Consider the following 55,574-nt stretch of genomic DNA (forward strand, 5'->3'; position numbering starts at 1 on the left):
CTGGGGACACACGGATTTTCAATCCGTTGCTCTACCTACTGAGCTATCACGCCGATGGCCTGTATTAAGCCGTATCTCAGAACAATAGTCAACAATTATCCTGAGTTTCTGATTTAAATGAGTATTTTTTATACTTAAAAAAAATCCCTGATGGGATCAGGGATTGAAAACACAAATAATGGTGGCGAGACCCAGGATCGAACTGGGGACACACGGATTTTCAATCCGTTGCTCTACCTACTGAGCTATCACGCCGAAGTGGGCGTATTAAACAATGTTTATAAGAAGACGTCAAGCAACTTCCGTATTTTTTGTAACAAGTGTTTAATTTTAAATCACAAGTACAGTAAAAATAGGATTTTAGCTATGTAATTTACCAATATGCGCTAAACAGCGATGAATGGCCCCACAGCCTGGCTCAAAAATTTTAACGCCTTTTGACTCTTCTATACGACAAGCTTCTTCTACCAAGCGCTCAGCTACCCCACGACCACGGTTCGCAGGGTGCACTACAATATATTCAAGTACCTTGCTTTCGCCTTGTCCTGAACACCAGATTGCACCTATAATTTTGGTGTTAAATTCGGCAGTGTATAGCATGGTATACTGTTGTAAATCTTGTTCAAGTTGTTCAATCGCATCGTGCCCGTCACCAAACTCCGGACTTGTATCATACAGTCGCTCAAGCTGATCGCGGATCTCTGAATTATCTAGAGAACTATAAGCATGTACGGTAATAGGCATTGATTAACCCTCCTGAGCAAACTATGATGCTGTCACGAATTCGTCACAGCGAAATTGTCGTTAACATCCAATCATTTTTGACGTTTTTTGAGGAACGTGTCCATGACGCAACGTATCAGTGAAGTGGTTAGAAATACCAATGAAACCAAAATTCGAGTTCGTTTAAATCTCGATGGTACTGGTCAAGGCACACTAAACACCGGAGTTCCATTTTTAGACCATATGATTGATCAAATCAAGCGACATGGCTTATTTGATATCGATATTCATTGTGATGGAGACCTTGAGATTGACGATCACCATACCGTAGAAGACTGCGGTATCACGCTTGGACAAGCTTTTGCACAAGCTTTAGGTGATAAAAAAGGTTTACGTCGTTATGGTCATTTTTATGCACCATTAGACGAAGCTTTATCTCGTGTGGTTGTAGATTTATCTGGTCGTCCAGGTTTATTTATGGATATTCCATTTACTCGCGCACGTATCGGTACATTTGATGTGGATTTATTTTCCGAGTTTTTCCAAGGTTTCGTAAACCACGCGCTTATGACCTTACATATTGATAACTTGAAGGGTAAAAATAGCCACCATCAAATCGAGAGTGTATTTAAAGCACTAGCGCGTGCTTTACGTATGGCATGTGAAATTGATCCACGTGCTGAAAACACGATTGCATCGACAAAAGGTAGCCTCTAATGACACGTATCGCGTTACTTGATTATGGCATGGGCAATCTACACTCAGCTGCTAAAGCACTTGAGCATGTAGGCGCTACAGTCGATGTAACTAACGACCCAAAATTAATTGCACAAGCCGATAAAATTGTTTTCCCAGGTGTGGGGGCAATGCGTGACTGTATGCAAGGCATGCGTGAAGCAGGTATTGATGAAGTCGTACGCAACGCTGCTTTTAATAAACCTGTTCTTGCAATTTGTGTAGGCATGCAAGCGCTTCTACAAAGCTCTGAAGAAAATGGCGGTGTAGACGCACTAGGCATTTTTGAAGGGGTGGTCAAACACTTCCCTCAAATGGAAGGTTTAAAAGTCCCACATATGGGCTGGAACCAAGTTCACCAAATGGACCCAAGCCATCCAATGTGGAACAACATTGAACAAGATGCTCGCTTCTACTTTGTACACAGCTACTATGTTGAACCTAAAGATGAAAACCTTGTGGCTGCAACATGCGAATATGGCGTGAACTTCTGTACGGCAATTCACAAAGATAATTTATTTGCGACTCAATTCCACCCAGAGAAAAGTCACACTGCAGGTTTACAGTTACTTAAAAACTTTGTGGAATGGAATATTTAATTTCACGAAAGCTTTAAACAGATCAGGTCTAGATGGCCTGATCTTTTTTTTTATTTATAATAATAAGCAATCATTTATAGAATGATATTTTATTCAACAAAATATTGAATATTTATACTTTTAAATAAAACCAAATGATCAGGATAAACACAATGAATTCACCTTTTGAAAATCAATCATTTCAGCAGGATTCACCCTTTAAGGCGAATGGTCGTTTTGGACGACTCTCATATGCTGCTTGGACCTTCCTATTTACCCTAACCCTCGCTGCTATTGTTCTACTTATTATTTTTACTTTCGGTCTTACACAAAATGAGGGCGCTCCAGGCTTTACTGCGCCGGGCTTAGTCTCTATTGCTGTTCTCTATATCGTCGGTATTTATATTAGCTTCGTATTTACTATTCGCCGTTTGCATGACCGTAATAATACAGGTTGGTTATCTTTACTCATGCTCGTACCAGTCGTGAATATTGGCCTTGCCATTTATTTATTCTGTGCAAAAGGAACAGAAGGTCCTAATGATTATGGACCGAAGCGTCCAACGCCAAGCTGGGAACGTGTTTTAGGCTGGATTTATATTGCGCTTATTCCACTTGCAGTCATTTTTGCTATTGTTGCCACAATCATGGCTCCTACCTATGAAGGCTATGTTGAAAAAAGCGAAAGCGTTATCATTGGGTCGCCATCTCAGTCTCAATAATTTTTAAAGTCGTGTATAAAGCCTAGTCCTCTAGGCTTTATTCATATATAAAGCTAATAGCTCAATTTATTTGTACGCTGTTAAATATGTCCGAAGTCCCTTCCCTCCTTGATAAAGCCTCTATTCAGCAGCTTCCACCTTTTAAAAATCTTAACCACCAAAATATTGTGGTGATTGAAAATACTGAGCAATGCAAAACTATTGAAGAAGAATTAAAAGCAGCAACCTTTTTAGGATTTGATTCGGAATCTAAACCGACTTTTCGGGTGGGTGAAGTTTCGACAGGTCCACATCTGATTCAGCTTGCCACTGAACATAAAGCCTATTTATTTCATGTAAACTCATCGACTTTAAAGTTTTTGCAGCCTATTTTGTCAAACCCTCAGCAAATTAAAGCCGGCTTTGGTCTTAAAAATGATAAGCACATTTTTCATAAAAAAGGCATAGAGCTTGAAAGCTGCGTTGACCTTGCTAAAGGTTTTAGTCACTTCGGTTTTACTCAGCAAATGGGTGTACAAAAAGCCGTAGCACTGTTGTTTGGACAGTATCTTTCAAAGTCAAAGAAAGTCGGAACATCAAATTGGGCACAAAAGCCACTTACACCACAGCAAATCAGTTATGCCTCTGCCGATGCCTATGCTGCCTTACTAGTGTTTTTAGAGCTTCGTAAACAAAACCTATTACCAGCTCACATTTCACAAACGATTCAAACCGCACTTCACGCGTAAAGTTATAAAAGTCTTTTCTAAGGCTTAGCGATTGATCAATACTTTGCTAAGATGTGCACAATTTCATAAACATGATGAAGCAAGGAGCGAAAGCATGCTAATCATTCCAGCAATTGACCTGAAAGATGGTAAATGTGTGCGTTTAAAACAAGGGCGTATGGAAGACGATACCGTTTTCTCTGACGATCCAGTTGCAACTGCCCAGCATTGGGTAAATGAAGGCGCACGTCGTTTACATTTGGTTGATTTGAATGGCGCTTTCGCAGGTACTCCAATTCATAAACCTGTTGTTGAAGCAATTGCTAAAGCTCAGCCAGAATTACCAATTCAAATTGGTGGTGGTATTCGCTCATTAGAAACGATTGAACACTATTTAGAAGCTGGTGTGACTTTTGTCATTATTGGTACTAAAGCAGTTCAAGAGCCTGAATTTGTAGAAGAAGCTTGTAAGCGCTTTGCTGGCCACATCATTGTTGGTATTGATGCCATGAATGGTATGGTTGCAACTGACGGCTGGGCAAACGTTACTGATGTTAAAGCAACTGATTTAGCAAAACGTTTTGCAGATGCAGGCGTGTCTAGCATTGTTTATACAGACATTGCACGTGACGGCATGATGCAAGGGGTAAATGTTGAGCAGACTGTAAACTTGGCTCAATACTCAGGCTTACCAGTGATTGCTTCAGGTGGCGTAACTAACCTTGATGACGTCCGTAACTTAAAAGGCAAACCGGGCATTTTAGGTGCAATCACAGGTCGTGCAATTTATGAAGGTACTTTAAATCTTCGTGAAGCTCAGCTTCTGTTAGATGAAAACCGTCTTTAATTTTTAAGATGTAAAAAAAGAGCCTGTTTAGGCTCTTTTTTATTACTTAATAATCTTTAATTTAATAACTTTTCTAAATCAATCACCTCATCTGCAATTTCCATTGCATAAGGTGAATGCGTAATCATAATTACGGATGGAACGACCTGCTGAATATATTTAAGGATATTTTTTGCAGTACCTACATCTAAAGCTGCTGTCGGTTCATCTAAGATTATGAGTTGAGGTCGAGCCAAAAGACCTCGAAGAATACAAATTCTTTGCTTTTCTCCTCCTGAAAAATTCTTATAAATTTCAGTTAGATCATCATCGAGCGTTAATTGATGTTTTTTCAAAATATGCAATAAATTAAACTGCTCAAGCATCTGAAATAAGTAAGAATCTTCATATAGATACTGAGAGTTATAAACCAAATTATCTCTTAAAGAATAAGGAAAAATTACAGGTTGCTGGGCAACATATACCACTTCATCAAAAATATGCTTAGAAAAATTATGACTAATATCGATATTTTTATAAAAAAGCTGCCCTGACTGAATCTGATATACCCCCATTAAATAATTCATCAGAGAAGTTTTACCTAGCCCTGTTTGACCAATCACGACATACGTTTTATTAGCCAAAATTGTTAAATTAAAATGGTCTACTGCTCTTTTTCCTAACGAAAATTTGGCATTTATAAATTGAAATATGACTTCGGAATGTTTAATGGTAGACGACGTATATTGCTCTTTCTTGAGATTAAAATACTGTCGGTATTTTGCTAAGGCCACAAAGTTACCATTTAACCGCATCAAACTTTGCGAAACAGCCAAAAATGGATTGGTGAGTTGAATAATATAAGTACTTATCAATACGAAAGCCCCAGCTGTCAATTGCTTATCAGTTGAAAAAAATACGGTAAATAACATAAAAATAAGTAAGAATAGAAAGATCATAAACAACTGAGAAATCATCAATAATCCTATTTTCTTATTCCTATCTTTTGCAGTTGTGATATATAAATTTAGAGTGTCATTAAATTTCGATAACTGAAACGGCACTGCATTTTTTACTTTAATTTCATAGGAGTTAGATATTTGATGTATTAAATGACTATTCACTAAATTGTCTTTTTCATACATAGCATCGAATAGTGAACTACTTCTTTTATTTATATAAAAGGAAACGATAAAAATAATAATAGCGACCAATAAAAAGCTAATACTGAAAAGTAAACTAATGGTCGTAAACAAAACCGCAAAAATCATTACCAATTGGAAAATAATTGGTCCTAAATAAAAAGTTAACGTTAAATTAATCTCACCAAAAGCAGTACTTCCTCTTTCAAGATCATTCATTACTGTTCCAGCCTCGATTTGATCTTGTGCATCTTTTTTAAGATTTAAATAATTTTTTAAGCCTGCAGAAATTAATGATCCTTTGAAATCGACCATCAAATAAGCCCCAAAAATATTTTGCGTCCAATGGCATAACTCATTGACTAACCATGCGGTCGCGTAGGCAAGTACAAGTAGATATAAAAAATTAAATGGGAGTTGAATATTGAGTAAAAAGTTATATTCGTGTGCAGAATAATCGATAATAATTTTTAGCAAGTATGGTAATAAAGTCGTAAAAAATGCTGCAAATACCACTAATAAAAACATAAGAAACATACTACTTCTTTGTTTCTTATAATTTTCTTTAGAAATATTCCAGATAAATTTATAGTTCTGAATATCTTGCGAACTTAATAAAAACTTCATTTCTCTATCTTTTTTCTGTTAAAACGATTTAAAAATAATTTCATTACACAAGAAATATCATAACTTGTCTTATTTATTGTTCTTCATGTTTTTTGTTTAAAACTAAACTTACAACTTTTTAAATAAGATAAATGCAAGATATAAAACCGAATACTTCATATAGTTTTAAAAAAGATTTTAAAGTTAATACACCACATTACGAATGAATTTAAGTATTTGATTACCGCTATTCACATACGTATAAGTTACTGAACTGGCATATATAATTGAAGAGCCAGCAGCTATAGTTTTTGAGCTATCTGCAAATTGTATCGTTAGCTCACCTTCTAATACATAAATCAGTTCTTGCCACCCTTCTGGGTCTGCTTCAGCAATATAAGACTCCCCTACTGCCAATGACCACGTCCAAAGCTCAACTTGGCTATGGGATGGAACTGAAGCCAGTAATGTTGCTTTGCTTTCCTCTTTTTCACCCTGCCAAGCAAGTACATTAACCAAGGCTTGTTCTTTATGCTCGGGTGCGCTCACAATCGTTCTAAAGTCTACCCCCAACACTATCGCAATCGCGTCGAGTTTGGCCAAGCTGATATTGACTTGTCCTGTTTCTAAAGCAGCAATCGTTCGTCTACTTACACCTGCCTGATCTGCCAAGTCCTGTTGGCTTAAACCACGCTCATCTCTTAAGGAACGGATATTTGTGCCTACGTGCTGTAAAACGGTACTCGACTGGCTCATAGAATAGGTTAGTAAAGAAAATTTGAGCAATATATTGCACAAAATGGAAGAATAGCGCAACATGTGCAGTATATTGCACAATTCTTTCTAAATTTGAATATGTCACCAATTTCTTTGAGTTCAAGCAAAGCCCCTCAGTTAGCACTCGTTTTGATTACTATGATTTGGGGCGGAACATTTCTTACAGTGCAATATGCACTGAATTTTACATCACCTATGTTTTTTGTAGGCTGCCGCTTTGCTGTAGCAGCACTAACGTTATTGCTTATTTCATTCAAGAGTATGAAAGGCGTTACGTTAAAAGACTTAGGTGCTGGTACTGCAATTGGTGTAGTGATTGTAGGCGGTTATGGAACTCAAACGATTGGCCTGCAAACCATTCCGAGTAGTGAGTCAGCTTTCTTAACGGCGCTTTATGTTCCACTTGTTCCTATTTTAATGTGGCTCATCTTTAGAAAGACGCCACATGTCATGACTTGGGTGGGAGCAGCTTTGGCCTTTGCTGGTCTTGTTTTATTGACAGGTAATGGTTTTGAGCAAATATCTTTAAATTTTGGACAACTTTTAACAGTACTTGGCTCAGTTGCGATTGCTTTAGAAATTATTTTCATTAGCTACTTTGCTGGAAAGGTAAATTTACGCCGTGTGACTATTATTCAACTTGCTGTCGCGTCTCTACTTTCTTTTACTATTATGCCTGTAGTGGGCGAACATACGATTCCTGCATTTTCATGGCCGCTTGTACTTACAGCTGTTACATTAGGTTTAGCAAGCGCACTGATTCAATTTGTGATGAACTGGGCTCAGCGTATGGTTGATCCTTCACGTGCTGCGATTATTTATGCAGGAGAGCCTGTTTGGGCAGGGATTATTGGCCGAATCGCAGGTGAGCGTTTACCACTGATTGCCCTTTTCGGAGGTGCTTTAGTGGTGTTAGGCGTTTTAGTCAGTGAGTTAAAACTTAAGTTACCCATTAAAAAAACTAAAAGAATTCGAGAATAAAAAAAGAGAGCTTAACGCTCTCTTTTTTTTATTGATTAAGGTTGGTACATCGGGCGGTTATCATTTAATGCAATCAAGCCGCGAATGGCACGATATGCAATCCAGATCCATGCCGCTGTAATCACGCCTACACAGAATACGGTCGAAGAGATCGCAACGCCTGCAAATAAATCGGTATTTTCACCTGTAAAGAACAAGAAAATAAACGGTAAAAAGGCAATAATATTCCAAGCGAGATACCACCAGAATGTTCTGATTTGCCATGTAAAGTGGCTCGCAAAAATTGAACCTTGTACATCAGAACGTTTTACGTAGTTAATAATTAAAGCAATAATCGCAAGTAAGCCGCCTGTAAAAATGGCAACAATATAAAGTACATACAAAATAAGTGTTAAAGTACGATTTGGATCTTGGTCGATAGAACTATTCATTTTTATACCTCTCAAGTGTAATAAAATAATTTACTTTTATGATCCCCGCAAAACGTTTAAAGGAGAAATTAGCCACAAAATCAAAAGTAAATGAAGGAATATGGTACAAAAATAAATCTTACGAAATGGTTGTTTTTGTGTTTTATGTCTCAGTTTTTGTTGTGCCCACCATGCAGCTGGCCAACCACCTAAAAAGCTCACAATATGTAAAGTCTGTTCAGGAATACGGCGATTACCTAGTTGTGCAGCCTCTTTATCTTGTGAATATAGCCAATAACTTAAGCCATTCATCATTAAGATAAACAATAAGGTATAAGCTGGCAGAACATGGATAAAACTCATAATGCCCATTAGAACAAAATAAAATACGATGCCCATTTGCATGGCAGACCATGGTTTTGCCTGAAATGAAGATTCAGTTTTTGCTGACTTTGAAGCTTTACGCGTTTGTGATGCTTTTAAATAGGTGACTTGCTGGGCACGGAAGCGACCTCGCTCATCTAAAATGACTAAATACTCTAGTGCACAACCAATAATTGGCCGAGGTCCGGGGCGTGCAAAATCTTTGATATGCAAAAAGACTCGCTCTTTTTCAGCATCGTCCGGCTGAATAAAGCCATAACCTTTTTCGTCGAACCATTCGACTAAACGCCCCTGATCTCGCATCTTTATTCCTTTTATGCTTTTACATGACTTAAACGGTCTTGCATAATTGCTCGCATTTCCTGCGGGTCTTTTTGCAAAATGTCGTCGCCTGTACGTCCTTCTTCTTTATTTTTTTGAGCAACTTGCAAACGCATTGACCAAAAACGGCATGCTGCCATTGCCAAGAATACATCTAAACATTCCAGTTCATCTGAAGTAAGCACACGAACTTTTTGGTATGCCGATAAGTAAGCTGCCACTTTGTCTGAGTTTAAATGTGCTGCTGGATATTCGGTACAAAAATCATTGATGGTAATCGCAATATCAAACAGCAATTCATCTTGATTTAACTCGTAAAAATCTAAAATACCTTGTAATTGATCACCTTCAAACAATGTATTGTCGCGGAACAAATCTGAATGAATAAAACCTGTTGGTCGATTTGAATACTGCACTGTTTTAGTATTAAAAGCTTGATAGACCTGCTCAAGTAAAGCTTGATCTTCTTGAGTCATATTTGGCTTAAGCTGCTCTGCAACACCTGTCCAGTATTGATGATCGCGTCTATATTCACGTTCAAGCGGAAAGTCTTGTAAAGCCACATGCAGTTTCGCCTGTGCATCTGCAATTGCTGCAACTTGTGCTACTGTGGTTTGCATGGGATGGTGACCCATGAGACGTGGTGCAATCTGTGCAGGCTTTTCTGCAATCACGTGAACCGCTTGCCCGCTATGTTTTAACGGTACAGCAACGGGTACATCATGAGTCCCCAATTGTTCAAGTACAGGAATAAGTTCACCTGCCCCCTGTGCATCTAACTCTTCAAACACGGTAAGTACATACTGTTTGCGGTTTACATCAACCAAAAAATAATTGGTGTTTTGAATACCTCCCTGAATTGGGTTCAGCTCCAACACCTCTAATCCATAAGGTGCAGCAAAGGTGCGAACTTCATCTAAACTCAACGGGGTATAAACCGACATGGAAAACCTGCAAAAAACATCTGTGAAGTTTGATAGAATACCTCTTCCCTCCATGAAGGTGTAGCGCCTGTGTAGGAACTTTCACCAACGGCGATTATTTTTGGAAAAAGCTATGCTTGCTAAACGTATTATTCCTTGCCTAGACGTTGATAACGGACGCGTAGTTAAAGGCGTTCAATTCCTCGATATTCGTGATGCAGGCGACCCTGTTGAAGTGGCACGTCGCTATAACGAACAAGGTGCAGACGAAATTACTTTCTTAGACATTACCGCTACACATCATGGACGCGACACTACTTACCGTACTGTTGAACGTATGGCCGAGACTGTATTTGTGCCATTAACGGTTGGTGGTGGTGTACGTAAGGTTGAAGATATTCGTGCGTTATTAAATGCAGGTGCAGACAAAGTGAGTATTAACTCGGCTGCCGTATTTAACCCAGAATTTGTTCAAGAAGCTTCTCAGCACTTTGGCGCGCAATGTATTGTGGTTGCGATTGATGCCAAAAAAACTGGTGACAACAAATGGGAAATCTTTACTCACGGTGGTCGTAAACCAACGGGTATTGATGCCATTGAATGGGCTGTGAAAATGGCTGACTACGGTGCGGGTGAGTTACTTATTACGAGTATGGACGCTGACGGTACTAAAGCAGGTTACGATATTGCGTTAATGCGTGCTATTAATGACCGCGTTACCATTCCAACGATTGCTTCAGGCGGTGTAGGTAACTTACAACATCTTGCAGATGGTATTTTACAAGGTGGTGCAGATGCCGTATTGGCTGCAAGTATTTTCCACTTTGGTCAATATACGATTCCAGAGGCTAAACAATATTTAGCTGAACAAGGCATCGAAATGCGCTTGTAAGCTTATTGATATTTAAAGGGGCAATATGCCCCTTTAATTTTTTATGCAGCACCATCGACCGAATTTATGTCGCTAACAAGTTGAGGCTTTTCTTTTTTCTCAACCCATTTTGCAGGAAAAATTTTCTCTACTGCTTGGCATAGTGGTCTAGCAAGTGCAATCGGTAATCGTATACCCAAAGGATTTTGTTCTTTTAAATCTGCCGAAGACACCACACGTGTTCCCATCACGTAATCAAACCAAGGCTTAGTCACACACCAATTAGCATCTTGATTAGAGTTCATGTGGTGATCGTAATGCCACGGAATTTTACGCTTAGCCCAGTCAGGCTCTAAATGTGCACGGCGATGAATATAATAATAATTACCAGCACTGTACCAAGCCGCGAGTGCCATGCCTTTTGAAAACGGGTAAAACATTGCACTTGAGACTGTTGCGACTACAGCAAGCGAAATTAACTCATTTTTAGTTCGCCAGTTGCCAACGCCTTCCACATAGCAATCATCATGAAATTGCTGTTTGCGTACTTCACGATGATGTGCCCAGTGTGACTCCATGCTTCTGGGCACTGGGCTATAGCGCGGTTGTCCAGCACGGTGCACACCATGCAAAATATATTTGTGTGCCACCCATTCAAATGCATTTGCAACCGCAATTCCGGCAATAAACCCTTTTAACATCGCCTTACTCCTTTTTCTTTTTATTCAGCATATAAAATTCGTTATGCTAGGTATTGACCAGAATTTATGGTTTCATTGACAAATCACGACAAGAAAGAGGTGGTCACGGATGCCACAACTAAAAAATTACACAGGTTCAGTGTATGGAGGACTGGGACATCTATTAAAAGCTTATTGTGAAGCAAATGAGTTAGTGATTCCTGAACAATTAGAACACATTCAGAATCTGGAACGCTTTGACTATGTGGTTTGGCGTGACTTATTAGAAGTGATTTATAAACTCGACCCGAAGCCCGGTTTAGGCCTAGAAATTGCCAAATATGTACAACCCAAACACTTAGGCATTATTGCCTACCTTGCACTCTCTTGCGATAACTTAGGGGAAGCCTTAATTCGTTATCATGACTTTCACCGCCTAATTTACGACGGAAGCCCTTTAGTGGTTGAGCTATATGAACAATATGCTTCTATTCGTTGGGAAGCGACTGAGCTACACCCGACTCAGCTGACCGATGAAATCGCGATTGCGCTAGTCATTCAGTTCTTACGTCTTTTTATGTCTCATGAAGATGTACATTTACATGAGGTACGTTTTTTAAATACTACCCCTAAAAATATCAGGGTGTACGAGCAGTACTTTCAATGCCCTGTTCGTTTTAGCCAGCCGCGTACTGAGTTACTCATTCCAATTACAGAAATTCATAAGCCTCTTAGCAGCGCCGACCATACATTACAGCAGCTATTGGTTCAGCAAGCACAAGCGCTATTAGAGCAATTACCAAATTCAACCCAACTCGATCAGCGCTTACAGCATTCAATTTTAACTGGCTTACAAAAGGATCAATATCAAATTGAATATATTGCAACACAGTTAGGACTTTCAGTTCGGCAGCTCCAACGCCATTTACAACAACAAAACACCACCTTTCAGGAACGTGTACAGCAAGTGCGCTTTATGCTGGCAACTGAGTATTTAAAAGACCCGCATTTAAGTTTACAAGAAATTGCCCTTTTGCTTTGCTACTCAGAACAAAGTGCTTTTCAAAGAGCTTTTAAACATTGGACCAATCAAACACCACAACAATGGAGAGATCATTTTTTAGACAAAGAATAACCAACCAAAACTTACAAATCTTTTCTTGATTAAAACAACACTGAAAACAAAAATTTCATATAGTCACATGCTTAATTTTTTGTGACATATTTCACACTAATTAAAAAATAGATCAATAGATGAGTAATCACAATGAATAAATATTTTGCTGAATTCTTAGGTACGTTTTGGCTAGTCTTTGGTGGTTGTGGTAGCGCTGTATTAGCCGCAGCTTTCCCTGAACTTGGTATTGGCTTTGCAGGTGTAGCCCTTGCCTTTGGTTTAACCGTACTCACTGGTGCTTATGCTTTAGGGCATATTTCTGGTGGACATTTTAACCCCGCGGTCAGTGTCGGTCTTTGGGTCGGCGGCCGTTTCGATATTAAAGATTTAATTCCTTACATTGTTGCACAAGTGGTTGGTGCAACTGCTGCTGCATTTGTTCTCTATATTATCGCTCAAGGTCAAGCTGGCTTTACTGGTGTGGGCGGTTTTGCGTCAAATGGTTTTGGTGATTTATCACCAAATAAATTTGGTCTAGGTTCTGCTTTTATTATTGAAGTGGTACTTACTGCGTTCTTCTTAATCATTATTTTAGGATCAACACATGGTCGTGCACCTGCTGGTTTTGCACCTATTGCGATTGGTCTTGCATTAACGCTTATTCACTTAATCAGTATTCCTGTTACAAATACTTCTGTGAATCCTGCACGTAGTACAGGTGTTGCATTCTTTGCTCAAACTGGTGCTTTAAGTCAGTTGTGGTTGTTCTGGGTAGCGCCGATTTTAGGTGCTGTGATTGGTGCGATTATTTATAAGGTAGTTGCTGGAGACAAGGATTAACTTTTCTTAGACTCAATCTACTATCGCGGAGGGTGACATGGATGTCACCTGTTGAGCAGGGGTACATGGATGTACCCTCTGATCAACAAAGCCTTTTGTTTACTTTTGGGCTTTCAAAAGTAAAAAATGTCTATACACATTCAATAAAATTCAACGTGGTATTAAAGACTGTATGACAGCATGATCATGCTAAATATCATGTATAGCATACATAAATTATAAAAACGGATTATTCACTTCTTGTTCAGCTGGTCGTTCAATTTTCTCAGGCAATTCTTCTTTTTCCAAAGCTGCAACCACATCGTTTAAAAAGCTCTGTAAGGCCTTTGCTTGCTCTAACCCGACTTTGTCTTTAGTAATTTGCAAATTACCATAAATGCTCACGCAATCGACATCATTTTCTAATGTTAAATCTTCAATTGAAGAAGACTCTGTACCCTTTTCAAATGGCTTAAACATAAGTGTGGTCTCGTTGTTATATCTTCACAGTGTAATACGATCAATTTAAAAAAAATCAATCAAAATTAAAAGTGCCGATAAAATTAAAAAAGCGCCCATCAAGATATTAAAATATTTCAAACGGTTGCCTTGGTTGAGCACCACTGAAAATTTATCACCGCAGAATCCCCAAAAGAACAAACATACATAACAGGTGAAAAAATAAATAACAATAAAGACTGGTAATGCCTGCGGGTTTTCAATACTGGTAAACATGGTAATACCCGATACACAGGCTAACCATGCTTTAGGGTTCAGCCACTGTAGCAAGAACCCATCTTTAAAATTGGGAATAATCATCTGTTCTACAGGAACACTGGAAATAGAAATATTTGCAGCAGAAAGAATAATTTTAATCCCGATATAACAAACAAAGAGCGTTCCACAAATCGCAAGAATTTTTAAGACAACTGGAAATTGAGTTAATACACTTTGCAGGCCAAACGCCATAAAAATCAAAAGCAAAGTAAAACCAATGGTAGCGCCTGAAATATACGGAACTGATCTTTTTAAACCATGATTTAAGCTGGTCGATAAAATGACGGTATTGACAGGACCCGGGGTAATAGACATAGCAAAAGAAAAAAGAAACATCGAGGCAAACATTGTTATTGTCCTTATTCGAATAAATGGATAAACAGACAGATCTGTATGCTCATCTTATTGTATTGAATAAGAACTGTGCAACAATGTTTACATGCGAGTTATTTAATGATTTGCAAGAAATAGTTCACCAAGGCTTCTACTAATTGTTTCACAATCGCCTTTCTAGTTTCTTCATCAATACTTGGAACTTTTGATTCCATAGGTTCAGAAGACGTACTTTTTTGCTTTTTAAACTGATCTTGTAATGCGTGAATCTGATCTTTAGTTAAATCTTGTTCACACTGGCTTTCTCCATCCCAGTGCAAATAATCTAATTTCTGATTTGGCTTAACTTGGCTAGATGTTAATGGCAGACGATAAACATTACGTTTTTGTTGTTCGGTAAGTTGAGGAAATAAGTTAATTCCTAACTTTTCTTCCAAATAACAAACACTCACGACCTTAACCTGCTGCGAGTTGTTATTTGGTGCATAGTAAGCGCCAATTGCACCCGTTTTAGGATAATAAACAGCTTTATATACGGCGCTTGGAACAATAACACCACGCCCAATCGTTTTGAGTCGTTGACCTTCAAAAATTGGTCCCGTCACGATATAGGCATCTTGCTTTTGCTTAGTAACAACAGCACGTGTAGCGTCTTCAAGCTTACGCCAAACTTCCTGATTATTTTTAGGGGCCTGCGGAACCATATTACTGAGCGAGAAGCTATCGTACTGCGAGTCTTTAGTTGGCATATCACCATTTGGAGACATGTGCCCACGGTCATAGCCTGAGCCACGATAATCGCTTAACAATGAACGGTGACGCTCTGGAACACGTGTTTCTTCGTGGAAATTATCTTCACGTTTAATTTTAGTGCTTAAACGTTCTGGACTTAGATATTCAGCTGACCATAACGGCGTTTTAGACATACCCGAGTACAGAACATTGAAGCTATTAAAACACAGCGCATAACTGTCTTTTTTTAAACTTTCTTTATTTAGGGCAGGTGGAACTTCACGATAAAACTGATTTAGACAAGTCGAGTTAGTACTTAAAGGCGAAAACCATTGTGAAATTTTTTCACCGCCAAAAGCGATGGCAAAGCTTCCTGCTGCCACTCCGGCAAGTACAATTTTGCCAAAATGCTCACTTAAAGAAAAATCACCGAAGATGCCTGAACTACTTTTTTTGCTTGCCATGTTTCTATCAATACCACTGTCCACACGCAGCTTAACAATCCTGCTTTTTTAAGTATATCGCTTATCTTTCAAATGGTTAAAACATGGTCATCTTTTTTGTAACTCCATTTCCCCTTACGTAACAATCTGTTGGGATTGTGAGGAACTTTCACTATTGAATTGGGTTAATTGCGTATCTTTCATTGAAAAGCCCTCATGCCTTATGACATGGTTAGCTCCACAAATTTGGATAAAAATATAAACGGAGTCCATTTAATGATCCATTCAAAGATTATTGGTATTGGCGTAATTGCTGGACTGTGCAGTATGGCAGCCCTAGCTGAACCTGCGGTCCAACCAGGTGAAACTTTAGAAAGTTTGTCTAAAGTAAAAGTCACTACAACCGTCAATGGCCAGCCTGGCTCTATTAGTGATTTAGTGAATAGTGGGAAAGTACAACCTGTTTCTGCTCCGCCAACAGGTGCAGCCCCTACGGGTGCTCCTATTCCAGCTGATGTACCTCCTGCTCCTCCAGCAGATGCACCACCAGCACCTCCAGCGGGCGGTGATATGGCTGCTCCAGCGCCACAAGACCCAAATACTCCACCGCCACCAGCCGACCCAAACCAGTCTGCGGACCCAATGGCAAAAGATGGTGCTTTACCAGCAGATGCACCAATGGCACAAGCTCAATAATCGGAGCCATAAAAAAACCAAGACATATGTCTTGGTTTTTTTATTACATCAAATTTTATATTTCGATTTGACTACCTAACTCCACCACACGGTTGGTTGGAATTTGGTAGAAGTCACTCACCGGACTGGTGTTACGCTGCATCGAAATAAACAGCTTTTCTCTCCACGGCGACATACCATCACCCACCGAGTGAACAATACGATCGCGCGAAATAAAGAAGCTGATATGCATTAAGTCGTATTCAAGACCTAACTGCTCATAAGCTTTCATGAGTGCTTTTGGCACATTCATTTCATCTTTAAAGCCGTAGAAAATTTTAATACGGTAGAAATGTTCAGCTAAAGCTTCTGTCGTAATACGCTCTTCTGGTGCCACGAACGGCACATCTTCAATTACCACAGTGACCAGAATATTACGCTGATGCAGTACTTTGTTGTGCTTGATGTTATGCAACATAGCATGCGGTACAACGTTTGGTGTACCTGTCATAAACACGGCATCACCCGGTACCCAGTGCACGCTATTACCAATACTTTTCACAAACAAGTCTAAAGACAATGTGTCATGTTCGAGTTTAGCAAAGGTAAGCTCACGACCACGTTTCCATGTCATTAAGATAGTGACTGCTATACCACCAATGAGTAACGGCACCCAACCACCTGACAACACTTTAAGTGAGGTTGCTGCGACTAAAACCGACTCTAAAATAAAGAATGGAATAATCAGTAACACCACTTTTGGCCAGCTCCATTTCCAAGCTGAGTAGATAAAGATGGAAACCAAAATCGTGTCACAGAGCATGGTTAAGGTCACTGCTAAACCATAAGCACTTGCCAAGTTTGAGCTGGTTTTGAAAATCAAAATTAAGATAATAATTGCGATTAAAAGTAACCAGTTTAAGAACGGTACATAGATCTGACCTTCTTCAGACTCAGAGGTATGTTTAATACTTAAACGTGGTAAATAACCCAATTGAATCGCTTGGCGAGCAAGAGAAAATACCCCTGAAATTACAGCTTGAGAGGCAATCACTGTTGCCATAGTCGCCATAATAATCATTGGGTAAAGTGCCCACTGAGGAACCAGTAAATAGAATGGGTTTTCAATTGCCGCAGGGTCACGAAGTAACAATGCGCCCTGTCCTGCATAGTTTAAAACCAAGCATGGCAACACCACAAAGAACCACGCAAGACGAATCGGAACTGGTCCAAAATGTCCCATGTCGGCATAAAGTGCTTCACCACCTGTCACGGTTAACACCACAGCACCCATCACAAAAAAGGTCATGACTGGATGATGATAGATAAACTGAATTGCCCAATGCGGGCTAAACATGCCGAGTACAATTGGTGTTTGAATAACGCTATGAAGGCCTAATGCGCCTAAAGAGATGAACCACACAAGCGTAATTGGACCAAAGAACTTGCCTACAAACGCAGTACCATGTTTTTGCACTAAAAACAGTGTAATGATAATGGCAATTGCAATCGGCATAATGAACGGGTCAAAAACGTTGGTTGCAATAGACAACCCTTCGACCGCAGACAATACCGAAATTGCTGGGGTAATAATACCGTCACCAAAGAACAGTGATGCCCCAATAAAGCCAATGGCAATCATGTAGATTTTTTTGTTGTCGGCAATTTTTGCTTTACGCAAATTCAATGCGAGTAAGGCCATGATACCGCCTTCGCCATTGTTGTCTGCACGCATGACAATTGCGACATACTTGATGCTGATAATCAGCATTAAGCACCAAAAAATAATGGATAAAATTCCTAATACGTTTTCAGGCTGAATTCCCAAACCATGGGCAGCATGGAAGGACTCTTTCAAGGCATAGAGCGGACTCGTTCCGATGTCTCCAAAGACCACCCCAAGAGCTGCCAAAGCCGTGGCAGGCAAGGTCGCTTTTTTGGCCGTATTTTGCATTGTGTAATTAAACCAATAAGATTTTTAGCGCAATCTTATCACCTCTATTATTTTTTTTCTGTAATGCTCGTCTTAAATCTTGGCAGAACCTAATTTTTTAGTTACTATCGCACGCCTTGGTGAGGTGTCCGAGTGGCTTAAGGAGCACGCCTGGAAAGTGTGTATACGTTTGCGCGTATCGAGGGTTCGAATCCCTCTCTCACCGCCAGAATTCAAAAAAAGACCTAATCGTTTTGATTTAGGTCTTTTTTATTTTTAATAAAAATTAAAAGATTAGTTATTACCTAGATGCTTAGAAACATCCTTAGCGACTTGTACAGCAATATCATCCCACGCTTTATCTAATAAAGCTGTTTGTGAAGTACCACCAATTTTTGGATCCTTTAACTTAGAGTTAAATGTATTCGTCCATTTCTGACCTTTATATTCAAATGTAGCAACTAAAGTTACATTTGCCACATCAATTGCAGGAGTAATATTGAACATACCAGCTGAGTATTCAAAGCCAGATTTAGCATTTTCAACCGTAATCGTTAATGGGCTTCCATTTGGTGATAGTTTTGCTATCTGAGCAATCGCTTCTTCTATACGACTCGATAGAGCTACGCCTGTAGGAATACGTGTTCGAGAAGCACTCCCTACAAAACCATCTGCCCCTTGAATATCAATACGTTGAGGGAAAGTATCCGGATTCCATTTAATATGCACAGTATCTTGCACTTTAGGCAGAGCTGATAATTCTGAAACAGACGTATAGTTTAGACGGTTATTAAAAGGTAAATTGATCGCGCACCCTGTTAATGTAGTTACTAATACTAATGCACTTAAACTGAGTAGTTTTTTCATATTTTGAATCTCATGAGTTTTAAAAAATAAAAATTGGTTATCTCGAATTAACTTAATCCAAATCGAACACTTCTAATGACTCTACATAAGGCAAAATAAGATATTCATGATGAGATAAATGTTGTTCTAGCTGGTGATGCGTTGTTTGATTGAATTCATAAAAGTTGCTCAACTCATTAAGCAATTGAGGCGTTTTATTTGCATCAAATTTTGGTGTTTTCATAAAGAATAATAAGCTTGCCCCTAAACCCACATACTCTAAGCCATAGTTTTGATCTAAATGCTCAATCAAGCTAAAAGATTCAAACGGGTTCAAATCACAACTAAAATATCCATTGAGGCAGGCTGCAAATTTTTGAGTTTCAGTTGGACTATTGACTAACTTTACTTGAATAACGGCATCTAAAATTTTGTCGGGTTCAGCATTAATCTGTAGCAGAGTTGCTTGATCTTCATCGCTATAGCTAAGTTTTTCAGGCAAGTTATTAAAGTCTATATAATTTTCTGGCTTTAATAATTGTTCAATATGATATTGAAGCTCTAAAGGTCGAGTATTTTCCCAACTTGCTGCACTGTCATCTTCAACGAATTCTGTAGTATCAAAATAAAGCCCATCTCCCATTGAAGCATGCATGGACGTGTATTGGCACTGTCCTATATCTTCTAAAAGTAATAATACTTTTTTAGGTAAATGCTTCTGCTTAATTTCTGAATATAAGTTAGCAACATCGTTCCAAGAGTTTATTTCACTGATTGTTGCGTAGCATATTAATTCATGAGCATCGTCAGTTATAAGGGAGTTTTCTTTTTCTTTAATATCAAGAATAGTCATAAATTTTTAAATTTAATCTATATTTAACGGACATTTATATCATAAATAAATTGTATATTTAACTTAAAACCTTAATGTAATTTTTTAAAAATCTTCTATATAAGAAGCCTAAACTCTCAAGTTTAGGCCTCCTTTTAAAACTTACTCAGACAACGCTAATAACTTCTGAACATACTGAACCGCATTATCCGCTATGTCTTGTTGAGTCGGCACATCGTCATCTTCTGATGGGTTTGTGTCTATACCATAAAATGCATGAAGCGGTTGATAGTCTGCCCCAACATATAAAGCTGTTAGCTTAAATGGAGTAAAAATTTGCTCTAAAGAAAGGTTATATCCACCATACTCTGAATAAACTTTTTCTTGCACACCCGCAGACAAAGCCAACATAAACTTTTTATTTTTAAGCTTATCGCCTGTTGAACCATACCCCCAACCATAAGTCACAACTTCATCAATCCATTGTTTCAAAAGTGGTGGACAGTTAAACCAATACACTGGGAATTGAAATACTAAATTTTCGTGTTCTTCGACTAGTGCTTGTTCTTTGGCAACGTCAATCACCCCATCTGGGTAGGCTTGATAAATTTGGTGAACCGTAAATTGGTCTGGGTGTTTTTCTAGTTCTTCTACCCATCTTTTATTTACAACAGATTGGTCTATGTGAGGATGGGTAACAATGACTAATGTCTTTTTCATTATGAAAACACTCTTATCGGAAAGTTGATAAATCGATTATAGAAGTGTGCTTTCCTAAATATAAGTACGGTAATTTATGTTATATACTATACTAAAAGATAGTGTAGATTTTAAAATGACTGAGTGCATTCCTTCATATACTCCATTAGAAGATACGGGTTTTGGCTATACCCTTTCTTTGATTAATGGCAAATATAAAATGATTATCATGTATTGGCTGTATGAAAAAAATGTCATGCGTTTTAATGAGATGCAACGCTGCATTGGCAATATTTCGTTTAGAACACTTAGTAATACGCTTAAAGAATTGGAAAGAGATGGACTGATTACTCGCAAGGAATATCCTCAAATTCCGCCAAAGGTTGAGTATCGACTTTCAGAAAAAGGGCAATCTTTAATTCCTTTATTAGATATGATGTGCCAATGGGGCGAGCAAAATAAGCCGTCTTAGTTTTATAGACTTGAAGTGATACTAATTATGAGAAATGAATTAAGAGAAATTTTTGTTAAGGGATGCGACGATAAAATTGAAAAGAAAGGAGACAATGTCGGTCTATCCTTTTATGCTTTTTTTAAAAATAAGAATGATAACCCTGAGTTACTCATGGAAGCAGCGCATTGGTGGATTATGGAGCATAAGCTAGATCACTTCGAGAAAGCTGTGAAGATTAAACAGATGGTTTTGAGTGAGCAATAAAAGTTAGAGTGGAAGACTATCGAGAATAGGATAGTCTTTAATTCCTTCATTAAATACCAGATGTAATTAAGATGTAAAAAATCCATCTTAAAAATCGCAAAAAAACCTAACCACTTGTTTTTATTTAACAAATATCTTATCACATCCATATTGATCTTGATAAAATTTATCCTTATTTGCTAAATAAGAACTGGATTTAGAAGTATCCCTTCCTTTATGTTTTAAAAAATATTTTGCAGCATCTTCTCTATCATCATGATTAGTATTTAAATAGCAAAGTAGAGATAAATCTGAATTTTTAAAACGTTCTATAGAAGATTTCCTTTTTATTAATTCATCTTGTAAACTTTCAAAATGGCTTAATTCTTTTACCAGCTCATTAATTTCTTTATCTATTCTCCTCCTAGATTTTCGCTTTATTTCCTCATCTAACTCACAAGCCTTTTTTAGTCCAATAACTAATTTATGGACTTCGAGACTATAACTTCCACTATCCTTTCCATCAAATAAATTTAATTCTTGCAAATAACCAATTCTTTCTGTGTTTTGATATTTGAGATTACCATCTTTATCATATTTATATGTCTTAATAAAAACTGCACTATTCGATGACTTATATCTAGTATTCAATATTTTAAGATTCCAATTCAAACATTTAATTTCCTCATAAAATTTTGATATTTCACCAACTATAGTTTTCAATTCACTAATTATTTTTCCATATTTTTCTTTATTATTTATAAAATCGTAAAGTCTACCCAATTTTTCTTTTCTTTTACGTTCATTTTCAAAGGAAGTGATATTTCTATAAATTAGACTATCCGCATTAAATTTGGTCTTACCACATGTGCCCCCCATTACACTATAAGCACCATCTTTAAGTAAAACTAAATACCCTTTTTGGTGAATCTGACCACATTTTCCTTTTTCATCAGTTAAACAACATTTTAACTCCGCATCTTTAATCTCATAATCGACTACAATATTTTCAAAATTTTCTAAAGTTATCTCTTTATTTTCTTGAAATGTTTCTAATAAACATAGTTCATCATAAGATTGTATTTTTGATTTTGTTTCCATAAGTCTCCATTATTATTAAAAATTAGAGTTATATATGGAGGCTATTTAACAAAAATCAAGGGTAATTTATGACTTTTATTAATTTTTTTATCTATAAAAAGCCCAACTCCCGTCGGGCCTTCCCCCCATCAAACCCTCTCTAAAAAATACTCAAGCAAGGCATCTCTTTCCCTTTCTTCATCTGAACTTAACAGCCCCAGAATTGTGCCATCAATCATAAATACAAATATCTCCGCTTCCGCATAGGAAACTGTTTTTTTGGTTTCCATGAGCAAGCAGAAAATTTCATTTTTAAGCCAGCGCCTATATCTGAGTGCGGTTTGATAGGCATTTGGATAAAGCTTTTTAATTTCAAAAATCGCCTTAAACAACAAGTAATACGCGCTTTTTAAGTCAGCATGTAAAAGATAAATTTGCCTGAGTTGATCGGACAAATCTGCATTTTGGTAAAACTCACTCACCACACTCACTTTTTCTTGTAACTGTTCTTTTTGCGTGACCAAACACCTTTCAATAAATCTTTCTTTAGAGTGAAAGTAATTGTAAAAGGTACCTTTATTTATTTGAGATTCGGCAATAATTTGGTCTACCCCGACCTTATTAAAGCCATATTGTTTAAATAAATCTGTTGCTGTATCAATCACGTGTAATGCTTTACGTGAAGCGTCTAAATTTTTCATGTATACCGCTTAAAATAATTTTTTGTTGTATGTAAAAGAGATAGAAATGCCGTCACTCTTAAAATGAGCGCTAAAAACAGGCATGCGAAAACGACACAAAAATGGTGTGCTCGCCTATCTCGGGTTTTATTGTTGCTGTAATTTTTTAGTCGTAATGACCTATGGCTTAAAACCTAGAGTCGGTTAAACCGTTTTAAAGACCAGTTAGGTATCGAGTCAAAGATTTTGGCAATGGTTGCCAATGAGAGAGATGAAATAGTACGCATAACGGCGGACTCCTTTTGATTTAGAAGAGTCTTACCAATTACTGTCAAATAATGGTGGCAAGACTAGAAGGGTTGACAGACTGGTACAAAAGGAAACCAGCGCACGCAAGCGTGCCCCTCCTAGCCTCACCATAAAGGCGTGACTTAAGAGAACGCACAAAACGAAATAATACGTTGTTGTGCGCCTTTTGTTCCAGCTCTGTCAAAAGCTCACTGGCAATGTAGGCCAGCAGGCAAAGGATAATCCGCGTGTTTTTGAGTGTCAATGTAAGGTTGAATAGAAATTGGTTAAATAATTTTTGTTTTCATTCAATTAGATATTTAAGCTAAACAGTCATTCAACTTAAATTTAAAAATATCATGATAATAATAAAAATGTAGGGTAGTGAATTATGATTGAGTTCATCATTTGAATAGGTAATTAATAATGATAATAAAGGGACCTCCCACCAGTTCAGAAGAATATCAACTTATCTTTCAATGGCTTGATGAACGGTTTTATTATTCTATTGGGGCTATGGCTTTTCTTGATCAAACACAAGCTACCGATTCCGATTGGCAACTCATGCGGTTGTATGACCCACATAACGCCGAGCAACTTTTAGGAGTCGCGGTCATTCTTGCTGGCGGCACCTGTTTTTGGGTTCCATCAAAGGCATCATCTGGATCATTACTATGCAAATCCATTTTAGAGCTTCAACCGCGTCGAATAGTCACCACCTCAATCGGGCGAGACTTATTAAATGCACAGATTAAACAAAAGGGGCGCATTTTGCGAGAATATGATCAATGGATCATGGTCTGCTCACGCCAATTTTCTGAAGCTCAAGGCCGCTTGGCTGAACTCTCGGACATTGCCCGTCTTAATGAATATCAACATCAATACAATAATGAGCGCTCAGTAAATGAAACACCTGATTGGGCATCTCTAATTCAACAACAAAAAATTATTGTGCTTGAAGCAGATCAACAGATCATTTCGGTTGTGCGTTTAGGCATAGAAACAGATCGACTAGTTTCTATTGGCGGCACATATACCTTCCCTGCTTATCGTCGAAAAGGTTTTGCCGAACGCATCTTAAAATTTGCAGTGAATCGGATTGTTGCAACTGGACGGATTGCCCACTTAATTGTAGACGTTGATAACACTCCAGCGGTTACCCTTTACCGCCAAATGGGCTTCGAATGTGTAGAGTCTTCTTACATTGCTTACCCAGAGTATTTATAAAAATCATTCATTTTCAAACCTGTTTAAATGAACAGATTGATCCCGCTATAAATAAAAGCTACAGTAAATAAAGTTTGAATTTTATAACTTTAAATAAATTGATAACGCATGCAGGCAAAGACATGGAAACCATACATGATTTTTATCGCCGATTTTCTTTAACCAGAGATAGCGATTACTCGGTTCCATCAACTTCGTTTGGACATTTTAACGTGTTCCAGCGCGATGCCTGCTCGTTTCTCACGCCTTATAGCCGCCGCGATTATTATAAAATTTCACTGGTTTTAGGCACAGGCGAACTTCACTACGCCAACCGCTGGATACGAGTCGACCGCCCTGCTTTACTGTTTTCAAACCCAATGGTTCCTTATGCATGGGAAATTAATTCGCCTGAACAGGCAGGCTGGTTTTGTCTATTTACCGAAGAGTTTGTAAACCAAGAATCTAGACAAAGCTTCTTAAAAGACTCGCCGCTATTTAAGGTCGACGGCGACCCGCTATATTTTTTAAATGACCAACAGGTTGAAGAAATTTCGTTTATTTTCAAAAAGATGATTAATGACATAAATTCAGACTATATTCATAAATACAACGTTTTAAGAAACTATTTGCACCTACTTGTGCATGAAGCCATGAAAATGCAACCGACCCAACAGTTTGAAAAACATAGTAATGCTGCTGTTCGGATCTGCCATTTATTCTTTGAGTTATTAGAGCGCCAGTTCCCCATCGACTCGCCACATTTTCAGCTTAAACTCAAAACCGCAAATGACTATGCCTATGGCCTATCGGTGCATGTGAACCATTTAAACCGAGCTGTAAAAGAAGCTACAGGTAAAACCACCTCTGAGCATATTAGCTCGCGCATTACGCAAGAAGCTAAAGCGCTGCTACAACACACCAGTTGGAATATTTCCGAAATTGCCTATAGCTTAGGCTTTGAATATTCAGCGTATTTCACCAACTTCTTTAAGAAAAATACGGGATTTTCACCTAAAAAGTTCCGTGAAGACTGTGTAGCCTAAAAACAGATTGTTTGAATTTTATAATTATTGGTTTGAATGTTATACGTCAGTTTGAGCCAAAGCATTTTATAGTTTTTCTACTCAAGTGATTTTGCAAAAAAGAGTGTGAAAAATGAAATATAGAACTTTAGGACAAACAGGCGAAAAAGTATCAGCACTTGGTTTAGGTTGCATGGGAATGAGCTTTGCCTATGGTGCCTCAGACGACACACAAAGCATTGCCACTCTAGAAAAAGCATTAGACCTCGGCATTAACTTTTGGGACACTGCCGACATGTACGGCAACGGCGCAAACGAAGTATTGCTCTCAAAAGTTTTAGAAAAAAACCGCGACAAAGTGTTCTTGGCGACCAAATTTGGCTTTCGTTATAAAGAAGATAACCTTAACCCACAAAACTCTTTAGAGTCTTATATCGACGGTTCTCCAGAGTGGATTAAAGTTGCGGTCGAAAACAGCTTAAAACGCTTAAATACAGACGTAATTGATTTGTATTATGCGCACCGCATTGACCCAAATATTCCAGTTGAAGACACCATTGGTGCAATGGCGGACTTGGTGCAACAAGGTAAAGTTCGTTACCTAGGACTTAGTGAAGCGTCGGCGGAAACCATTCGTAAAGCGCATGCAATTCACCCGATTGCAGCGGTTCAACACGAATATTCATTGCTTACTCGTGAGCTGGAAGATACGCACTTTCAAACCATTCGTGAGTTAGGCATTAGCCTCGTGCCGTATTCACCACTGTCGCGTGGTTTAATCACCAATACGCTTGATGTGGGCAGCCTAGACGAAAACGATTTCCGTCGTCAGTTACCACGCTATCAAGGCGATAACTGGAAAAATAACCAAAGCTTGGCGCAAGCATTTAGTGACTTTGCCCAAAGCAAAAATGCGACAGCGGCTCAACTGGCTTTGGCTTGGATTTTGGCGCAAGGTGACGACATTATTCCAATTCCGGGTACGCGTAAAATCGAGCGCCTTGTAGAAAATGCGGGTGCTGTAGACCTTCATTTAACAGCGGCAGATTTGGCAGAAATTCAAGCGATTATCGCGAGATACCCAAACATGGGCGCACGCTATAACGCTCAGCAACTTGCTGCGGTCAATCACTAATATATAAGCCATAAAAAAAGTCCGACTCAGTTTCGGACTTTTTTATTTAGTCTTTGCTATATGTGCCTTGTTGGCGTCCACCGTCCCAGATCGCATCTAAAGATTTATCTGAAATCGTTAGGCTTTCAGGGAAAATACTTAAATATTTTTTAAATTTAGCCTCTGGTTTTAAACCAATACAGTCACCGTTTTTCCACCATGTGCCTTCGGCATATTGGTCTAACGCACCCACAGCAAGCATCCATTTAAACTTGCCGTCTGGCTGAAGTAAAAGTTCCGAACCCACTTCCATCACACCATGTAAATAATAGTGCCCACTCCACGCCTCATCGGCTTTTTGAAATTTCACCTCTTTACATGTTGTATTTGCCACATCCGCATAGACCTGAGCAGAGAAAATAACCGTCGAAAGAAGCAGTAAACGTACAAATATATTTTTCATTATTTAGTTCCTAGAGTTTTAAGCTTATTTTCCAGATTCAACTTTTAAATAAGTGCCATCCGCATAAACGTTATGTCCAAAGCCACAGCCCGAGTTGCCCTCGTTTTGTTTAACTTGAATGTAATTGCCTAATTTCGCACTCATTTTAAAATCGAGCTGAATACGGCAGTCTTGATCTTTATAAATAGTTTGCTTGGCATTGGTAGGCATTTTGGTCTCAAACTGACCCATATTCGGCCCATATATTAAGCTTCGTAAGCCCATATAAACACCCGAATAGCTAATCGCATATTGACCCTGCTTACGACTTACCGTGATGTGATCCCACTCACCAAAACCTGAGTAACGCACATACTCACCCGACAAATCATTTGACGCTTTAGGGGCTGGTAACTGCTGAAGATTAAACTGGCTCGATTTTGATTTTTCATCGAGCATAAACCATGCTCTTGCCCAAAGTGGCTGACCCAATTTGGCGTAGGCTAAGCCCACATTATTGTTGGCAACTTCAATATCTCGGTCGGTAAATTTAACTGTGGTTTCATCTTCATTGGCTTTACAAAAAGCAGTCCAAGAGGCTTGGCTTTGGAAGTTTTCGAGCGCTTTTTTATATTGTTTTTGGTCGTAGTTTTTCTTACCTAAGCTCGCGTATTGCTTCACTTTATTACAGCCTTGTTGTAATTCTTGTTCAAAAGAAAACTCTGCATGAGTCACTGCTAAAGCTGAAAGTGTAAGAACCGCGCAACCTGAAATAATAGATTTAATCATTTTTAAAATTCTTTAATAATTAACTAATTATATAATATGAGTAAGTTTTATAAATCACAATTCTTTGAAACAAAAGTCTATTAGAAGACTTTATTCTTTTATAAAGCTTATTAAATAAATTCAAAATAAATCTTTATAAATATTACTTGTTAACTGATTATTTTAGTTGAATATTCATCCAAAAAATAATGTAGACTGCATGCGTAAAACTTAGGAAGAATTATAAGAGTGAATAATCTAGTTATTGGAACCCTATTTGCACTTTGTGCAGCGGCTTTAAATGCATCTATTGGCGTCATTAGTAAATTACTTATGCACAGCGGTTTAAACCCACAAGACATTGCCTTTTTAAAAACCATTATCGCCTTTTTCTTTTTAAGTGTGTTTTTATTTAAAGTGCCTGTGAGCCAAAAGATTGCCTATATAAGTAGCACGCCAAGCAAGCTCAGTGTTTTTACTCAAATTGCCATCTGTGCTTTTTTAGGGATTTTCTCTTTATTCTTTTTTGAAACCATTGCCTATAACCATGGTGCTGCAGCCAATGTCGTTGTAGTACTCATGGCATCGGCTGCTATTTCTGCCCTATTTTTTGGTCGGTTCATATTAAAAGAAAGCATCTACCTGCATTCTCTTGTAGGAACATTATTGGCAGTTGCTGGCATTAGTATTATTTCTTGGAAAGGTGGAAATAGTTTATTAATGCTGATCAACGCTTCAATTGCCGGTACGGGTTATGGCCTATTTTCGGTTTTAGTTAAAAGGTTCAAATTAAACGGCGGGCTGTTTCTTACCAAGTATTTATTGCTATTTGGTAGTGTTTATCTTGCCGTTCCGTTTTTAATAAACTTGCATAGTATTCATTTTAATACTGACATTGTTTTAGGTTTGATTGGTTTAGCTGTTCTACCGACCATACTCGGCTTTTTCTGTACCACCAAAGCGTTGTCTTATATGAGTGCCGCAAAGGTACAAGTGACCGAGCTTTCCGAACCTATTTTTGCAGCGCTTATGGCATGGGTTTTCATTCATGAACAGCCAACTTTATCCTTTTTATATGGTGCAATTTTCATTATTTCAGGCATCTTTTTAATGAATAAAGCACCGAAATTATAATTTAGCCAATTTCATTTATTTCGTCTGCGTGGTGGCAAGCTACTTGCACCACACTGGCAAAGTTAATCGCCATTTGTGAAGGGGCATGTTTTTTATAAGCAAGCCCTAAACCCACCGTAGGGACAGGCGCTTTCAAAGAGCGATAAGCCACACCTTGTATTTGCAATTGTTTGGTCGACTCTGGCACCAAAGATACCCCTAAGTTTGCAGACACCAACGATAAAATCGACACAATTTGCGGTGCGTTTTGTCCAATTTTGGGTTCAAAGCCGCGCTCATGGCAGGCTTGTTTAATTGCATCAAAAAGCCCTGCACTAATGGATGGTGGTGAGACAATAAAATCAAGTTCTCGCAGTGTGGTTAAATCTATTTCTTGCGTTGAATCATCGAGACTCAAAGACTTAGAAGGCAAAGCCGCAATGAGTGGCTCTGCTAATAATTCTTGAAGAATGAGGCTATCTGGAATATTTCGTGGTGAGCGAATAATTGCCACATCTAAACGGTCTTCAAGCAATAGGTCTATGAGCAGTAAGGTATTGGCTTCTTCTAGCTTTAAATCCACTTTCGGGTATTGCTGCTGAAAATAGCGAACGCATTTAGGAATGAGAGGGTTCAGCATTGACGTGCCTGTAAAACCCAATCGTAATTGCCCCACTTCACCATTTGCCACTTGCTTAACAAGGTTTGCTGCATCTTCTACACGCTGCTGTACTGGCTGAATCGCGTTTAAAAAGGCAAGCCCTGCTTCGGTCAGCTCGACTCCATGTGGTGAACGAATAAATAAATCTGCACCTAATTCTTCTTCTAAGTCGCGTATTTGCATGCTTAAAGGCGGCTGGCTCATATTTAAACGATGCGCCGCTTTAGTAAAATTTTTTTCTTCTGCTACCGCTAAAAAGTAGCGTATATGTCTGAGTTCCATTGTTATATATAAAACATATCATGACCTATTGTTAAATATATTAGAAAAATGCCCTCTAAATTGCTAATTTTAATTTATCGAATTTTCTCGATGCAGCATGCCCAAAGCACTGCTCTTTCTTTCTGTCATGGTCATGATATGAGCTCTTCATCTACACCAAGCACTTTAAACACTGAAGCAACGTCTGTTCTTTCCCGCGAGTGGATTCACAAAGGAACTAAAGCCTATAAACATGCAGGTTTCGCTTTGTTCCTTGTAGGTTTTGCCAGTTTCTCACTGATTTATTGTGTACAGCCGCTGTTGCCTGCATTTAGCCAAAGCTTCCAGATTAGTCCTGCGAGTAGCTCTTTAGCACTGTCATTAACGACTGCTTTTTTAGCGATTTCGATTGTGCTATCAAGCGCGTTTTCACAAGCGATTGGCCGTCGCGGTGTAATCTTTACATCTATGCTATGTGCAGCAATTCTTAATATTGTCTCAATGTTTACCCCGAACTGGCACAGTTTACTGATGGCGCGTGCATTAGAAGGTTTATTACTCGGTGGCGTACCCGCAGTAACGATGGCTTGGATTGCCGAAGAAATTGCACCCGAACACTTGGGTAAAACCATGGGTTTATATATTGCAGGTACAGCCTTTGGTGGCATGATGGGCCGTGTCGGTATGGGTATTTTGGTTGAATATTTTTCATGGCGCACCGCTTTAGGTTTACTTGGCGCAATCTGTTTTATTTGCTCAATTGCCTTTTTAAACCTACTCCCTGCTTCGCGTAATTTCGTCCAGAAAAAAGGACTAAATTTAGGCTTTCACATGCAAATGTGGCGTGCTCATTTAAGCAATACTAAATTATTACGCCTGTTTGCTATTGGGTTCTTACTCACCAGTGTTTTTGTCACCCTCTTTAACTATGCGACCTTCCGCTTAAGCGGTGCACCTTATTCACTGAGCCAAACACAAATTAGCCTTATTTTCTTGTCGTATAGCTTTGGTATGGTGTCTTCATCGTTGGCAGGTAGCTTAGCCGATCGCTTTGGTAAAAAAACCATGATGATGAGTGGTTTCGCGCTCATGATTGTGGGTAGCCTCATGACCCTGCTCAGCTCGCTTTTTGGCATTATTATTGGGATTGCCTTTATTACCACGGGTTTCTTTATTACCCACTCACTCACCAGTAGTTCAGTCGGTGCTGAAAGTAAACAAGCCAAAGCCCATGCGAGTTCTCTGTATTTACTTTTTTACTATATGGGTTCAAGTATTGTCGGTTCGGCAGGTGGTTGGTTCTGGTTACACGGTGGCTGGAGTGCGATTGTCACTTTGGCGGTTGTATTGTCAGTATTGGGAATATTTTTAGTGGTTTATACCGCACACGCAAAAGCACATTAATGAGTAATTTAAAGGAAAAATACATGTCGAGTTTATTTGTTTATGGCACTTTAGGTCCCGGCCGTCCTAATGCCCATATACTTGAAAATATTGGCGGACAATGGTCGGAAGGCTGGGTAAACGGAACCCTACATCATGAAGGTTGGGGGGCAGATTTAGGCTATCCGGGAATTGTACTCGATGATAGTGCTAACCAAGTGCAAGGCTTTGTTTTTAGCTCAGAACATTTAGATGCTAACTGGAAATTACTGGATGACTTTGAAGGCGAAGAGTACGAAAGAGTGCCTGTCCGCGTCACTTTAAATAGTGGTGAACATGTTGATTCTTTTATTTATATGTTGAAGCCTTAGGCCATTTTTAAAGCTCAAACGCATAAGCGCTTAAAAATTGATAGAAAAAATTCAAATGCTCATTTTTTGGCTTGTATTTTTTTTAAGAAACTGTAAAATTCACTCCACATTGCCGGCATAGCTCAGTTGGTAGAGCAACTGACTTGTAATCAGTAGGTCCACAGTTCGAATCCGTGTGCCGGCACCATCATTAAACCTCATGAATATTTGATTTATGGGGTTTTTTGTTGCCTGTAGGTTTTGAAATACGCCACTTATAATTATTTTCCCAATTCACTAACCAGTTCTTTTGCTGTTGTTATATTTTGAAACCTAGTATGTCCATCATATTTTGAAGGTATATATTTTTCCAAAATTTTATTATAAACCTGAGCTTCAAAATGATTTTCTTAAAAGAATTTATTTCCTCCAAAACACAAATCTTACTTTCTTAATTTTTTTAAAAAACAGATTTAAAAATAAGAAATATTAACAAGATACGATTATAATGCGCCCCCAAATAAGGTCATGATAATAAGCCCTATTTTATAAACATTCATTCATTACTACATTCAACGGGGAAAAGATGAAACTACGTTTTGTTTTGCCTACTTTATTTATAATGTTGCCTTTTACAGTACAAGCTCAAAACACGAGTTCTGCGGCTCAAGCAGAAAACATTGTAAAATCACCAGTCTGCGTACTTGAGACTCTACCTTCTGCTGACCACTATAAGTCTCTTAAACGCATTAAAGTCGCAAAAGGAATATATGGCGGCTATGAAGAAATAAAACCTAAATTAGCAAACGCAGCACGTAAATATGGTGCAGATGTAGTGATTGATTATGAGCAGAGACAAAGATTTGGTTTCTGGCCATGGCGTATTGTTCGTCCAGTACTTACAGGTATTGCGGTAAAATGGAATACACCATTTGATTGTGCTGCCTTAGGCGGAAAAGAAATTCGTTAATAAGAAATGAAAAAAGCCCAACATCCTGTTGGGCTTTTTTCGTATTTCGTTACTAGGTATACATCCTGTAATACCTCACGTCCTGATGCTTAAACTTATTATTGTTGTTTTACGTTTCGGAACTTCCTGTTCCTGATGAGTTCATCATAGGTAATTAATAGAGTTCTAAAAAGACGCTAATTTCCCGAATGTATGTACGAAAAAGCGTACGGGCTTGTCAGAATACCTCTAGCCTTCTTTTTTCTTCTCTATCATTTTTTCAAAGTGTTTAAGGTTCGGGTTTAGCATATCCCAAGCATAGGCTTGGCTTACAAAGACTTCCGCTTTAGGTTGATAAAGACTTGGGTCATCCAGCGTACCTGCACGTATTGAAATCATTTCAGGGGCAATTTCAGGTAAACCAAAAAGTTGGGATCCACACGTTGGACAAAAGGCTCTTTTAATTGCTCGGCCAGAAGAACCTAGAGTCTCAAAATATTTAAGTTCGCCCGTTATTTTTAATTCAGATTGGTGAAAAAAAGCGATTGGTGCATAGGCCGAACCTGTTGCCTTTTGGCAATCACGGCAATGGCAATTAAAGCTATAACGTGGCTCCGTTTCGCTTTGGTAGCTCACCGCTCCACATAAACACGATCCCTGATATTTGGCTGACATGGCTCATCCTATTTTTTTATTGCTGTTATTTGAATATAACGTACATATCCACTTTGGTAGAGTTGCTGGCATAACTTTGCAGTCATTTGAATTTTAAAATTTGCCAACCCTCGGCTCTGAAATTGTCCTTGCTGTTTTTGAATATACTCTGAAAAACCGAATAATACTTGCTCAGATAAATCTTCAATTTGAATATCTGTAAAACCTTGCTGTTCCAAGGTCGTTCTTAGTGTTTGTTCAGTTGGTACAGCATCCCAAGCGACATCGGCTGCTTTGAGTAAATAACGATGCTTTTGTTCTTGTAGCATGGTCATGTTTTGGCATGACTCTGCACGCATTAAGTAATGAAAACCTAATCGACCTTTTGAATTTAAAACTGGGGTGACCGAATCTAGAAATGAATTTAAATGACTGTGGTAAGCCGCATCGATACAGAACACCACATCGAATGGTTGTTTGAATTCAAATTGTTTTAAATTTAAAAATGAACCACAAAAAATCTGGCTTATTTCAGGAATAAGTTTTTTAATTTTATGAACACATTCAGCTTGTAGCTCAACAGCACTCATACTTTTGGGCTGATAGTGTTGTAACCAGTGCAATAAACTCGCGCCCTGTCCGCAGCCTAAATCGAGTAAATAATCTTTTGAATTTAAATTGACAGCTTGTGCCAAATGGTCGGCCAATTGGCGACAAGCTTCAGGGTAGCTTTGGGTATTTTTCCAAAAACCCAAATTTGTCCAAGCTAGCTCTCCATCATTCCCCAAACTTGATGCATCAATGGCATATTTATGAGGAATGAGTCGAGAAAGAGCTGCTCGAACTTTTGTTTTCACAATTTTAGTAACCGAGCTCAGGAGCAACTTCAACCTGAGGTTTTAAACCTACAAATGGTAAAGGAGCACCTAAAATCTCAGCAATGTGCATTGCAGAAGTCACGGCTGACTCTAAAATTGGCAAGCCATCACATGACCATGAACCACAGTAAAATACTTTACGGTTTGGTTCTAAATGACGATGCTGTAACTCTTTGTTTAGAGCAATGGTTTGCGAGTCTACAACTGCACGCGTTAAGGTCACTTTTGAAATGATTTTTTTAGGGTCAATATCAGTCACTGGACGCCAAGTTTGGAATACAGGATTTTTGCCCACAAGTGATGGCTCAACAGCGTTCATCCAAACTGTAAACTGCTGACGAGTAAACTTACGGTCCATCATATAGCTCAGCACTGACCAGTCCTTACGGCGTGGTGGCATTACTGTTGCGTCAGTATGAATAACCAAATCACCTTGCTCAAAACGGAACTGTTTAAGCAAATTCATATCATCTGCAAACTGCTCAGGGTTTAAGAACTCTTCAATCTTAGATGTTGGTGTCGCCACAATAACGCGGTCAAATGAGCCCTTATCGCCCTGCGCATTTTCAACCAGTACTTTTTCGCCTTGTTGCTCAACTTTCTTAATTGCCGAACCGCTATGGATATCAATGCCTTTAATTAAGCTGTCTACAAATGCAGGTGTACCGCCTTTCATACGCAATAGCATGTCGCCATCAGTTAAATGACGCAAAAACTCAAGAAGGTTTTTTGCAGGCCAATCGCCAATTGTTTTTGGGTTACATGTACAAATGGTATAGAGCACTGGCATCACTACGCCGTGCCAGAATACTTCTTCTATGTCATTCTGATTAATAAATTCAGCGAGAGTAATATCTTGATTTTTAGATTTGAAAAACTGGTGGATCGCAGTTTTTAATTGCAACATCCCTTTCACAAGACGCCAGCCATACTGCTGGATGCCTTTACGGTTATTGATAATCGGGAAATTACCAATACGGCTACGAGAGGTGGTTAACCATGTTTCAGTACGATCTTCAAATAACCAGCTACAAGACATATAGGTACGAACTGGGAAAGTTTTAATACCTAAGTATGCAGCAAGGCTAAGTGTATTTTTCCATAGATGCGGGTTCATAACACGCAATGGCGCATCAATAATCCCACCATCGAACTCAATGCTATGGCTATCCATTCCCCGGCCAGGAAGTGCTTCAAATATCGTGATTGTATGTCCTGCATCTTTCAGAATTCTTGCTGCTGCAAGTCCTGCCATTCCACTACCAATAATTGCGATATCCAAAATGATGTCCCATTTTTCGAGAATTTTTTTGATTATCACTCATACCTAAAAAAAACACCGTATTAAAAACTACCAGATTTTTATTTTTTACATGAATTTATACAGAAAAATTTTCTCTGATGAATGCAAATTTATTTATAAAACTTTACAAAAGAAAATAAGTCGATAAAACTTTATATTTTTTAAAAATTTAAAAAAAATTCTTTTAAATAAAATGAGATAATTTAACTAAATTTATATCAAATATTTTACAAAACACTCATTTTACGATATCATGCCACCACAATAATGAGAACTAAGTCACACAAAACAATGCCCAAACAATAATGATATCTATCATAAAAATAGAAACTTTACAGCGAAAAAGCCCGCTATTCACACTTGATAGCGGGCTTTTTATTACTTTGCTTGAATAGCTAATTAAGCTCAAATAAACAATTTATGCTTCTTGCATGAGAGAACCAAATTTTCCACGATTAAAATCATTAATCGCTTCCATAATCTCGGCTTTGGTATTCATGACAAATGGACCATAACCTTCGATTGGCTCATTCAGTGGTTGGCCAGTCAACACTAGGAATTTAGTGTCTTCTTCGGCATTTAAACTAAACTCAACACCTTCACGAGATAAAATCGCAACGGTTTTACCTTCAAGACGGTTGGTATCATTAATGACCACAGCACCATCTAAAACAACAACAAGTGTAGTATGTCCTTCAGGCACATAAAGGGTGTGTTTTTGGCCTTTGACTAACTTACCATCCCATACGTTTAATGGGCTAAAGGTCGTTGCGGCACCTTTTGAATCTGCATATTCACCCGCAATCACACGTAAATGACTACCGTGCTCATCTAACGCGATGTCTGGAATCTCTTTCGCTTCAATTGCTTGGTATTTTCCAGGGGTCATTTTTGAATGCGAAGGTAAATTTACCCACAATTGCACCATTTCAAACAGACCGCCATGCTCTGCAAATTCAGGAGAATGGAACTCTTCATGTAACACGCCTGCACCTGCAGTCATCCATTGTACGTCACCCGTTTTAATGGTTCCGCCACCACCACTTGAGTCTTTATGAGTCACTTCACCTTGGTAGGCAATCGTCACAGTTTCAAAGCCACGGTGAGGATGCGACCCGACACCTTGTTGTTCGGTGGTTGGTGAGAAGTTATAAGGCGCTGCATAATCCAGTAACAAAAATGGGCTTAGGGTTTGGCCTAAACGGTCATAAGAGAACAGGTTATATACAGGGAAACCATCACCAACCCAATGCATGTGGTTATTTTGATATGCACCAAGAAATTTCTTCATCTGATCTCTCCTATATATGTAGGATTTTCTTGAACTGGGATTGATTTTACGCCTCAATAATTGCAGTTTATAGATCAGGTTTAGCAACACATTATTTCATATATGAGACAATCTTAAAGTTTGAGGTACGCTTTAAAAGATCGTCCTATTTTTAAAATTCTTAATCCTATTTTTTAGACTTAATCACGACAACAAACTCAACTAGCATAATTTTAGGCACTAACGACCTACTTAATAATTTTTAATTATTTATTTTGATAACATGAGGATATAAAAATGGCTCAAGATTACGTCCGTTTAGACAAGGATAATGCTGCGGTTCTTTTAGTTGACCACCAAGCTGGTTTACTTTCTTTAGTTCGAGATATCGAACCAGATAAATTTAAAAATAACGTATTAGCGCTTGCAGACGCAGCAAAATATTTTAATTTACCGACTATTTTAACGACCAGTTTTGAAAATGGTCCAAACGGTCCTTTAGTTCCAGAATTAAAAGAACTTTTCCCAGATGCACCATTTATTCCACGCCCTGGTCAAATCAACGCTTGGGACAATGAAGACTTCGTAAAAGCAGTTAAAGCGACAGGCAAAAAACAACTAATTATTGCAGGTGTGGTCACTGAAGTTTGTGTGGCATTCCCTGCTTTATCTGCACTTGCTGAAGGCTTTGAAGTATTTGTGATTACTGATGCTTCTGGTACTTTCAATGAATTAACACGTGATGCTGCTTGGGACCGTATGTCAAAAGCAGGTGCTCAGCTGATGACTTGGTTCGGCATGGCATGTGAGTTACACCGCGACTGGCGTAATGATGTGGAAGGTCTAGGTGCACTCTTCTCAAATCATATTCCTGATTACCGCAACCTGATGACAAGCTATAGCTTTAATACATCGCAAAAATAAGCTGAATTGCCAAGATTAGAGTGCTTAAGCGCTCTAATCTTAAATTTAAATGGATTGATCTGACATTGATAAGCTCTTTTGATGATTTTTATTATTTCTATTTAGTCGTAAAACACGGCGGCTTTAGTGCGGCCAGTGAAGCCGAAAATATTAGTAAGTCCAAGCTCAGCCGACGCATTATTGACCTTGAAAATAAATTTAATGTTAGCCTCATTCAAAGAACAACCCGCCATTTTAAAGTGACCGATTTAGGCCAAGAGTTCTACGAAGAATGCTGCAAAGTCATTGCTCAAGTTGAATGTGCAGAAAACGTTTTGTTAAAGCAAAGAAGTGAGCCTCAAGGAGTAGTAAAAGTCAGCTGCCCACCTTTAATGATGCATTTTCAAATTAGAAAAATTTTAAATAAGTTTTTAAAAACTTATCCTAAAGTTGAGATTGCTCTTGAGCTGACCAGCCGTCGAGTAGATATTTTGCACGATGACATCGACCTTGCGATTCGGACCAATTTTGAACCGAATGAAGATTCAAATTTAATTGTTCGGGATGTAATTAAAACTGATCACTGCCTAGTGGCTTCGCCTGAATTACTACAAGGCCGTACCATTGAGCATTATTCTGAATTACAAGACTTTCCAAGTATTAGCTTAGGCACGCAAAAGCAAAATTATATTTGGCATTTATGCAATATTCGAAATGGTGAATCGGTTGATGTGCCTTACCAACCACGAATCAAAAGTAATGACTTGGCAGGTGTTTACTATGCCGTGATGGATGGTTTGGGCATTGCCGATCTTCCCTTTTTAACTGTCGAATCTGAAATTCGTAAAGGCACACTTGTACATATTCTTCCTGACTGGAAGTCGAATATTGGCATGCTACAACTGGTTTATGTGTCTAGAAAAGGCCAACGTCTGGTGGTCGAAAAACTCATTGAAACATTGATTGAAGAACTCAGGCGTTTACCCGAAAGCCATGAAGGGTATTTGCCGACTTAAATAAAAAAACCGGTCATGAATGGGCATGACCGGTTTTTGTGAAACATCACATACAGCATAACTGCATGTTTTCGTTAAGAACAAAACGAAATCGCTTTGTTCCTTACTCGGATAAGTCTACGCAGAGGTATTTCATTTCGACATATTCTTCAATGCCGAATTTTGAACCTTCACGGCCTAGACCTGATTGTTTTACGCCACCAAACGGAGCAACTTCATTTGAAATTGCGCCTGTGTTAATGCCGACCATACCGTACTCAAGTGCTTCACCCACTCGCCATTGACGAGCTGTGCTTTGAGTAAATAAATAAGCAGCTAAACCAAACTCGGTATCGTTCGCCATTGCCACTGCTTCATCTTCAGTTTTAAAGCGGAATAGCGGTGCAAGCGGACCAAAGGTTTCTTCTTTAGACACTTTCATGTCTTGCGTTACGCCAGTTAACACAGTCGGTTCAAAGAATGTACCGCCAAGTGCCGAACGCTGACCACCAATACGAACTGTCGCGCCTTTCTCAGTTGCATCTGCAATATGAGACTGAACTTTTGCAATCGCATCTTCATCAATTAAAGGTCCTTGAGTTGAACCTTCTTGACGGCCATCGCCAACTTTCAGCTTAGACACAGCTTCAACCAAACGCTCTGCCAGCGCATCGTAAATACCATCTTGAACATAAATACGGTTCGCACAAACACAAGTCTGACCGCTGTTACGATATTTACTTGCCATAATGCCCTGAACTGCTTGTTCAAGATTAGCGTCGTCAAATACCACAACTGGTGCATTACCACCGAGTTCAAGTGAAAGCTTTTTAATAGTTGGCGCACATTGTTGCATCAAGATACGACCCACTTGGGTTGAACCTGTAAAGCTTAACTTACGAACAATATCGCTTTCGCATAGTGTTTTACCGACTTCAACCGCATCACCACTAATGTTAATTAAAACATCAGCTGGTAAACCTGCCTGTAAAGCCAATACTTCAAGTGCATAGGCGGTTAACGGTGTTTGTTCTGCTGGTTTAACCAACATTGAACAACCCGCAGCAATCGCTGGACCTGCTTTACGCGTAATCATGGCAGCTGGGAAGTTCCACGGCGTAATTGCAGCAGTAACACCAATTGCTTGTTTAATCACGAGCAGACGTTGATTTGGCAACGTAGGTGTTAATACTTCACCATCAATACGGCGAGCTTGCTCGGCAAACCAGCGTATGAACGATGCTGCATAACCAATTTCACCACGTGCTTCTGCCAATGGTTTACCTTGCTCAGCTGTTAAAATTTGAGCTAAATTTTCTTTGTGCTCAAGCATGAGGTTGTACCATGCCAATAACACATCAGCACGAGCCAAGGCAGTTTGCTTTTTCCAAGCAGCCTGCGCTTTTGCCGAACGGTTAATTGCAGCTTCAACCCCTGCGCGGTCATAGGTTTTTACCCATGCCAAAGTTTCGCCCGTAGCAGCATCATTTACCTCGATATAGTCATTTGATGCAGGTGCTTCTAACGCAATATCAGGATGTTTTAATAAATACTGCAAAGTATTTTGAATCATGCAGATTGCTCCATTGCTTTTGCACTACCTGCTTTGAGTGTCGCAAAACCTTGTTTCAAAATATCAAGACCTTGACGGAATTGCTCAGCAGGAATGGTTAATGGATATAAGAAACGAATTACATTACCGTATTTACCACAAGTAAGAAGTAACAACCCGTTTTCCATTGCATAGTTTTGTACAACTTTTGCTTGTTCAGCCGTTTCAAGTTCTACTGCAACCATTGAACCTAAAGCACGAATATCAGTTACGACGTCGCCTGTTGCTTGCTGAATATCTTTAAGGGTAGCGACTAACTCAGCACCTAATTCATTTGCACGGTCGCATAAGTTTTCTTCTTCAATCGCATCAATTACCGCGTGCGCAGCTGCAACCGCAATCGGGCTACCTGCGTATGTACCGCCTAGACCACCTGGGTTTGGTGCATCCATGACTTCTGCACGGCCGACAACACCCGAAATAGGGAAACCGCCACCTAAGCTTTTCGCCATCGTGATAAGGTCTGCTTTAGTCTCGTAATAGTTCATTGCAAACAATTTACCAGTACGCGCAAAACCAGATTGCACTTCGTCAGCCACAAGTAAAATGCCGTGCTTATCGCAAATTGCGCGTAAACGTTTTAAGAACTCAGCTGGTACCACATTGAAACCGCCTTCACCTTGCACTGGCTCAAGTACGATTGCCGCAACATCATGTGGTGCAATATCTTCACTGAAAATATCTTCAACGCTTTCGATCGCTGCATCTACTGAAATCCCTTTAGCAGGTACAGGGTAACGTGCGTGGAACACACCCGCTGGCATTACACCGAAATCACGTTTGTAAGGCGCAGTTTTACCTGTCATTGCCATCGTCATAAATGAACGACCGTGGAAACCGTTACCAAAAGTAATAATGCCGTGACGACCTGTATAAGAACGAGCAATCTTCACCGCATTTTCAACTGCTTCTGCACCTGTTGTGAAAAACGCTGACTTCGCAGGACCAGCAATTGGCGCACGCTCATTAATACGTTCAGCCAAAGCCACATAGCTTTCATAAGGTGTTACTTGATAGGCAGTGTGAGTAAATTTAGTAAGTTGTTCAGTTACTGCTGCAATCACTTTAGGGTGGCGATGGCCTGTATTTAAAACCGCGATACCACCAGCAAAGTCGATAAATTGGTTGCCTTCCTTGTCCCAAAGCGTGGCATTTTCAGCTTTTTCCGCATACCACTGACACATCACGCCTACACCACGTGGAGTTGCTTGCTGTTTACGTGCGTTAAGTGCAGAATGTTGATTATCCATTTGATTCCCTCATATTTTCATCATCAGTTGCAGCTTTGGTTTCTTGCATCCTGTGCTTAATTTTCAGGGTGCTTTACAACGACTGCCTATGCATGTAATTTCGCTCGTCTGACGCCAACTGACGAGAGCCACTTTTTAACTGTAGGAGAGAGCCAATTGCGTAGTTTACTTGGAGATCATTTGCTACAACGACTCCAACAGGACACTGAAGGGAAACTACATCAACGCCTTTTCCGTTGCCTGCGTGGTGCCATTATTGATGGAGTCATCCAGCCCAAGACTCGTCTACCTGCATCACGTGACTTAGCCAGTGAAATTCATGTTTCTAGAAATACAGTGCTTACCGCCTATGAACAGCTACAAGCTGAAGGCTACTTAGAAGCCCGTACAGGTCATGGCACATGGGTTGCCGAAAAATTACCAGAGAGTTTTTTAAATACTCAAAATAAGAAAAAAGCGGTTTCAAGCCCGAAAGTTCAAAGCTCTTATGCCCTTTCGCAGCGTGGTTCTAACTTATTAGGCTATGCAGCAGCGTCGCCACACCAATGGGGAGCTTTTGTGCCAGGGGCGCCCGATGTAACAGAGTTTCCACATCATATTTTTAGTCGTATTCAAGCACGCCTAAGCCGCGAACCGGACATTAACCGCCTGATTTATAGCAACGCTGGTGGCTGTATCGAGCTTCGAAGTGCTTTGGCAGATTACTTACGTGTTGCACGTTCGGTTCAGTGCGATGCAGACCAGATTATTATTACCGAAGGCATTCACCAAGCGATTGATTTAGTCTCGCGTGCACTGAGTGATATTGGTGATCGAATCTGGCTTGAAGATCCCGCTTACTGGGGAATGCGTAATACCTTACGAATTAATGGCCTCGATATTCAACCGATGCCTGTCGATGCAGAAGGTATTATTCCTGAAGAAAATCCGGCAAAGCCGCCTAAGCTCATTTTTGTGACACCATCACATCAATATCCGCTAGGTTCACATTTAAGCCTAGATCGACGACGCAAACTGATTGAAATTGCACGCCAGCATAATAGCTGGATTGTAGAAGATGATTATGACAGTGAGTTTCGTTTCTCAGGCCAGCCTTATCCATCTTTGCAAGGCCTAGAAAATGATGCACCTGTGCTGTACATGGGCACGTTTAGTAAAACCATTTATCCATCCTTAAGAATTGGTTATTTGGTCGTCCCTAAACCACTTTTTTCACCACTACGTATTGTGGCAGCCGAGCTTTACCGTGGGGGTCATTTGCTTGAGCAAAAAGCCTTAGCTGAATTTATTCGTGAAGGCCATTACGAAGCGCATATTCGCCGTATGCGCCTGCTCTATGGCAAGCGCCGTGACTACTTGGTGAGTTTAATTCAACGTTACCTTGGCCCCGAATTTATTCATGAATATGACGAAGCCGCAGGGTTACATCTAGTTTTAAAACTTCCAAACGCTTGCGATGATGTCGCGATTGCAGCGACTGCACTTGAACGCGGTGTTAAAGTTCGACCACTGTCTCAGTACTACATGCAGTCGCATGCACATGCAGAACGTGGACTGCTTATGGGCTTCGCTTGTGTAAATGAAAAAGATATGGTGATGGCTTTTGGTGTCTTGCTTCAATGCTTACGTGAAGCAGGCGTACCTACGCTGAATTAGTTGTTTTCTCGTACTAAGCCAAATAAAAAGAGCCTCGCAGTGAGGCTCTTTTCTATTTAAAAAATTAAACTAACTTTTCTTCATGGCTATGAGTTAAATGAGTCGCTCTACGCTCTTTACCCCAACCTAGTTTTTCAGACAGCAAACCGAAGAATACAATAATGCCGAACAATGCTGTAGTGTAAATCACTTCTTTAAAATATGTGCCTTCAATCAACATGGTAAGAATTGCACCAATAATTGCAAAGATCACCACGTAAGTTAAGTAAGGGAACATCCACATTTTAAAGTCAATTTTCACGCCTTCAGCTTCTAACTTCTTACGCATACGAAGCTGAGAATAAGCAATCGTCAGGTATACATACAGTGTTGCTGCACCTGTTGTTAGCATGAAAAAGTCATACACATCCATACTCTTGGTTGCAGTTAAAATTACCGCAATTACAGAGAAGAAACATGACACAATCACGCCCACCCACGGACTGCTTTTACTGTTTACAGAGCCAAAGCTTTTCGGTGCATCACCACGTTTAGATAATGAGAACAACATACGTGAACACGTATAAAGCGCTGAATTAAAGCAGCTACATACCGAGGTTAGAACCACAAAGTTTACGATATGGCGCGCACCCGGAATACCAAGCGCAGACAACGTAACGCTATAAGTTCCCCAAGTCGAATCTTTCAAAAGTTCATTGTTGTGAGGAATTAAACATACCGCCACAAACATTGAGCCAACATAGAATAAAATAATTCGCCAAACTACCGAGTTTGAAGCTTTACGAATTTCTTTAGATGGATTTGCAGACTCTGCCGCTGCTACAGTCACAATTTCAGCGCCAATATAGGCGAACATCACCCCAAGTAAGGCGGTAATAACGGATGAACCACCATTAGGCATAAAGCCTTGAGAGGTTAAATTACTGATACCAGATGCAGCTGGATTACCCCAAGGCCACAAATGCATGATGGCTAAACTACCAATCACCAAGAAGATCACAATCGCAATCACTTTGATGAGAGCGAACCAGAACTCGAATTCACCATAGTTCTTTACGTTCTGTAAATTGACTGCAACCAGTGCACCAATGACGACAGTCATATAGACCCAGATCGGTATAAACGGGAACCAGTTATTTAAAATTTTACCTGCCACATAAGCTTCCCACCCCATGAGCATTGCCAGCGTACACCAGTACAACCACCCAATTGAGAAACCTGCCCAACGACCAATTGCGCGGTCCGCATAAGTTGAAAAAGAGCCACTGTCGGGGTTTAAAACGGCCATCTCGCCTAGCATACGCATGATGAACCAAACGAGTAGTCCACCTAAAGCATAGGTTAAGAAAACCACAGGACCTGTGTTGTAGATGATACTGCCTGAGCCAACAAAGAGAGAGCCACCAATAACCCCTGCTATCGAGATCATGGTTAGATGGCGTGATTTAAGTCCATGTTTTAAACTTTGGGAGTGATTGGCTTCAGAACCATTTTGATGAGCTGCCATATCATTTTCCTTAATATATGGAGGATATCGGCTAGACTCGGAAATCCTCCGAAGCCAAAAAATATCCCCTAAAAATTTAGCCGTTTTGCTCAATTCCTAAAACAGAAAATTCACTGAGCTTATCCGGCGCTTCCGTATGCATACTTCCAATGGCTTTAATTTGTCGTTTCGGCACTCAAGAAACGAGAGCCATTTTTGTAATAAAAGAGAGAGCCAATTGCAAAATTTATACGCAAAATTGGCCCTTTTTATATTGGATGAGGGTAAGTAATTTTTAGTTTTTATTTTAATGAGCTTGAAATTCTTTAGTTTTGTTCAGAAATTAATAACGCCTTTGTTCCTGTTTCTAAGGCTCTAAATATATGCTTTTGATCGGCTGGATAACAAATATAGTCTCCGACGCCAAGCTCAACTGCCTCATCAATTAAACCCACTAAAGCTTTGCCTTCGACCACAATAATATGTTCTACAGAACCAACTGGATGCGGCTCTGACAGTCGGTCTTCACCCGGCTCCACAATCAATAAATATACATCACGGCGCGCATGCGGTGGACAAGTCGCCAACAAAATTGCTTTGTAATTGGCAATCTCGGAACTCACCGTTGGCCCATCACCACAGCGAATGACTTGCACTTGATTGCTTGGTTCTTCCATCAGGCGTGCGAATGGAATATTCAGTGCAACACAAAGTGCCCATAAGGTTTCAATGCTTGGGTTACCTTGCCCGGCCTCTAACTGCGAAAGTGTAGATTTGGCAACACCTGCACGGCGAGCAACTTCTGCCAATGAGAGCCCTGCTCTTTGGCGTTCACGCGTTAAACCTTTGGCAATAATTTCAATTGGCTGAGACATTCACCGCACCCGTTCTATAAAAAAAACGATCGTTCGTTTTGACAAAACAATCAGACTTATTCATTATAATGGAAAATCGTTCGCTATATCATACTATGTCCACATACGCTCTCATTAAGAAACTTAGTAAAGACACCACTCGCTCGATTTTCTTTGTCTGTCTAGCAACCAGTGTTGTCGGTATGTCTTTAGGTTCACTCGCTGCAAGCTATGGCTTAGCACTCTGGATTCCGCTTTGCCTATCTGTCTTTGTGCTTGCAGGAACTGCTGAATTTATTTTTATTGGATTCTTGGCTGTAGGTGGTAGCCCAATTGCGGCTGCGATTGCAGGACTACTCGTCAATTTAAGGCATCTGCCTTTTGGTATTGCGGTCAATGAACTAATCCGAGGTAAATTCTCTCGATATTTCGGGGCTCATATCATGAACGATGAGAGCGTTTTGTTTGGTATGGCACAGCCTGATTTTGAAACAAAAAAGGCTGCTTACTGGCTATGTGGTATATGCATTATGCTGACTTGGCCCCTCGGTGTCACGGCTGGCTATTTTATTGGAAGTGCTATTCCAGACCCGAAAACATTTGGCTTAGATGCAATTTTCCCTGCCATTTTAATTGCACTTACTTTTAATGCTTTAAAGAATAAATCTACACGAAAAGCTGCATTTGCAGGGTCAACTTTAGCGCTGATGACTACACCTTTTTTGGCCTCAGGACTTCCAATTCTGATTTCGCTTTTTGGCTTGATATGGGGTAGAAGGAAATGAGTCAACAGTTACTTATTATTGTAGGAATAGCTCTACTTGCACTTGGAACGTACAGTATTCGTTTTGCTGGCTTTCACTTAGGTGCCAAGTTTTCGTTTTCTGAAAAATACCAAGTTTTACTCTCAAATGGCGCAACCGTTTTGCTCTGTGCCATTGCGGCGACCACTACATTTTTTGAAGGCCAACATTTCGCAGGTTTTGCGCGTATATTTGGGGTGGCTCTAGCGCTTTTCTTGGTTTGGAAAAAAGTACCGCTGTTATTGGTGATTTGTTTGGCTGCTGTTGGCACGGCAGTTCTACGTTTGCTGGGAATTGAATAATAAAAAAGGCGAGATAAACTCGCCTTTTTTGAAACTTTGATTAGAACGGTAAATCATCGTCTAAATCAGCTGGTGCAGATGCTGGTTGTTGCGGCGCTTTAGGAGCAAAACCACCACCTTGCGGGCTATTGCCACCATTACCGAAACCACCTTGATTACCATAACCACCACCATTGTTTTGACCGTAGCCGCCACCTTGGTTGTTATTATTTTGATAACCGCCACCTTGTTGAGGTGCGTTAAAACGTGGTTGATTAAAATCATTACCGCCAGCGAAACCTTGTTCACCTTGTTGACGAGCATCTAACATTTGCATCTGGTCGCCACGGATTTCTGTCGTATAACGCTCTTGGCCATTTTGATCTGTCCATTGACGTGTACGTAATGAACCTTCAATGTAAACCTTAGAACCTTTACGTAAAAACTGCTGAGCAATTTCCCCTAAACGGTTATGCAAAACAATACGGTGCCATTCTGTTTGTTCTTTACGTTCACCTGTATTTTTATCAGTCCAAGATTCACTTGTCGCGATCGAAAATTGGGTCAACGAACCCCCATTTGGAAAAGTTTTTGTTTCAGGATCACGACCCAAAGTACCAACCAAAATAACCTTATTTACACCACGCATTAGCTGTCTTCATCCTATTCATTTCTATGTTTTACTTTATAAGAGTTATGCTTAAATGGCTACCTCTTTACCAAACAACTGCGTTAAATCACGTCGTGCAGCATCATCAAGAGACTGTTTATCGACTTTAATATAAGCAACTTGCTGGTCAGGCATCACCACAACTTCTTCAATACCACGAATTGCCAATAGCTGTGTAGTCCACTCATTCACCTGTTGCACTTGCGGCAATGGCAACACAATCGATGACAAATACCGCGGCTGAGCTAAACCAAAACTAATTAGCAACCATATTATAGCAATCCCTGCTAAGACACTCCATCCAATCGCAGTATTATGTAACATCAATAATTGACCACCCAAGGTGCCACCAAAAAAAGCACCTAAGAACTGGCTACTGGCATTTACACCCATAGCGGTGGCCTTCGACTGAATTGGAGCCGACTTTGACAACCAAGAAGGCAATAAAGCTTCCATAACATTAAATGCAATAAAGAAAATACCGAGGCCTGCAAGCAGGACATATTTAGACTGATAACCAAATATAAGGAGTAGTAAACCCGCAATAATGCCTGTAATTGCCGTTAAGAAAATGCCCCGCATTTTGCGATATTTTTCAGCGAGGATAATGCTTGGAAATGCAAAAAATAAACTAATGACCAAAAGTGGCAAATACACCAAACCGTGGCTCGCTAAAGGAATATGCGCGAACTCGATAAGCTGTGAAGGCACATAAATAAACATGGCAGTCAGCAATAAATGCAATGCAAAAACCGAAACATGTAAACGGTTTAAATCACCCATTTGAATGACTTGCTTAAGCTGTGCCATGTAGCCTTGCTGATAGTTACGATGATGGCGAGTCACTTTAGGTACAAGCAATAGCATCGCAATCGCAATCAAACCCATAATGGTCGTGACAAAGAATAATCCTGAAATACCGACAAGACTTGTGAGCCAAGGCCCAAGGCTAAACGCGACAACAAAAGATAAACCAATACTCATGCCCATAGCAGCCATGGCTTTAGTACGCTGCTCTTCACGCGTCACATCAGCTAAAAGTGCCATGACTACTGCCGAAACCGCCCCAGCACCAGCGATGGCACGGCCAATAATCACGCCATAAATCGTGTCAGATAAACCCGCAATTGCACCACCAATAGCAAAGAGCAATAAGCCAAAGACTACAAGCGGTTTACGGCTAAAACGGTCAGCCAGCAAGCTAAATGGAATTTGTAAAATCGCCTGACTTAAACCATATACACCTACGGCCAAACCAATAAGTGCCGGAGTCGCATATTGATATGACTGCCCGACTACAGAGAAGACAGGAATAATCATGAACAAACCCAACATGCGTAGCGCAAAAATACTACTTAAAGCAAAAGTTGAGCGGCGTTCCAAAGCATTCATCATATCAATACACGTTATCAAACTAGGCAAATTATAAGCCGATTCGTTTCTAAAAATACGGGAGAGATGATTTAAAATAACGATTTCGGCTGAAAAAAATAAAGAGGCATTTAGCCTCTTTATTCTATCGAACTTTACTGAAAATTAGCTTAAGACGACTCTTGTTCGCGTTTCGCATATTGGATAGATGCAATCACTGCCCATGCAATAAATGCAACACCAATGAGGCCTGTCACGACTTCCGGTATATGTAAACCTGTACCACTTGCAATCATAATGAAAGCCAAAGCACCAATCGCATAATGGGCACCATGCTCTAAGAACACATAAGCGTCTAATGTGCCCTTTTCAACAAGATAAACCGTCATTGAACGAACGAACATCGCACCAATTGCAAGACCCAACATAATCACGACAACGTCGCTGGTAATTGCAAATGCACCAATTACACCATCAAAACTGAATGATGCATCTAACACTTCAAGGTATAAGAAACCGCCCAAACCGGCTTTAATCACACCAGAAGCAGCGCCTGAACCATCTTGCATGACTGCATTACCATCTTCATCAATTTCAGGTTCGCCGCCCAATAAATGGCTAAGAACTTGCACACCAATGTAAACCACAATGCCCCAAACACCAGCCATGGTTACAGCTAAACGCTCATGATCTTCAACATAACCAGCCATTACAATTAAAGCGATGAGTGCAATAAAAACAGACATTGCCGGTACGTTAGCCAAGTCAGATAATTTGACTTCAAGCCATCTAAACCAATGCGTTTCTTTCTCTTCGTCAAAGAAGAAGTTTAAGAAAACCAACAATAAGAATGTTCCACCGAAAGCTGAAATTTCAGCGTGGTGAGCCATTAAACGTTCAGAGTAAGTTTTCGGATCATTGAGTGCCATTTTAGCGACTTCAATAAAGCCCATATCGGCAGTCATAGAAACGATCAAGACAGGGAAAATCAAACGCATACCAAAAACGGCGATTAAAATACCGACTGTCAAAAAGATCATTTTCCAGAAATGATCCCACCCACGAAGTACCGATGCATTTACGACAGCATTGTCAAAAGATAATGAAACCTCCATTACAGCTAAAATTGCAGTAATGGTTAAAGCTTTAAGCATGGTAGACACGCCTGCTTCAGGTCCATGGGTAAAACCCCAGTAAGCGGCGAGTGCTAAACACACCACCGTAAAAAATATCGAAAATCGGAAATGCTTCATGGATCAGACCTATACCAAGAACTAAATTTAATCTTTCTTAAAAACCGCGGCTATTATATCGATAATTAACCACAAAACGATGTTGTTTTATGCCGTTATTACCTTTACTTTATCCCTATGTTTAATAAAGAAATTTATAATATTTAATTAACTTATTAATCGTATTAAATATTTTCTTGCGATATATCTACCATTATTATTTTTGTATTTTAAAATTGATTTAAAATCCGCTTCAGCTGTCTTATTTTAAATGGAATGATTTTATGCTTTTTTCTCAAGAACTCTGGCAACGTAATTTAAATTTATATCAAAAAATTCTCGACCTGCCTTTTAATCAGGAACTTGCTAACGGTACTTTAGATAAAGAAGCTTTTTGTCATTATGTCATTCAAGATGCTCAATACCTTGTGGCTTATGGCCGCGTACTGGCTGTTGCGGCAGCTAAGGCGTTCGAGGCCGATGATATTATGCAATTTTCAGATGCCGCTAAAATTGCAATTGTGGTTGAACGTAGTTTGCATGATGACTTTATGAGAAACTTTGGGGTAACCAAAGAAGAATTTAAAAACACCCCATTAACTTTGGCAGGCCATCATTACACTTCATTTTTAACAGCAACTGCTTGGTCTGAGAGTTACCCTGTTGTACTCGCTGCGCTGTTACCTTGCTTCTGGATTTATGCCGAAGTCGGTAAAGATATTGTAAGTAAATCAATTCCTAATAACCCTTACCAAGCATGGATTGATACCTATGCAGGCGAAGAGTTCCATACCGCTGTTCGTAATGTGATTGCGACGGTAGACAAGGTTGCCGCACGTTGTGATGCAGACACTTTAGAGAAAATGCATGCCGCTTACACGATGGGTGCAAAACTTGAGTGGTTATTTTGGGACAGTGCTTACCATCAAAGACAATGGTTAGGTTTAGACCATATTTAAAACTTTAAAAGAATCGATCAGCTGCTTCATACCTGATCGATTCTCAATAAAATGCGAGATAAGTATGTATATCGGCGAATTAGCATCTTTAACTGGAGCTACTCCTAAAGCCATTCGACATTATGAAAAATTAGGCTTGCTACCAGTTGCAAAAAGAAAAGGAAATTATCGTGTTTATGAAGAGATTGATGTCAAATCCGTTAAGATGATTCGCCTTGCTCAAGCTGTTGGATTTAGCCTTTCCGAGCTTTATGACTTGTCAGCTTTAAAATATAAAAATAATCGCTTTCCGGTAGAAATCGCACAGCAGCTTATTCAAAAAAAGAATCAACAAATTATTGAGCAAAAAGAAGCATTAAATCGTTTACAAGACGATTTAAAAGAACTGGAAGATGAGATTATTGAAACTTATATTACCAATAAGATTTCTGCCTAAAACAACTTATTAAAATCTATAAATAGCTTACAAAATGAGTGCTTGACTCTGCCCTTAGGGACAAGGTTTATCGTAATAACTCCTTTTATTACGGATAAATAAAATGAGTGCTCATCTTTCTACATTTAAAAATTCAACAGCATTAATTACAGGTGCATCTTCAGGAATCGGTAAAGCCTATGCTAAAAAAATTGCATCTTTAGGAATTCATCTGATTTTAACGGCACGTTCCGAACAAAAATTAAATGATTTAGCCGATGAACTCAGAAAAAAATATAGCGTAAATGTTGAGGTGATTGTTTTAGATTTAGCTCAACCCGATTCAGCTCAGACCTTATTTAATGAAGTGCAAGCTAGAAAATTATCGGTAGAAATTTTAATTAATAACGCAGGGTTTGGGAAATGGACTAAGTTTCTAGATCAATCCATTTCTACCTATCAAGAAATGATTACGCTTAACATCAGCAGCGTAACATCTTTGTGTTATTTATTTCTGCCACATATGCTTTTGAATAAAAAAGGCATCATGATTAATATTTCATCGACAGGTGCCTTTCAACCTCTTCCTTATATTGCTGTCTATGGCGCAACTAAATCTTATGTATTGCAGTTTACTGAAGCACTTGCAGGAGAATACGGTTCTTCGGGCGTTAAGTTTATCGCTGTTTGTCCAGGCAATACCGAAACCAATTTTACTCAAGTCGCAAATGCCGATACGAGTGGTATGAAAAGCTCAACGGTAGACGACGTTGTCTCTGCAACAGTTAGAGCGTTAGATAAAAATAAAGCAACAGTTGTGGTGGGGTGTAGCAACTATTTGACATCTCAATTGCCACGAATCCTTTCCCGCCAAAAGATGATTAATTTAGTTGAAGGTATGCTCAAAACCCGTGTTGTTGAGCATTCATAAAAATACTTCAATTTAAAAGATTAAGGGATTTCTCTTAATCTTTTAATGTTGAAACAGTTGCCAACCGTAAATCAAACCTGCCGCAGCCACGACCCAACATAGAGTTGCTAATCCTAGACACGACCACATCGACATGCGTGTTGCCAGCACATAAACAGCCACTAAATAAATGGCATAAGGAATAAGTGACCATAGACCAAACAGAGCCGTTTTTTGTAACGCCTCTGCCCCTTTTTGCTGAAAAACAATCACATGAGCAATTAAAGCAAAGGTAGGAAAAAGCGGGACTAAACCAGCAATATAAAATGCCTTACTTTTCGATAAAATCGAAATAATGAGGACAACCCCAGCCCCCAACATACATTTTAAAAATAACGCCCACATGCGCTGATCCTATCTGGCCATTTCCATATTAAAACGCTGTATTGTGCGCTTTTTAAAGAAAATTAACAGCGACTAAAGCAATCAAAGCTGGAACTGCCTGAATATAAATAATCTTTTTACTGGCAGTCAGCCCGCCATAAATACCTGCAATCAGTACACAGCCTAAAAAGAAGTTGGCAATTGATGTCGCAAACGGTGCTTCAGCCAATAAAGACCAAAATAAACCCGCCGCTAAAAAGCCATTATAAAGCCCTTGGTTTTGTGCCATCACTTTGGTGAGCTTTGCTTTTTCAGCATTATTTCCAAAGGCTTTCATGCCATAAGGTTTATCCCACAAAAACATCTCTAACACTAAAATATAGACATGTAATATCGCGATAAGCGCAATGAATATTTGTCCGATCATATAGTTTTCCTTTTTATTTTAAAGATATGAAAAAAGACCAGTCTCTCGACTGATCTTTTAATGTTTTATGGTTTTAACAATACTTTGCCTTGTCGAGCACCTTGTGTTGCTTTTTGAGCAGCTGTTTTAATCTCATCAAAACTAAATACACCTTCTACAGGCAAAATTAATTTTTTCTGAGTCGCTAGTGTTAGCAGCTCAACAATCAGTTCCTTTTTACGTTCTGCTGGCATTTCTTTATTGACCACACTCGCCCAGAACCCTTTTACTGTTGCTTGTTTGAAAATCAAATCGCCTGATGAAATCTGCATGGTTTCACCAGTCATACTGCCAAACGAAACGAGCAAGCTATTTTCACTGAGTAAATTCAGCATTTCACCACTTGCGGTTCCGCCAATTGAGTCCACACCAGCAATAAGAGGTTGGTCACCGTGGAGTTGTTTAACTTGCTCTTTCCAGTTCGGCTGATCAGTTGCAACAACATGTTGAATACCTAAAGCTTGCATCTCTGCAATCGCATCAGTACGACGAACCAGATTAATCACAGGTAAGCCACGTGCCTGCGCAATCATCGCAACTGTTTTACCTACTGCACCATTTGCCGTGTTTTGAATGAGCCATTGACCCGGTTGAACGTTAACAAAATCTAAAAGCATCAGGGCACTAATTGGCATACCAATCAGCTGCGCTGCTGTTTCATCATCAATTTCATTATTGAGTGGAATAAGCCCTTGAGCTGGTGCAATAAAGTATTCAGCCCAACTACCATGCACAGCTGCCACTGCAATACGTTGCCCTACCTGTACATGAGTAACGCCTTCACCCAACGCATCAACAATACCAACAGCTTCACTACCGCCAATCGCGGGTAAAGTTGGCTTGTAGCCATAGCTTCCACGTACTGTCCATACATCATGATTATGAATCGGAGACATGATGGTTTTAATACGCACTTCGCCTGCTTTTGGTTCTGGCTTTGGCATATCCGCCTGCTCTAAAACGTCTACAGGTTCGCCAAAATTACGATGGATAATACTTCGCATGCTTTATTCCTCTATCGGTTTTAAGAGTTGTTGGGTCGTTTCTAAAGCTAAATGTAGATGTGCTTTGTCTTGCGACAATTTTGTGAGTAAAGCAGCACCTAACCATAACTGATACATGACTTGTGCAGTTTTTAAAGGCTCAATATGTTTTGGAATTGATCCTTCTTGTTGCCCTTCTTTGAGTAGCAAAGCTAGACGCTGCGTTAATTTGTACACACCGTCATTGAGAATTTGACGCATATCTTCTGACAAGTCAGAAACCTCTGCTGCCAACTTCACAATCAAGCAGTTTTCAGCCCAGCTACCATATATCGGATCATCAATCCACGCCTGCCATAAGGCCATCAAACGGGCGTGGGCACTTTGCTCAGTGTGTTGCCAAAGTTGTTCCATACGAACTTTATAGTCCGCCATGTACTGCTCTAGCAAGGCACAACCAAAAGCCTCTTTCGAAGCAAAGTAGTGATAGAACGAACCTTTGGGTACGTCACAAGTCTTTAAAATTTCTTGCAAACCAACACCAACAAACCCTTTACGTAGTACCAGCTCAAAGCTGGTATCTAAGATGTGTTGTCGGGTAGTTTCGCTTTTGTTTAATCGTTTCATGAACACATCATAAACAACTATTAGACCAGTCGTCTAGTAAAATTATGTTGCTTGTAAAAATATGCGGAGAGTAGAAATGTAGAGTGAGGAATGTTAAAAATACAATCTGCTTATTTAAACAAATTTTGTCGATTGTCGTTTAACCGTCACAATTTGTCGCTTTAAATCATTTTGTACTACTTGAACAATTTTAAATCGTTATCATATAGGGTCTGTTGTTTATAAATAGCCATATCTCCCTGTGACTAATAAACAACACCTAAATTTTCATCAATACATAATTGAGATGTTTTATGAGCCAAAGTCATATCCGTATTCGAGGCGCACGTACCCATAACTTAAAAAATGTGTCACTCGATATTCCACGCGACAAATTTGTGGTGATTACGGGGCTATCAGGTTCAGGAAAATCTTCTCTTGCCTTTGATACCTTGTACGCCGAAGGACAACGCCGTTACGTCGAATCGCTTTCAGCGTATGCCCGCCAGTTTTTATCGCAAATGGAAAAGCCTGAAGTCGACTCGATTGAAGGTTTATCTCCAGCGATTGCCATTGAACAAAAATCTACCAGTCATAACCCACGTTCAACGGTTGGTACGATTACCGAAATTTATGACTATTTACGTTTGCTTTATGCACGTGTCGGCACGCCCTACTGCCCTGAACACGACTTGCCGATGGTTGCGCAAACCGTTTCTGAAATGGTCGATGCGGTAAAAAACCTTGAGGAAGGCACAGCACTGATGTTGCTTGCTCCAGTGGTACGTGAGCGTAAGGGTGAATACAGTAACCTGTTCGAACAACTACAAGGTCAAGGTTTTGTACGAGCGCGTGTTGATGGTGAAATCATTGATATTGATACGCCACCAGAACTCGACAAAAAGAAAAAACACACCATCGAAGTTGTGGTTGACCGCTTCAAAGTACGTGATGATTTAGGTAACCGTATTGCGGAATCATTTGAAACCGCACTACGTTTAGGTGGTGATATTGCTGTTTTATC

63 protein-coding genes and 3 tRNA genes (1 of these 66 running past the window's edge) are annotated in these 55,574 nt (G+C 39.5%); 31 read left to right on the top strand and 35 right to left on the bottom strand.

The window, feature by feature from the left end:
- Nucleotides 1-179: 179 nt before the first annotated feature.
- Together RMA95_RS06110 and RMA95_RS06115 are read right to left on the bottom strand one after the other, a co-directional pair.
- Nucleotides 180-255: transfer RNA gene (locus RMA95_RS06110), tRNA-Phe, on the bottom strand.
- 105 nt (nt 256-360) lie between these two features.
- Entirely contained in the window at nt 361-744 is a 384-nt protein-coding gene (locus RMA95_RS06115; protein ID WP_311069896.1) for a GNAT family N-acetyltransferase, read from the bottom strand.
- Nucleotides 745-846: 102 nt separating this feature from the next.
- Between RMA95_RS06115 and hisB the strand changes: the two genes are divergently transcribed.
- The 5 genes from hisB to hisA all read left to right on the top strand — a co-directional run bounded on the left by hisB (nt 847) and on the right by hisA (nt 4,312).
- Complete coding sequence (hisB, locus tag RMA95_RS06120; protein WP_000194096.1) at nt 847-1,440, top strand: imidazoleglycerol-phosphate dehydratase HisB; 594 nt, start codon at nt 847-849, stop codon at nt 1,438-1,440.
- Nucleotides 1,440-2,057 carry an imidazole glycerol phosphate synthase subunit HisH gene (hisH, locus tag RMA95_RS06125; RefSeq protein WP_006581041.1) on the top strand — a complete coding sequence of 206 codons (618 nt, stop codon included), beginning with the start codon at nt 1,440-1,442 and terminating at the stop codon, nt 2,055-2,057. Before hisB ends, hisH begins: the two co-directional genes overlap by 1 nt.
- A 152-nt stretch (nt 2,058-2,209) precedes the next feature.
- Complete coding sequence (locus RMA95_RS06130; protein WP_311069897.1) at nt 2,210-2,758, top strand: DUF805 domain-containing protein; 549 nt, start codon at nt 2,210-2,212, stop codon at nt 2,756-2,758.
- Between the two features lie 86 nt (nt 2,759-2,844).
- Nucleotides 2,845-3,486 carry a 3'-5' exonuclease gene (locus RMA95_RS06135; protein WP_233930287.1) on the top strand — a complete coding sequence of 214 codons (642 nt, stop codon included), beginning with the start codon at nt 2,845-2,847 and terminating at the stop codon, nt 3,484-3,486.
- A 94-nt stretch (nt 3,487-3,580) separates the two neighbouring features.
- The gene (hisA, locus tag RMA95_RS06140; protein WP_002052186.1) at nt 3,581-4,312 is read left to right on the top strand and encodes a 1-(5-phosphoribosyl)-5-[(5-phosphoribosylamino)methylideneamino]imidazole-4-carboxamide isomerase; all 732 of its coding nucleotides are present in this window, start codon (nt 3,581-3,583) and stop codon (nt 4,310-4,312) included.
- Between the two features lie 56 nt (nt 4,313-4,368).
- On the opposite strand, the gene RMA95_RS06145 is transcribed toward hisA, so the two are convergent.
- Together RMA95_RS06145 and RMA95_RS06150 are read right to left on the bottom strand one after the other, a co-directional pair.
- Nucleotides 4,369-6,060, bottom strand: coding sequence for an ABC transporter ATP-binding protein (locus RMA95_RS06145; RefSeq protein ID WP_311069898.1), 1,692 nt, complete (start codon nt 6,058-6,060; stop codon nt 4,369-4,371).
- Nucleotides 6,061-6,243: 183 nt separating this feature from the next.
- A complete protein-coding gene (locus tag RMA95_RS06150; RefSeq protein ID WP_311069899.1) occupies nt 6,244-6,795 on the bottom strand; it encodes an XRE family transcriptional regulator in 552 nt (183 codons plus the stop codon).
- 99 nt (nt 6,796-6,894) lie between these two features.
- Between RMA95_RS06150 and RMA95_RS06155 the strand changes: the two genes are divergently transcribed.
- Nucleotides 6,895-7,797, top strand: coding sequence for a DMT family transporter (locus tag RMA95_RS06155; RefSeq protein ID WP_311069900.1), 903 nt, complete (start codon nt 6,895-6,897; stop codon nt 7,795-7,797).
- 35 nt (nt 7,798-7,832) lie between these two features.
- On the opposite strand, the gene RMA95_RS06160 is transcribed toward RMA95_RS06155, so the two are convergent.
- From RMA95_RS06160 to RMA95_RS06170, 3 genes are read right to left on the bottom strand one after another with little or no spacing between them, the layout of a single operon-like run.
- The gene (locus tag RMA95_RS06160; RefSeq protein ID WP_311069901.1) at nt 7,833-8,228 is read right to left on the bottom strand and encodes a hypothetical protein; all 396 of its coding nucleotides are present in this window, start codon (nt 8,226-8,228) and stop codon (nt 7,833-7,835) included.
- A gap of 36 nt (nt 8,229-8,264) precedes the next feature.
- Nucleotides 8,265-8,894: a DUF1294 domain-containing protein gene (locus RMA95_RS06165; RefSeq protein ID WP_151741159.1), complete on the bottom strand. Its 630-nt coding sequence runs from the start codon at nt 8,892-8,894 to the stop codon at nt 8,265-8,267.
- A gap of 11 nt (nt 8,895-8,905) precedes the next feature.
- Nucleotides 8,906-9,856: a homoserine kinase gene (locus RMA95_RS06170; protein WP_263614764.1), complete on the bottom strand. Its 951-nt coding sequence runs from the start codon at nt 9,854-9,856 to the stop codon at nt 8,906-8,908.
- Between the two features lie 112 nt (nt 9,857-9,968).
- Between RMA95_RS06170 and hisF the strand changes: the two genes are divergently transcribed.
- The gene (gene hisF / locus RMA95_RS06175) at nt 9,969-10,727 is read left to right on the top strand and encodes an imidazole glycerol phosphate synthase subunit HisF (protein ID WP_000880078.1); all 759 of its coding nucleotides are present in this window, start codon (nt 9,969-9,971) and stop codon (nt 10,725-10,727) included.
- 41 nt (nt 10,728-10,768) lie between these two features.
- Here the strand turns inward: hisF and RMA95_RS06180 are convergent, their stop codons facing one another.
- Nucleotides 10,769-11,407 (bottom strand): hypothetical protein, encoded by a 639-nt coding sequence (locus RMA95_RS06180; protein ID WP_311069902.1) that lies wholly within the window; start codon nt 11,405-11,407, stop codon nt 10,769-10,771.
- 109 nt (nt 11,408-11,516) lie between these two features.
- On the opposite strand from RMA95_RS06180, the gene RMA95_RS06185 reads away from it, so the two are divergent.
- From RMA95_RS06185 to RMA95_RS06195, 3 genes are all read left to right on the top strand, one after another.
- A complete protein-coding gene (locus tag RMA95_RS06185; protein WP_107973509.1) occupies nt 11,517-12,521 on the top strand; it encodes an AraC family transcriptional regulator in 1,005 nt (334 codons plus the stop codon).
- Between the two features lie 132 nt (nt 12,522-12,653).
- Nucleotides 12,654-13,343 (top strand): aquaporin Z, encoded by a 690-nt coding sequence (gene aqpZ / locus RMA95_RS06190; protein ID WP_206216714.1) that lies wholly within the window; start codon nt 12,654-12,656, stop codon nt 13,341-13,343.
- Nucleotides 13,344-13,384: 41 nt separating this feature from the next.
- Nucleotides 13,385-13,519 (top strand): hypothetical protein, encoded by a 135-nt coding sequence (locus tag RMA95_RS06195; protein WP_206216715.1) that lies wholly within the window; start codon nt 13,385-13,387, stop codon nt 13,517-13,519.
- 40 nt (nt 13,520-13,559) lie between these two features.
- Here the strand turns inward: RMA95_RS06195 and RMA95_RS06200 are convergent, their stop codons facing one another.
- The 3 genes from RMA95_RS06200 to RMA95_RS06210 all read right to left on the bottom strand — a co-directional run bounded on the left by RMA95_RS06200 (nt 13,560) and on the right by RMA95_RS06210 (nt 15,628).
- Nucleotides 13,560-13,802: a hypothetical protein gene (locus RMA95_RS06200; RefSeq protein ID WP_000476056.1), complete on the bottom strand. Its 243-nt coding sequence runs from the start codon at nt 13,800-13,802 to the stop codon at nt 13,560-13,562.
- Between the two features lie 45 nt (nt 13,803-13,847).
- Entirely contained in the window at nt 13,848-14,447 is a 600-nt protein-coding gene (locus tag RMA95_RS06205) for a LysE family translocator (RefSeq protein ID WP_311069903.1), read from the bottom strand.
- 98 nt (nt 14,448-14,545) lie between these two features.
- Nucleotides 14,546-15,628, bottom strand: a complete 1,083-nt coding sequence (locus RMA95_RS06210; RefSeq protein ID WP_311069904.1) for a DNA/RNA non-specific endonuclease — start codon at nt 15,626-15,628, stop codon at nt 14,546-14,548.
- A 255-nt stretch (nt 15,629-15,883) separates the two neighbouring features.
- Here RMA95_RS06210 and RMA95_RS06215 point away from each other — a divergent pair, with 255 nt between their 5' ends.
- Nucleotides 15,884-16,303, top strand: coding sequence for a hypothetical protein (locus tag RMA95_RS06215; RefSeq protein WP_004705086.1), 420 nt, complete (start codon nt 15,884-15,886; stop codon nt 16,301-16,303).
- A 55-nt stretch (nt 16,304-16,358) separates the two neighbouring features.
- Here RMA95_RS06215 and RMA95_RS06220 read toward each other — a convergent pair whose 3' ends face one another.
- Complete coding sequence (locus RMA95_RS06220; protein WP_004705082.1) at nt 16,359-18,236, bottom strand: potassium transporter Kup; 1,878 nt, start codon at nt 18,234-18,236, stop codon at nt 16,359-16,361.
- Between the two features lie 118 nt (nt 18,237-18,354).
- Between RMA95_RS06220 and RMA95_RS06225 the strand changes: the two genes are divergently transcribed.
- Nucleotides 18,355-18,444 (top strand) — tRNA-Ser (locus RMA95_RS06225).
- A gap of 65 nt (nt 18,445-18,509) precedes the next feature.
- Here RMA95_RS06225 and RMA95_RS06230 read toward each other — a convergent pair.
- From RMA95_RS06230 to RMA95_RS06240, 3 genes are all read right to left on the bottom strand, one after another.
- A complete protein-coding gene (locus RMA95_RS06230; protein ID WP_191001011.1) occupies nt 18,510-19,082 on the bottom strand; it encodes a hypothetical protein in 573 nt (190 codons plus the stop codon).
- Nucleotides 19,083-19,134: 52 nt separating this feature from the next.
- The gene (locus RMA95_RS06235; protein ID WP_311069905.1) at nt 19,135-19,914 is read right to left on the bottom strand and encodes a hypothetical protein; all 780 of its coding nucleotides are present in this window, start codon (nt 19,912-19,914) and stop codon (nt 19,135-19,137) included.
- Between the two features lie 141 nt (nt 19,915-20,055).
- Nucleotides 20,056-20,613, bottom strand: a complete 558-nt coding sequence (locus tag RMA95_RS06240) for an NAD(P)H-dependent oxidoreductase (protein WP_004705070.1) — start codon at nt 20,611-20,613, stop codon at nt 20,056-20,058.
- A 115-nt stretch (nt 20,614-20,728) separates the two neighbouring features.
- On the opposite strand from RMA95_RS06240, the gene RMA95_RS06245 reads away from it, so the two are divergent.
- Together RMA95_RS06245 and RMA95_RS06250 are read left to right on the top strand one after the other, a co-directional pair.
- Nucleotides 20,729-21,064 (top strand): helix-turn-helix domain-containing protein, encoded by a 336-nt coding sequence (locus tag RMA95_RS06245; RefSeq protein WP_005300806.1) that lies wholly within the window; start codon nt 20,729-20,731, stop codon nt 21,062-21,064.
- Between the two features lie 27 nt (nt 21,065-21,091).
- On the top strand, nt 21,092-21,310 hold the full coding sequence (locus RMA95_RS06250) for a DUF6500 family protein (protein ID WP_311069906.1): 219 nt from the start codon (nt 21,092-21,094) through the stop codon (nt 21,308-21,310).
- Nucleotides 21,311-21,430: 120 nt separating this feature from the next.
- Here RMA95_RS06250 and RMA95_RS06255 read toward each other — a convergent pair whose 3' ends face one another.
- Nucleotides 21,431-22,390 carry a hypothetical protein gene (locus tag RMA95_RS06255; RefSeq protein WP_311069907.1) on the bottom strand — a complete coding sequence of 320 codons (960 nt, stop codon included), beginning with the start codon at nt 22,388-22,390 and terminating at the stop codon, nt 21,431-21,433.
- 128 nt (nt 22,391-22,518) lie between these two features.
- Nucleotides 22,519-23,070 carry a TetR/AcrR family transcriptional regulator gene (locus RMA95_RS06260; protein WP_311069908.1) on the bottom strand — a complete coding sequence of 184 codons (552 nt, stop codon included), beginning with the start codon at nt 23,068-23,070 and terminating at the stop codon, nt 22,519-22,521.
- Nucleotides 23,071-23,763: 693 nt separating this feature from the next.
- Between RMA95_RS06260 and RMA95_RS06265 the strand changes: the two genes are divergently transcribed.
- From RMA95_RS06265 to RMA95_RS06275, 3 genes are all read left to right on the top strand, one after another.
- The gene (locus RMA95_RS06265; RefSeq protein WP_311069909.1) at nt 23,764-24,564 is read left to right on the top strand and encodes a GNAT family N-acetyltransferase; all 801 of its coding nucleotides are present in this window, start codon (nt 23,764-23,766) and stop codon (nt 24,562-24,564) included.
- Between the two features lie 122 nt (nt 24,565-24,686).
- Complete coding sequence (locus RMA95_RS06270; protein WP_311069910.1) at nt 24,687-25,589, top strand: helix-turn-helix transcriptional regulator; 903 nt, start codon at nt 24,687-24,689, stop codon at nt 25,587-25,589.
- Nucleotides 25,590-25,701: 112 nt separating this feature from the next.
- Nucleotides 25,702-26,703: an aldo/keto reductase gene (locus RMA95_RS06275; protein ID WP_032004948.1), complete on the top strand. Its 1,002-nt coding sequence runs from the start codon at nt 25,702-25,704 to the stop codon at nt 26,701-26,703.
- 46 nt (nt 26,704-26,749) lie between these two features.
- Here RMA95_RS06275 and RMA95_RS06280 read toward each other — a convergent pair whose 3' ends face one another.
- Both RMA95_RS06280 and RMA95_RS06285 read right to left on the bottom strand, forming a co-directional pair.
- Entirely contained in the window at nt 26,750-27,145 is a 396-nt protein-coding gene (locus tag RMA95_RS06280; RefSeq protein WP_311069911.1) for a hypothetical protein, read from the bottom strand.
- Nucleotides 27,146-27,169: 24 nt separating this feature from the next.
- Nucleotides 27,170-27,913, bottom strand: coding sequence for a hypothetical protein (locus RMA95_RS06285; protein WP_311069912.1), 744 nt, complete (start codon nt 27,911-27,913; stop codon nt 27,170-27,172).
- Between the two features lie 228 nt (nt 27,914-28,141).
- Here RMA95_RS06285 and RMA95_RS06290 point away from each other — a divergent pair, with 228 nt between their 5' ends.
- Entirely contained in the window at nt 28,142-29,026 is an 885-nt protein-coding gene (locus tag RMA95_RS06290) for a DMT family transporter (protein ID WP_311069913.1), read from the top strand.
- A 1-nt stretch (nt 29,027) separates the two neighbouring features.
- Here RMA95_RS06290 and RMA95_RS06295 read toward each other — a convergent pair whose 3' ends face one another.
- Entirely contained in the window at nt 29,028-29,948 is a 921-nt protein-coding gene (locus RMA95_RS06295; protein ID WP_304403048.1) for a LysR family transcriptional regulator, read from the bottom strand.
- Between the two features lie 138 nt (nt 29,949-30,086).
- Between RMA95_RS06295 and RMA95_RS06300 the strand changes: the two genes are divergently transcribed.
- The 4 genes from RMA95_RS06300 to RMA95_RS06315 all read left to right on the top strand — a co-directional run bounded on the left by RMA95_RS06300 (nt 30,087) and on the right by RMA95_RS06315 (nt 32,630).
- Nucleotides 30,087-31,331: an MFS transporter gene (locus tag RMA95_RS06300; RefSeq protein WP_311069914.1), complete on the top strand. Its 1,245-nt coding sequence runs from the start codon at nt 30,087-30,089 to the stop codon at nt 31,329-31,331.
- A 23-nt stretch (nt 31,332-31,354) separates the two neighbouring features.
- Nucleotides 31,355-31,681, top strand: a complete 327-nt coding sequence (locus RMA95_RS06305) for a gamma-glutamylcyclotransferase (protein ID WP_151792178.1) — start codon at nt 31,355-31,357, stop codon at nt 31,679-31,681.
- Nucleotides 31,682-31,792: 111 nt separating this feature from the next.
- A tRNA-Thr gene (locus tag RMA95_RS06310) sits at nt 31,793-31,868 on the top strand.
- Between the two features lie 378 nt (nt 31,869-32,246).
- Nucleotides 32,247-32,630, top strand: coding sequence for a hypothetical protein (locus RMA95_RS06315; protein ID WP_039252305.1), 384 nt, complete (start codon nt 32,247-32,249; stop codon nt 32,628-32,630).
- Nucleotides 32,631-32,858: 228 nt separating this feature from the next.
- Here RMA95_RS06315 and RMA95_RS06320 read toward each other — a convergent pair whose 3' ends face one another.
- The 4 genes from RMA95_RS06320 to RMA95_RS06335 all read right to left on the bottom strand — a co-directional run bounded on the left by RMA95_RS06320 (nt 32,859) and on the right by RMA95_RS06335 (nt 36,735).
- Nucleotides 32,859-33,284 (bottom strand): GFA family protein, encoded by a 426-nt coding sequence (locus RMA95_RS06320; RefSeq protein ID WP_311069915.1) that lies wholly within the window; start codon nt 33,282-33,284, stop codon nt 32,859-32,861.
- An 8-nt stretch (nt 33,285-33,292) separates the two neighbouring features.
- Complete coding sequence (locus tag RMA95_RS06325) at nt 33,293-34,120, bottom strand: class I SAM-dependent methyltransferase (protein ID WP_311069916.1); 828 nt, start codon at nt 34,118-34,120, stop codon at nt 33,293-33,295.
- Nucleotides 34,121-34,124: 4 nt separating this feature from the next.
- Nucleotides 34,125-35,423, bottom strand: coding sequence for an FAD-dependent oxidoreductase (locus RMA95_RS06330; RefSeq protein WP_311069917.1), 1,299 nt, complete (start codon nt 35,421-35,423; stop codon nt 34,125-34,127).
- Between the two features lie 439 nt (nt 35,424-35,862).
- On the bottom strand, nt 35,863-36,735 hold the full coding sequence (locus RMA95_RS06335) for a pirin family protein (protein WP_311069918.1): 873 nt from the start codon (nt 36,733-36,735) through the stop codon (nt 35,863-35,865).
- A gap of 276 nt (nt 36,736-37,011) precedes the next feature.
- On the opposite strand from RMA95_RS06335, the gene ycaC reads away from it, so the two are divergent.
- Together ycaC and RMA95_RS06345 are read left to right on the top strand one after the other, a co-directional pair.
- A complete protein-coding gene (gene ycaC / locus RMA95_RS06340; protein ID WP_004705039.1) occupies nt 37,012-37,638 on the top strand; it encodes an isochorismate family cysteine hydrolase YcaC in 627 nt (208 codons plus the stop codon).
- Between the two features lie 20 nt (nt 37,639-37,658).
- Complete coding sequence (locus tag RMA95_RS06345; protein ID WP_311069919.1) at nt 37,659-38,633, top strand: LysR substrate-binding domain-containing protein; 975 nt, start codon at nt 37,659-37,661, stop codon at nt 38,631-38,633.
- A 103-nt stretch (nt 38,634-38,736) separates the two neighbouring features.
- Here the strand turns inward: RMA95_RS06345 and RMA95_RS06350 are convergent, their stop codons facing one another.
- Entirely contained in the window at nt 38,737-40,185 is a 1,449-nt protein-coding gene (locus RMA95_RS06350; protein WP_311069920.1) for an NAD-dependent succinate-semialdehyde dehydrogenase, read from the bottom strand.
- Nucleotides 40,182-41,474 (bottom strand): 4-aminobutyrate--2-oxoglutarate transaminase, encoded by a 1,293-nt coding sequence (gene gabT / locus RMA95_RS06355; RefSeq protein ID WP_004705036.1) that lies wholly within the window; start codon nt 41,472-41,474, stop codon nt 40,182-40,184. Before gabT ends, RMA95_RS06350 begins: the two co-directional genes overlap by 4 nt.
- A 156-nt stretch (nt 41,475-41,630) precedes the next feature.
- On the opposite strand from gabT, the gene RMA95_RS06360 reads away from it, so the two are divergent.
- On the top strand, nt 41,631-43,130 hold the full coding sequence (locus RMA95_RS06360) for a PLP-dependent aminotransferase family protein (RefSeq protein ID WP_039252289.1): 1,500 nt from the start codon (nt 41,631-41,633) through the stop codon (nt 43,128-43,130).
- 64 nt (nt 43,131-43,194) lie between these two features.
- Here the strand turns inward: RMA95_RS06360 and RMA95_RS06365 are convergent, their stop codons facing one another.
- Together RMA95_RS06365 and RMA95_RS06370 are read right to left on the bottom strand one after the other, a co-directional pair.
- Nucleotides 43,195-44,637, bottom strand: coding sequence for an amino acid permease (locus RMA95_RS06365; protein WP_004705034.1), 1,443 nt, complete (start codon nt 44,635-44,637; stop codon nt 43,195-43,197).
- Between the two features lie 305 nt (nt 44,638-44,942).
- Nucleotides 44,943-45,491 carry a helix-turn-helix domain-containing protein gene (locus RMA95_RS06370; RefSeq protein ID WP_002117406.1) on the bottom strand — a complete coding sequence of 183 codons (549 nt, stop codon included), beginning with the start codon at nt 45,489-45,491 and terminating at the stop codon, nt 44,943-44,945.
- 68 nt (nt 45,492-45,559) lie between these two features.
- Between RMA95_RS06370 and RMA95_RS06375 the strand changes: the two genes are divergently transcribed.
- The gene (locus RMA95_RS06375; RefSeq protein ID WP_151682839.1) at nt 45,560-46,255 is read left to right on the top strand and encodes an AzlC family ABC transporter permease; all 696 of its coding nucleotides are present in this window, start codon (nt 45,560-45,562) and stop codon (nt 46,253-46,255) included.
- Complete coding sequence (locus RMA95_RS06380; protein ID WP_311069921.1) at nt 46,252-46,575, top strand: AzlD domain-containing protein; 324 nt, start codon at nt 46,252-46,254, stop codon at nt 46,573-46,575. Before RMA95_RS06375 ends, RMA95_RS06380 begins: the two co-directional genes overlap by 4 nt.
- 40 nt (nt 46,576-46,615) lie before the next feature.
- On the opposite strand, the gene ssb is transcribed toward RMA95_RS06380, so the two are convergent.
- The 3 genes from ssb to RMA95_RS06395 form a co-directional block, all read right to left on the bottom strand.
- Nucleotides 46,616-47,203 carry a single-stranded DNA-binding protein gene (ssb, locus tag RMA95_RS06385; protein ID WP_049065869.1) on the bottom strand — a complete coding sequence of 196 codons (588 nt, stop codon included), beginning with the start codon at nt 47,201-47,203 and terminating at the stop codon, nt 46,616-46,618.
- A 51-nt stretch (nt 47,204-47,254) separates the two neighbouring features.
- The gene (locus tag RMA95_RS06390; RefSeq protein ID WP_311069922.1) at nt 47,255-48,619 is read right to left on the bottom strand and encodes an MFS transporter; all 1,365 of its coding nucleotides are present in this window, start codon (nt 48,617-48,619) and stop codon (nt 47,255-47,257) included.
- A 146-nt stretch (nt 48,620-48,765) separates the two neighbouring features.
- Nucleotides 48,766-49,848, bottom strand: coding sequence for a DUF475 domain-containing protein (locus tag RMA95_RS06395; protein WP_304391371.1), 1,083 nt, complete (start codon nt 49,846-49,848; stop codon nt 48,766-48,768).
- Between the two features lie 263 nt (nt 49,849-50,111).
- Between RMA95_RS06395 and tenA the strand changes: the two genes are divergently transcribed.
- The 3 genes from tenA to RMA95_RS06410 all read left to right on the top strand — a co-directional run bounded on the left by tenA (nt 50,112) and on the right by RMA95_RS06410 (nt 52,132).
- Entirely contained in the window at nt 50,112-50,786 is a 675-nt protein-coding gene (gene tenA / locus RMA95_RS06400) for a thiaminase II (RefSeq protein ID WP_311069923.1), read from the top strand.
- A gap of 64 nt (nt 50,787-50,850) precedes the next feature.
- Entirely contained in the window at nt 50,851-51,222 is a 372-nt protein-coding gene (locus RMA95_RS06405; RefSeq protein ID WP_311069924.1) for a MerR family transcriptional regulator, read from the top strand.
- 103 nt (nt 51,223-51,325) lie between these two features.
- A complete protein-coding gene (locus RMA95_RS06410) occupies nt 51,326-52,132 on the top strand; it encodes an SDR family oxidoreductase (RefSeq protein ID WP_311069925.1) in 807 nt (268 codons plus the stop codon).
- Between the two features lie 42 nt (nt 52,133-52,174).
- On the opposite strand, the gene RMA95_RS06415 is transcribed toward RMA95_RS06410, so the two are convergent.
- The 4 genes from RMA95_RS06415 to RMA95_RS06430 form a co-directional block, all read right to left on the bottom strand.
- Nucleotides 52,175-52,516: a GlpM family protein gene (locus tag RMA95_RS06415; protein WP_013196619.1), complete on the bottom strand. Its 342-nt coding sequence runs from the start codon at nt 52,514-52,516 to the stop codon at nt 52,175-52,177.
- Between the two features lie 52 nt (nt 52,517-52,568).
- Entirely contained in the window at nt 52,569-52,922 is a 354-nt protein-coding gene (locus tag RMA95_RS06420; RefSeq protein WP_311069926.1) for a DUF1304 domain-containing protein, read from the bottom strand.
- 65 nt (nt 52,923-52,987) lie between these two features.
- The gene (locus RMA95_RS06425; protein ID WP_311069927.1) at nt 52,988-53,965 is read right to left on the bottom strand and encodes a zinc-binding dehydrogenase; all 978 of its coding nucleotides are present in this window, start codon (nt 53,963-53,965) and stop codon (nt 52,988-52,990) included.
- Nucleotides 53,966-53,968: 3 nt separating this feature from the next.
- Complete coding sequence (locus RMA95_RS06430) at nt 53,969-54,571, bottom strand: TetR/AcrR family transcriptional regulator (protein ID WP_311069928.1); 603 nt, start codon at nt 54,569-54,571, stop codon at nt 53,969-53,971.
- Nucleotides 54,572-54,864: 293 nt separating this feature from the next.
- Here RMA95_RS06430 and uvrA point away from each other — a divergent pair, with 293 nt between their 5' ends.
- Nucleotides 54,865-55,574, top strand: the 5' portion of a protein-coding gene (uvrA, locus tag RMA95_RS06435) for an excinuclease ABC subunit UvrA (RefSeq protein WP_311069929.1). The gene runs 2,125 nt beyond the window's last position; only the first 710 of its 2,835 coding nucleotides appear in the window; it begins with the start codon at nt 54,865-54,867; the stop codon falls past the right edge of the window.

Origin of the sequence: Acinetobacter sp. V110_1, from assembly GCF_031798975.1 — a bacterium.
Taxonomy (GTDB): Bacteria; Pseudomonadota; Gammaproteobacteria; order Pseudomonadales; family Moraxellaceae; genus Acinetobacter; species Acinetobacter nosocomialis_A.

What these genes read in the sequence shown, in the direction of transcription:
- RMA95_RS06295 (WP_304403048.1), bottom strand. Translation starts at nt 29,948, where the DNA reads ATGGAACTCAGACATATACGCTACTTTTTAGCGGTAGCAGAAGAAAAA.
- tenA (WP_311069923.1), top strand. Translation starts at nt 50,112, where the DNA reads ATGCTTTTTTCTCAAGAACTCTGGCAACGTAATTTAAATTTATATCAA.
- RMA95_RS06335 (WP_311069918.1), bottom strand. Translation starts at nt 36,735, where the DNA reads ATGAAGAAATTTCTTGGTGCATATCAAAATAACCACATGCATTGGGTT.
- RMA95_RS06200 (WP_000476056.1), bottom strand. Translation starts at nt 13,802, where the DNA reads ATGTTTAAGCCATTTGAAAAGGGTACAGAGTCTTCTTCAATTGAAGAT.
- RMA95_RS06115 (WP_311069896.1), bottom strand. Translation starts at nt 744, where the DNA reads ATGCCTATTACCGTACATGCTTATAGTTCTCTAGATAATTCAGAGATC.
- RMA95_RS06395 (WP_304391371.1), bottom strand. Translation starts at nt 49,848, where the DNA reads ATGAAGCATTTCCGATTTTCGATATTTTTTACGGTGGTGTGTTTAGCA.
- RMA95_RS06165 (WP_151741159.1), bottom strand. Translation starts at nt 8,894, where the DNA reads ATGCGAGATCAGGGGCGTTTAGTCGAATGGTTCGACGAAAAAGGTTAT.
- gabT (WP_004705036.1), bottom strand. Translation starts at nt 41,474, where the DNA reads ATGGATAATCAACATTCTGCACTTAACGCACGTAAACAGCAAGCAACT.
- RMA95_RS06235 (WP_311069905.1), bottom strand. Translation starts at nt 19,914, where the DNA reads ATGACTATTCTTGATATTAAAGAAAAAGAAAACTCCCTTATAACTGAC.
- RMA95_RS06220 (WP_004705082.1), bottom strand. Translation starts at nt 18,236, where the DNA reads ATGCAAAATACGGCCAAAAAAGCGACCTTGCCTGCCACGGCTTTGGCA.
- ssb (WP_049065869.1), bottom strand. Translation starts at nt 47,203, where the DNA reads ATGCGTGGTGTAAATAAGGTTATTTTGGTTGGTACTTTGGGTCGTGAT.
- RMA95_RS06405 (WP_311069924.1), top strand. Translation starts at nt 50,851, where the DNA reads ATGTATATCGGCGAATTAGCATCTTTAACTGGAGCTACTCCTAAAGCC.
- RMA95_RS06215 (WP_004705086.1), top strand. Translation starts at nt 15,884, where the DNA reads ATGATCCATTCAAAGATTATTGGTATTGGCGTAATTGCTGGACTGTGC.
- RMA95_RS06415 (WP_013196619.1), bottom strand. Translation starts at nt 52,516, where the DNA reads ATGTGGGCGTTATTTTTAAAATGTATGTTGGGGGCTGGGGTTGTCCTC.
- RMA95_RS06315 (WP_039252305.1), top strand. Translation starts at nt 32,247, where the DNA reads ATGAAACTACGTTTTGTTTTGCCTACTTTATTTATAATGTTGCCTTTT.
- RMA95_RS06430 (WP_311069928.1), bottom strand. Translation starts at nt 54,571, where the DNA reads ATGAAACGATTAAACAAAAGCGAAACTACCCGACAACACATCTTAGAT.
- RMA95_RS06130 (WP_311069897.1), top strand. Translation starts at nt 2,210, where the DNA reads ATGAATTCACCTTTTGAAAATCAATCATTTCAGCAGGATTCACCCTTT.
- RMA95_RS06170 (WP_263614764.1), bottom strand. Translation starts at nt 9,856, where the DNA reads ATGTCGGTTTATACCCCGTTGAGTTTAGATGAAGTTCGCACCTTTGCT.
- RMA95_RS06285 (WP_311069912.1), bottom strand. Translation starts at nt 27,913, where the DNA reads ATGATTAAATCTATTATTTCAGGTTGCGCGGTTCTTACACTTTCAGCT.
- RMA95_RS06365 (WP_004705034.1), bottom strand. Translation starts at nt 44,637, where the DNA reads ATGGCAGCTCATCAAAATGGTTCTGAAGCCAATCACTCCCAAAGTTTA.
- RMA95_RS06420 (WP_311069926.1), bottom strand. Translation starts at nt 52,922, where the DNA reads ATGATCGGACAAATATTCATTGCGCTTATCGCGATATTACATGTCTAT.
- RMA95_RS06410 (WP_311069925.1), top strand. Translation starts at nt 51,326, where the DNA reads ATGAGTGCTCATCTTTCTACATTTAAAAATTCAACAGCATTAATTACA.
- aqpZ (WP_206216714.1), top strand. Translation starts at nt 12,654, where the DNA reads ATGAATAAATATTTTGCTGAATTCTTAGGTACGTTTTGGCTAGTCTTT.
- RMA95_RS06300 (WP_311069914.1), top strand. Translation starts at nt 30,087, where the DNA reads ATGAGCTCTTCATCTACACCAAGCACTTTAAACACTGAAGCAACGTCT.
- RMA95_RS06380 (WP_311069921.1), top strand. Translation starts at nt 46,252, where the DNA reads ATGAGTCAACAGTTACTTATTATTGTAGGAATAGCTCTACTTGCACTT.
- RMA95_RS06250 (WP_311069906.1), top strand. Translation starts at nt 21,092, where the DNA reads ATGAGAAATGAATTAAGAGAAATTTTTGTTAAGGGATGCGACGATAAA.
- RMA95_RS06270 (WP_311069910.1), top strand. Translation starts at nt 24,687, where the DNA reads ATGGAAACCATACATGATTTTTATCGCCGATTTTCTTTAACCAGAGAT.
- RMA95_RS06425 (WP_311069927.1), bottom strand. Translation starts at nt 53,965, where the DNA reads ATGCGAAGTATTATCCATCGTAATTTTGGCGAACCTGTAGACGTTTTA.
- RMA95_RS06350 (WP_311069920.1), bottom strand. Translation starts at nt 40,185, where the DNA reads ATGATTCAAAATACTTTGCAGTATTTATTAAAACATCCTGATATTGCG.
- RMA95_RS06195 (WP_206216715.1), top strand. Translation starts at nt 13,385, where the DNA reads ATGTCACCTGTTGAGCAGGGGTACATGGATGTACCCTCTGATCAACAA.
- RMA95_RS06160 (WP_311069901.1), bottom strand. Translation starts at nt 8,228, where the DNA reads ATGAATAGTTCTATCGACCAAGATCCAAATCGTACTTTAACACTTATT.
- hisH (WP_006581041.1), top strand. Translation starts at nt 1,440, where the DNA reads ATGACACGTATCGCGTTACTTGATTATGGCATGGGCAATCTACACTCA.
- RMA95_RS06255 (WP_311069907.1), bottom strand. Translation starts at nt 22,390, where the DNA reads ATGGAAACAAAATCAAAAATACAATCTTATGATGAACTATGTTTATTA.
- RMA95_RS06275 (WP_032004948.1), top strand. Translation starts at nt 25,702, where the DNA reads ATGAAATATAGAACTTTAGGACAAACAGGCGAAAAAGTATCAGCACTT.
- RMA95_RS06280 (WP_311069911.1), bottom strand. Translation starts at nt 27,145, where the DNA reads ATGAAAAATATATTTGTACGTTTACTGCTTCTTTCGACGGTTATTTTC.
- RMA95_RS06240 (WP_004705070.1), bottom strand. Translation starts at nt 20,613, where the DNA reads ATGAAAAAGACATTAGTCATTGTTACCCATCCTCACATAGACCAATCT.
- RMA95_RS06390 (WP_311069922.1), bottom strand. Translation starts at nt 48,619, where the DNA reads ATGATGAATGCTTTGGAACGCCGCTCAACTTTTGCTTTAAGTAGTATT.
- RMA95_RS06370 (WP_002117406.1), bottom strand. Translation starts at nt 45,491, where the DNA reads ATGTCTCAGCCAATTGAAATTATTGCCAAAGGTTTAACGCGTGAACGC.
- RMA95_RS06185 (WP_107973509.1), top strand. Translation starts at nt 11,517, where the DNA reads ATGCCACAACTAAAAAATTACACAGGTTCAGTGTATGGAGGACTGGGA.
- RMA95_RS06375 (WP_151682839.1), top strand. Translation starts at nt 45,560, where the DNA reads ATGGAAAATCGTTCGCTATATCATACTATGTCCACATACGCTCTCATT.
- RMA95_RS06155 (WP_311069900.1), top strand. Translation starts at nt 6,895, where the DNA reads ATGTCACCAATTTCTTTGAGTTCAAGCAAAGCCCCTCAGTTAGCACTC.
- hisF (WP_000880078.1), top strand. Translation starts at nt 9,969, where the DNA reads ATGCTTGCTAAACGTATTATTCCTTGCCTAGACGTTGATAACGGACGC.
- ycaC (WP_004705039.1), top strand. Translation starts at nt 37,012, where the DNA reads ATGGCTCAAGATTACGTCCGTTTAGACAAGGATAATGCTGCGGTTCTT.
- RMA95_RS06245 (WP_005300806.1), top strand. Translation starts at nt 20,729, where the DNA reads ATGACTGAGTGCATTCCTTCATATACTCCATTAGAAGATACGGGTTTT.
- RMA95_RS06150 (WP_311069899.1), bottom strand. Translation starts at nt 6,795, where the DNA reads ATGAGCCAGTCGAGTACCGTTTTACAGCACGTAGGCACAAATATCCGT.
- RMA95_RS06320 (WP_311069915.1), bottom strand. Translation starts at nt 33,284, where the DNA reads ATGTCAGCCAAATATCAGGGATCGTGTTTATGTGGAGCGGTGAGCTAC.
- RMA95_RS06305 (WP_151792178.1), top strand. Translation starts at nt 31,355, where the DNA reads ATGTCGAGTTTATTTGTTTATGGCACTTTAGGTCCCGGCCGTCCTAAT.
- RMA95_RS06180 (WP_311069902.1), bottom strand. Translation starts at nt 11,407, where the DNA reads ATGTTAAAAGGGTTTATTGCCGGAATTGCGGTTGCAAATGCATTTGAA.
- RMA95_RS06205 (WP_311069903.1), bottom strand. Translation starts at nt 14,447, where the DNA reads ATGTTTGCCTCGATGTTTCTTTTTTCTTTTGCTATGTCTATTACCCCG.
- hisA (WP_002052186.1), top strand. Translation starts at nt 3,581, where the DNA reads ATGCTAATCATTCCAGCAATTGACCTGAAAGATGGTAAATGTGTGCGT.
- RMA95_RS06230 (WP_191001011.1), bottom strand. Translation starts at nt 19,082, where the DNA reads ATGAAAAAACTACTCAGTTTAAGTGCATTAGTATTAGTAACTACATTA.
- RMA95_RS06135 (WP_233930287.1), top strand. Translation starts at nt 2,845, where the DNA reads ATGTCCGAAGTCCCTTCCCTCCTTGATAAAGCCTCTATTCAGCAGCTT.
- RMA95_RS06210 (WP_311069904.1), bottom strand. Translation starts at nt 15,628, where the DNA reads ATGGCAAGCAAAAAAAGTAGTTCAGGCATCTTCGGTGATTTTTCTTTA.
- hisB (WP_000194096.1), top strand. Translation starts at nt 847, where the DNA reads ATGACGCAACGTATCAGTGAAGTGGTTAGAAATACCAATGAAACCAAA.
- RMA95_RS06260 (WP_311069908.1), bottom strand. Translation starts at nt 23,070, where the DNA reads ATGAAAAATTTAGACGCTTCACGTAAAGCATTACACGTGATTGATACA.
- RMA95_RS06265 (WP_311069909.1), top strand. Translation starts at nt 23,764, where the DNA reads ATGATAATAAAGGGACCTCCCACCAGTTCAGAAGAATATCAACTTATC.
- RMA95_RS06145 (WP_311069898.1), bottom strand. Translation starts at nt 6,060, where the DNA reads ATGAAGTTTTTATTAAGTTCGCAAGATATTCAGAACTATAAATTTATC.